At 61.0% G+C, this 57,671-nt stretch carries 47 protein-coding genes and 2 pseudogenes (2 of these 49 cut by a window edge); 28 read left to right on the top strand and 21 right to left on the bottom strand.

Annotated elements, in window-relative coordinates:
* Together IB264_RS26970 and IB264_RS26965 are read left to right on the top strand one after the other, a co-directional pair.
* Window positions 1-4,022 carry the 3' portion of an NAD-glutamate dehydrogenase gene (locus IB264_RS26970; RefSeq protein ID WP_025425280.1) on the top strand. It extends 772 nt beyond the left edge of the window, so the window shows 4,022 of its 4,794 coding nt (coding positions 773-4,794); its start codon lies off the left edge, out of view; the stop codon is at window positions 4,020-4,022.
* Between the two features lie 239 nt (window positions 4,023-4,261).
* The gene (locus IB264_RS26965) at window positions 4,262-5,695 is read left to right on the top strand and encodes an MFS transporter (protein ID WP_025425281.1); all 1,434 of its coding nucleotides are present in this window, start codon (window positions 4,262-4,264) and stop codon (window positions 5,693-5,695) included.
* 144 nt (window positions 5,696-5,839) lie between these two features.
* Here the strand turns inward: IB264_RS26965 and purH are convergent, their stop codons facing one another.
* The 4 genes from purH to htpX all read right to left on the bottom strand — a co-directional run bounded on the left by purH (window position 5,840) and on the right by htpX (window position 11,979).
* Window positions 5,840-7,450, bottom strand: coding sequence for a bifunctional phosphoribosylaminoimidazolecarboxamide formyltransferase/IMP cyclohydrolase (gene purH, locus IB264_RS26960; protein WP_025425282.1), 1,611 nt, complete (start codon window positions 7,448-7,450; stop codon window positions 5,840-5,842).
* Window positions 7,451-7,584: 134 nt separating this feature from the next.
* The gene (locus tag IB264_RS26955) at window positions 7,585-9,270 is read right to left on the bottom strand and encodes a heparinase II/III family protein (protein ID WP_025425283.1); all 1,686 of its coding nucleotides are present in this window, start codon (window positions 9,268-9,270) and stop codon (window positions 7,585-7,587) included.
* A 334-nt stretch (window positions 9,271-9,604) separates the two neighbouring features.
* Window positions 9,605-11,017, bottom strand: coding sequence for an RsmB/NOP family class I SAM-dependent RNA methyltransferase (locus IB264_RS26950; protein ID WP_025425284.1), 1,413 nt, complete (start codon window positions 11,015-11,017; stop codon window positions 9,605-9,607).
* Window positions 11,017-11,979: a zinc metalloprotease HtpX gene (htpX, locus tag IB264_RS26945; RefSeq protein ID WP_025425285.1), complete on the bottom strand. Its 963-nt coding sequence runs from the start codon at window positions 11,977-11,979 to the stop codon at window positions 11,017-11,019. Before htpX ends, IB264_RS26950 begins: the two co-directional genes overlap by 1 nt.
* Window positions 11,980-12,104: 125 nt before the next feature.
* On the opposite strand from htpX, the gene IB264_RS26940 reads away from it, so the two are divergent.
* Window positions 12,105-12,305, top strand: a complete 201-nt coding sequence (locus IB264_RS26940; protein WP_038575773.1) for a DUF1674 domain-containing protein — start codon at window positions 12,105-12,107, stop codon at window positions 12,303-12,305.
* Between the two features lie 237 nt (window positions 12,306-12,542).
* On the opposite strand, the gene acs is transcribed toward IB264_RS26940, so the two are convergent.
* Complete coding sequence (gene acs / locus IB264_RS26935) at window positions 12,543-14,492, bottom strand: acetate--CoA ligase (RefSeq protein ID WP_025425286.1); 1,950 nt, start codon at window positions 14,490-14,492, stop codon at window positions 12,543-12,545.
* A gap of 223 nt (window positions 14,493-14,715) precedes the next feature.
* On the opposite strand from acs, the gene IB264_RS26930 reads away from it, so the two are divergent.
* Window positions 14,716-15,417, top strand: coding sequence for a DUF1013 domain-containing protein (locus IB264_RS26930; RefSeq protein WP_025425287.1), 702 nt, complete (start codon window positions 14,716-14,718; stop codon window positions 15,415-15,417).
* A gap of 63 nt (window positions 15,418-15,480) precedes the next feature.
* Here the strand turns inward: IB264_RS26930 and IB264_RS26925 are convergent, their stop codons facing one another.
* A complete protein-coding gene (locus tag IB264_RS26925; RefSeq protein WP_025425288.1) occupies window positions 15,481-15,867 on the bottom strand; it encodes an ectoine synthase in 387 nt (128 codons plus the stop codon).
* Between the two features lie 137 nt (window positions 15,868-16,004).
* Here IB264_RS26925 and IB264_RS26920 point away from each other — a divergent pair, with 137 nt between their 5' ends.
* Complete coding sequence (locus IB264_RS26920; RefSeq protein WP_025425289.1) at window positions 16,005-16,874, top strand: LysR substrate-binding domain-containing protein; 870 nt, start codon at window positions 16,005-16,007, stop codon at window positions 16,872-16,874.
* 122 nt (window positions 16,875-16,996) lie between these two features.
* On the opposite strand, the gene IB264_RS26915 is transcribed toward IB264_RS26920, so the two are convergent.
* Together IB264_RS26915 and IB264_RS26910 are read right to left on the bottom strand one after the other, a co-directional pair.
* On the bottom strand, window positions 16,997-18,904 hold the full coding sequence (locus IB264_RS26915) for an AMP-binding protein (protein WP_025425290.1): 1,908 nt from the start codon (window positions 18,902-18,904) through the stop codon (window positions 16,997-16,999).
* Between the two features lie 113 nt (window positions 18,905-19,017).
* A complete protein-coding gene (locus tag IB264_RS26910) occupies window positions 19,018-19,677 on the bottom strand; it encodes a YggS family pyridoxal phosphate-dependent enzyme (protein ID WP_025425291.1) in 660 nt (219 codons plus the stop codon).
* A 224-nt stretch (window positions 19,678-19,901) separates the two neighbouring features.
* On the opposite strand from IB264_RS26910, the gene leuS reads away from it, so the two are divergent.
* The 3 genes from leuS (at window position 19,902) to holA (ending at window position 24,191) form a co-directional block, all read left to right on the top strand.
* Window positions 19,902-22,532 carry a leucine--tRNA ligase gene (gene leuS, locus IB264_RS26905; RefSeq protein ID WP_025425292.1) on the top strand — a complete coding sequence of 877 codons (2,631 nt, stop codon included), beginning with the start codon at window positions 19,902-19,904 and terminating at the stop codon, window positions 22,530-22,532.
* The gene (lptE, locus tag IB264_RS26900; protein WP_025425293.1) at window positions 22,519-23,043 is read left to right on the top strand and encodes an LPS assembly lipoprotein LptE; all 525 of its coding nucleotides are present in this window, start codon (window positions 22,519-22,521) and stop codon (window positions 23,041-23,043) included. Before leuS ends, lptE begins: the two co-directional genes overlap by 14 nt.
* 113 nt (window positions 23,044-23,156) lie before the next feature.
* Window positions 23,157-24,191 (top strand): DNA polymerase III subunit delta, encoded by a 1,035-nt coding sequence (gene holA / locus IB264_RS26895; RefSeq protein ID WP_025425294.1) that lies wholly within the window; start codon window positions 23,157-23,159, stop codon window positions 24,189-24,191.
* A 153-nt stretch (window positions 24,192-24,344) separates the two neighbouring features.
* Here holA and IB264_RS26890 read toward each other — a convergent pair whose 3' ends face one another.
* The 8 genes from IB264_RS26890 to hemE form a co-directional block, all read right to left on the bottom strand.
* The gene (locus IB264_RS26890; protein ID WP_025425295.1) at window positions 24,345-25,232 is read right to left on the bottom strand and encodes a ParB/RepB/Spo0J family partition protein; all 888 of its coding nucleotides are present in this window, start codon (window positions 25,230-25,232) and stop codon (window positions 24,345-24,347) included.
* Between the two features lie 35 nt (window positions 25,233-25,267).
* Window positions 25,268-26,062: a ParA family protein gene (locus IB264_RS26885; RefSeq protein WP_192434415.1), complete on the bottom strand. Its 795-nt coding sequence runs from the start codon at window positions 26,060-26,062 to the stop codon at window positions 25,268-25,270.
* 15 nt (window positions 26,063-26,077) lie between these two features.
* On the bottom strand, window positions 26,078-26,719 hold the full coding sequence (gene rsmG, locus IB264_RS26880) for a 16S rRNA (guanine(527)-N(7))-methyltransferase RsmG (RefSeq protein WP_025425297.1): 642 nt from the start codon (window positions 26,717-26,719) through the stop codon (window positions 26,078-26,080).
* Window positions 26,716-28,599: a tRNA uridine-5-carboxymethylaminomethyl(34) synthesis enzyme MnmG gene (gene mnmG / locus IB264_RS26875; protein ID WP_025425298.1), complete on the bottom strand. Its 1,884-nt coding sequence runs from the start codon at window positions 28,597-28,599 to the stop codon at window positions 26,716-26,718. The genes rsmG and mnmG overlap by 4 nt, the downstream gene beginning before the upstream one ends.
* A gap of 95 nt (window positions 28,600-28,694) precedes the next feature.
* Window positions 28,695-30,020, bottom strand: a complete 1,326-nt coding sequence (gene mnmE, locus IB264_RS26870; RefSeq protein WP_025425299.1) for a tRNA uridine-5-carboxymethylaminomethyl(34) synthesis GTPase MnmE — start codon at window positions 30,018-30,020, stop codon at window positions 28,695-28,697.
* A 404-nt stretch (window positions 30,021-30,424) separates the two neighbouring features.
* Window positions 30,425-31,690, bottom strand: a complete 1,266-nt coding sequence (gene rho / locus IB264_RS26865; protein WP_025425300.1) for a transcription termination factor Rho — start codon at window positions 31,688-31,690, stop codon at window positions 30,425-30,427.
* A gap of 191 nt (window positions 31,691-31,881) precedes the next feature.
* Window positions 31,882-32,421 (bottom strand): protoporphyrinogen oxidase HemJ, encoded by a 540-nt coding sequence (gene hemJ, locus IB264_RS26860; RefSeq protein ID WP_025425301.1) that lies wholly within the window; start codon window positions 32,419-32,421, stop codon window positions 31,882-31,884.
* Window positions 32,421-33,452, bottom strand: a complete 1,032-nt coding sequence (gene hemE / locus IB264_RS26855) for a uroporphyrinogen decarboxylase (protein ID WP_025425302.1) — start codon at window positions 33,450-33,452, stop codon at window positions 32,421-32,423. Before hemE ends, hemJ begins: the two co-directional genes overlap by 1 nt.
* A gap of 406 nt (window positions 33,453-33,858) precedes the next feature.
* Between hemE and IB264_RS26850 the strand changes: the two genes are divergently transcribed.
* The 5 genes from IB264_RS26850 to dnaQ are packed head-to-tail and all read left to right on the top strand — an operon-like array spanning window position 33,859 to window position 37,460.
* Window positions 33,859-34,680 carry a pyruvate, water dikinase regulatory protein gene (locus tag IB264_RS26850; RefSeq protein ID WP_025425303.1) on the top strand — a complete coding sequence of 274 codons (822 nt, stop codon included), beginning with the start codon at window positions 33,859-33,861 and terminating at the stop codon, window positions 34,678-34,680.
* A 31-nt stretch (window positions 34,681-34,711) separates the two neighbouring features.
* Entirely contained in the window at window positions 34,712-35,311 is a 600-nt protein-coding gene (locus IB264_RS26845) for a Maf-like protein (RefSeq protein WP_025425304.1), read from the top strand.
* Window positions 35,304-36,164, top strand: a complete 861-nt coding sequence (locus IB264_RS26840; protein ID WP_025425305.1) for a shikimate dehydrogenase — start codon at window positions 35,304-35,306, stop codon at window positions 36,162-36,164. The genes IB264_RS26845 and IB264_RS26840 overlap by 8 nt, the downstream gene beginning before the upstream one ends.
* A complete protein-coding gene (gene coaE / locus IB264_RS26835; protein WP_025425306.1) occupies window positions 36,161-36,760 on the top strand; it encodes a dephospho-CoA kinase in 600 nt (199 codons plus the stop codon). The genes IB264_RS26840 and coaE overlap by 4 nt, the downstream gene beginning before the upstream one ends.
* Window positions 36,753-37,460 (top strand): DNA polymerase III subunit epsilon, encoded by a 708-nt coding sequence (dnaQ, locus tag IB264_RS26830; protein ID WP_025425307.1) that lies wholly within the window; start codon window positions 36,753-36,755, stop codon window positions 37,458-37,460. Before coaE ends, dnaQ begins: the two co-directional genes overlap by 8 nt.
* Before the next feature lie 57 nt (window positions 37,461-37,517).
* Here the strand turns inward: dnaQ and secB are convergent, their stop codons facing one another.
* Together secB and IB264_RS26820 are read right to left on the bottom strand one after the other, a co-directional pair.
* Window positions 37,518-38,021 (bottom strand): protein-export chaperone SecB, encoded by a 504-nt coding sequence (gene secB / locus IB264_RS26825; protein ID WP_025425308.1) that lies wholly within the window; start codon window positions 38,019-38,021, stop codon window positions 37,518-37,520.
* An 80-nt stretch (window positions 38,022-38,101) separates the two neighbouring features.
* On the bottom strand, window positions 38,102-38,608 hold the full coding sequence (locus IB264_RS26820; protein ID WP_025425309.1) for an FxsA family protein: 507 nt from the start codon (window positions 38,606-38,608) through the stop codon (window positions 38,102-38,104).
* 130 nt (window positions 38,609-38,738) lie between these two features.
* Between IB264_RS26820 and IB264_RS26815 the strand changes: the two genes are divergently transcribed.
* From IB264_RS26815 to gyrB, 6 genes and pseudogenes are all read left to right on the top strand, one after another.
* The gene (locus IB264_RS26815) at window positions 38,739-39,443 is read left to right on the top strand and encodes a Tim44/TimA family putative adaptor protein (RefSeq protein WP_025425310.1); all 705 of its coding nucleotides are present in this window, start codon (window positions 38,739-38,741) and stop codon (window positions 39,441-39,443) included.
* 15 nt (window positions 39,444-39,458) lie between these two features.
* Window positions 39,459-40,565, top strand: a complete 1,107-nt coding sequence (locus IB264_RS26810) for a murein transglycosylase A (RefSeq protein ID WP_025425311.1) — start codon at window positions 39,459-39,461, stop codon at window positions 40,563-40,565.
* Window positions 40,558-40,669: pseudogene (locus IB264_RS35645) on the top strand (DNA mismatch repair protein MutS); the annotation flags it as partial. The gene IB264_RS26810 and the pseudogene IB264_RS35645, both read left to right, overlap by 8 nt.
* A gap of 110 nt (window positions 40,670-40,779) precedes the next feature.
* Window positions 40,780-41,127 (top strand): annotated as a pseudogene (locus tag IB264_RS35640) (Smr/MutS family protein); the annotation flags it as partial.
* The gene (locus IB264_RS26800; RefSeq protein ID WP_025425313.1) at window positions 41,124-41,501 is read left to right on the top strand and encodes a helix-turn-helix domain-containing protein; all 378 of its coding nucleotides are present in this window, start codon (window positions 41,124-41,126) and stop codon (window positions 41,499-41,501) included. The pseudogene IB264_RS35640 and the gene IB264_RS26800, both read left to right, overlap by 4 nt.
* A gap of 135 nt (window positions 41,502-41,636) precedes the next feature.
* Window positions 41,637-44,072, top strand: coding sequence for a DNA topoisomerase (ATP-hydrolyzing) subunit B (gyrB, locus tag IB264_RS26795; RefSeq protein WP_057206475.1), 2,436 nt, complete (start codon window positions 41,637-41,639; stop codon window positions 44,070-44,072).
* A gap of 166 nt (window positions 44,073-44,238) precedes the next feature.
* Here gyrB and IB264_RS26790 read toward each other — a convergent pair whose 3' ends face one another.
* Window positions 44,239-44,835 (bottom strand): nitroreductase family protein, encoded by a 597-nt coding sequence (locus IB264_RS26790; RefSeq protein ID WP_025425315.1) that lies wholly within the window; start codon window positions 44,833-44,835, stop codon window positions 44,239-44,241.
* Window positions 44,836-45,111: 276 nt separating this feature from the next.
* Between IB264_RS26790 and gabD the strand changes: the two genes are divergently transcribed.
* Together gabD and hpaI are read left to right on the top strand one after the other, a co-directional pair.
* Window positions 45,112-46,566: an NADP-dependent succinate-semialdehyde dehydrogenase gene (gabD, locus tag IB264_RS26785; RefSeq protein WP_025425316.1), complete on the top strand. Its 1,455-nt coding sequence runs from the start codon at window positions 45,112-45,114 to the stop codon at window positions 46,564-46,566.
* A 109-nt stretch (window positions 46,567-46,675) separates the two neighbouring features.
* Complete coding sequence (hpaI, locus tag IB264_RS26780; protein ID WP_025425317.1) at window positions 46,676-47,482, top strand: 4-hydroxy-2-oxoheptanedioate aldolase; 807 nt, start codon at window positions 46,676-46,678, stop codon at window positions 47,480-47,482.
* Here hpaI and IB264_RS26775 read toward each other — a convergent pair.
* Together IB264_RS26775 and IB264_RS26770 are read right to left on the bottom strand one after the other, a co-directional pair.
* Entirely contained in the window at window positions 47,476-48,564 is a 1,089-nt protein-coding gene (locus IB264_RS26775) for a D-mannonate oxidoreductase (protein ID WP_025425318.1), read from the bottom strand. The genes hpaI and IB264_RS26775 overlap by 7 nt on opposite strands.
* A gap of 20 nt (window positions 48,565-48,584) precedes the next feature.
* On the bottom strand, window positions 48,585-49,463 hold the full coding sequence (locus IB264_RS26770) for a GntR family transcriptional regulator (protein ID WP_025425319.1): 879 nt from the start codon (window positions 49,461-49,463) through the stop codon (window positions 48,585-48,587).
* A gap of 269 nt (window positions 49,464-49,732) precedes the next feature.
* Here IB264_RS26770 and IB264_RS26765 point away from each other — a divergent pair, with 269 nt between their 5' ends.
* The 7 genes from IB264_RS26765 to phaZ all read left to right on the top strand — a co-directional run.
* Window positions 49,733-51,238, top strand: a complete 1,506-nt coding sequence (locus IB264_RS26765) for a UxaA family hydrolase (protein ID WP_025425320.1) — start codon at window positions 49,733-49,735, stop codon at window positions 51,236-51,238.
* A gap of 40 nt (window positions 51,239-51,278) precedes the next feature.
* A complete protein-coding gene (locus IB264_RS26760) occupies window positions 51,279-52,298 on the top strand; it encodes an aldo/keto reductase (protein ID WP_025425321.1) in 1,020 nt (339 codons plus the stop codon).
* Window positions 52,299-52,534: 236 nt separating this feature from the next.
* Window positions 52,535-53,524: an ABC transporter substrate-binding protein gene (locus tag IB264_RS26755; protein WP_025425322.1), complete on the top strand. Its 990-nt coding sequence runs from the start codon at window positions 52,535-52,537 to the stop codon at window positions 53,522-53,524.
* 110 nt (window positions 53,525-53,634) lie between these two features.
* Window positions 53,635-55,188, top strand: coding sequence for a sugar ABC transporter ATP-binding protein (locus IB264_RS26750; protein WP_025425323.1), 1,554 nt, complete (start codon window positions 53,635-53,637; stop codon window positions 55,186-55,188).
* 39 nt (window positions 55,189-55,227) lie between these two features.
* Window positions 55,228-56,205 (top strand): ABC transporter permease, encoded by a 978-nt coding sequence (locus tag IB264_RS26745; protein ID WP_057206480.1) that lies wholly within the window; start codon window positions 55,228-55,230, stop codon window positions 56,203-56,205.
* A 31-nt stretch (window positions 56,206-56,236) separates the two neighbouring features.
* Entirely contained in the window at window positions 56,237-57,259 is a 1,023-nt protein-coding gene (locus tag IB264_RS26740) for a zinc-binding alcohol dehydrogenase family protein (RefSeq protein ID WP_025425325.1), read from the top strand.
* Window positions 57,260-57,590: 331 nt separating this feature from the next.
* Window positions 57,591-57,671: the 5' end (the start) of a polyhydroxyalkanoate depolymerase gene (phaZ, locus tag IB264_RS26735; RefSeq protein ID WP_025425326.1), read on the top strand. Its footprint extends 1,194 nt past the window's final position; only the first 81 of its 1,275 coding nucleotides appear in the window; its start codon is at window positions 57,591-57,593; its stop codon lies off the right edge, out of view.

The raw sequence follows: 57,671 nt of genomic DNA, 5'->3' as shown, positions 1-57,671 counted from the left end.
GCGTGCTGCGCCAGGGCAAGGACGCAGTTCTGACCACGCCGGAGATTCTGGCCTTCCTCGAAAGCCCGGATTTCCTGATCGTCACCAAGGCCAATGTGAAGTCGGTCGTGCACCGCCGCGCCTATATGGACTACATCGGCGTCAAGCGTTTCGATGCCGACGGCAATGTCGCCGGCGAGCTGCGCATCGTCGGCCTGTTCACCTCCTCGGCCTATACCCGTCAGGCCGCGGAAATCCCGCTGCTGCGCCACAAGATCGAGAAGATCGTCGATCATTTCGGCTACGATCCGCAGAGCCATTCCGGCAAGATGCTGGACAACACGCTCGAATCCTACCCGCGCGACGATCTCTTCCAGATCGACGTCGGCCTGCTCGCCGCCTTCTGCGAACAGATCAACGAGCTCGGCGACCGTCCGCGCATCCGCGTTCTGCCACGCATCGACCATTTCGACCGCTTCGTTTCGGTCATCGTCTTCGTACCGCGCGAGCAATATGATTCCGACGTTCGCGAGAAGATCGGGGACTATCTGAAGACGGCTTATGACGGTCGTGTTTCGGCCTACTACCCGGCCTTCCCCGAGGGCGGTCTGGCGCGCGTGCACTTCATCATCGGCCGGACCAGCGGCAAGACGCCGCGCATCCCCCAGGCCAAGCTCGAGGAGGCCGTGCGAGGCATCGTCACGCGCTGGATCGATCGCTTCGACCTGCTTGCCCGCAAGGATGGCATCGAGCTCAGCGTTGGCGAAGCCTACCAGGCGGCCTTTGCACCGGCCGAAGCCTATGCCGATCTCGCCGATATCGCCGCCTGCAAGGCGGAAGATCCGATCCGGATCTCGTTCTACCACTACAACCGCCCGGTCAATCGTCCTGATACGGCCGAGCTGAAGATCTTCCACGCCGGCGAACCCGTATCGCTTTCGCGCCGCGTGCCGCTGCTCGAAAATCTCGGCTTCCGGGTCATCAGCGAGCAGACCTACGACCTCAACGTCGGCAAGCATGGCGAGGACCAGCATCGCGTCGTGCTGCACGACATGGAGTTGATCCATCGCGACGGCCATGCGCTCAATCTCGACAAGTCGGGTGCGGCGCTCGAGGAAGCCTTCCTCGCCGCCTGGAACGGCACGATCGAGGATGATAACTTCAACAGGCTGATCCTGCTCGCCGGCTTGAACGCCCGCGAAGTGACGGTGCTGCGTGCCTATGCCCGCTACCTCCGCCAGGCCGGCATCACCTATTCGCAGGGCTATATCGCCGACACGCTGAACAAATATCCGGCGATTGCCGCCGATATCTTCAAGCTGTTCGTCACCCGCATGGACCCGGCGATCGAGGAGAAGCCGCGTGCCAAGAAGTGCAACGCCCTGATCGCATCGATCGAGACCGCACTGTCGGCGGTACCGAGCCTCGACGAGGACCGGATCCTGCGCCGCTACGTCAACGCCATCGAGGCGACGCTCCGCACCAATTACTTCCAGAAGGATGCCGACGGAAAGCCGCGTGCGGTCCTTGCCGTCAAGCTCGATCCCAAGCAGCTCGAAGGCTTGCCCGAGCCGCGTCCGTTCCGCGAAATCTTCGTCTACGGCACCGAAGTCGAAGGCGTGCATCTGCGTTTCGGCAAGGTCGCCCGTGGCGGTCTTCGCTGGTCCGACCGCGCACAGGACTACCGCACCGAAGTACTGGGCCTGGTGAAGGCACAGCAGGTCAAGAACGCCGTCATCGTGCCCGTTGGCGCCAAGGGTGGCTTCTACCCGAAGCAGCTGCCGGTTGGCGGCAACCGCGACGAGGTGTTCAAGGCCGGAACCGAAGCCTACAAGACCTTCATCCGCACGATGCTGTCGGTCACCGACAACATTGTCGGCCAGGATGTCGTGCCGCCGGCCGACACGCTGCGCCGCGACGGTGACGATCCCTACTTCGTCGTTGCCGCCGACAAGGGCACGGCGACCTTCTCGGACACGGCCAACGGCCTGGCCCAGGAAGCAGGCTTCTGGCTCGATGACGCGTTCGCCTCAGGCGGATCGGCCGGCTACGACCACAAGAAGATGGGCATCACCGCCCGTGGCGCCTGGGAGACCGCCAAGCGGCACTTCCGCGAGATGGACATCGACATCCAGACCACTCCCTTCACCGTCGCCGGCGTCGGCGACATGTCGGGCGACGTCTTCGGCAACGGCATGCTGCTTTCGGAAAAGATCCGTCTGCTCGCGGCCTTCGACCATCGCGACATCTTCATCGATCCGAATCCGGATACGGATGTTTCCTTCGCCGAACGCAAGCGCATGTTCGCCCTGCCACGTTCGAGCTGGCAGGACTATGATCGCAAGACGCTCTCCGAAGGCGGGATGATCATTTCCCGCGCCGAAAAGTCGGTGACGCTGACACCGGAAGCCATGGCGGCGATCTGCATCGACAAGCAGAAGGCCACGCCGTTCGAGATCATGAACGCGATCCTGAAGAGCCAGGTCGATCTTCTCTGGTTCGGCGGCATCGGCACCTATGTGCGCGGCAGCAACGAGACGGATGCCGAGGTTGGCGACCGCGCCAACGACGCGATCCGTGTGGTCGCCGAAGAGGTCCGCGCCCGTGTCATCGGCGAGGGCGCAAACCTCGGCGTGACCCAGAAGGGCCGTATCGGCTTCGGCCTCAATGGCGGTCGCTGCAACTCCGACGCCATCGACAACTCGGCGGGCGTCAACTCGTCCGACGTCGAGGTCAACATCAAGATCGCGCTGGCCTCGGCGATGCGCGACGGTCGCCTGACCCGGCCGAAGCGCAACACGCTGCTGGCGTCGATGACCGAGGAAGTCGGCCATCTCGTACTGCGCAACAACTACGAGCAGTCGCTGGCAATCTCGCTCACCGAACTGCAGGGTACCGGAAACCGCACGACGCTCGGCCGCCTGATGACGCGACTCGAAGCCGACGGCCACCTCAACCGCAAGGTTGAGACGCTGCCGACCGACCAGGTCATGACCGAGCGCTATCAGGCCGGCAAGCCGCTGACACGCGCGGAGATCGGCGTCCTCCTGTCCTACTCGAAGCTGGTGCTGTTCGACGAGCTGATCGCCAGCGAGCTTCCCGACGACCCGTATTTCACGGCGACCCTGGAACGCTACTTCCCCGGCAAGATGCGCAAGACTTATGCCGGCGACATCCACGGCCACCGGCTGCGCCGCGAGATCATCGCGACGGTGCTGGCCAACGAAACCATCAATCGCGGCGGCCCCGCTTTCGTCTCGACCTTGACGGATGCCACCGGCTTCCTCTCGGCAGACGTCGTCAAGGCGGCTGTTTTGGCACTCGATGGCTTCGACCTGCCGCGGATCTATGACGAGATCGATGCCCTGGACAATCGCATCAGCGGCGCCCTCCAGAATGCGCTCTACCAGGAAGTCGGGCGCATCTTCACGCTCGTGACGGAGCGGGCCCTGCGCACCCATGCGGCAACGGGTTCGGTTTCGGAAGCCGTGACGCGCCTGCGCGACGGGCTGCAGAAGCTGCGCAGCACCATGCGCACCGCGATTTCAGGCGAAACCGCCGACGAAGCTCGGGTAAAGACCGCAGCCTTCGTCGAGGGCGGCGTGCCGGAGAAACTGGCGGATGAGATCCTGGAACTGGCGCTGATGACCCTCGTGCCCGAAATCATGCAGATATCAGCTGAAACCGGCGAGACGCTGAGCCGCACGGCACAGGGTTATTTTGCCGTCACCGAAACGCTGCGGATCAACCGCCTGCTGGCGGCAGCCGACCGCGTACCGGCAACCGAGCAGTTCGAGGCAATGGCGCTGTCGCGCGCGATCTCGGACATTGCCGGCGCCAGACGCGACATCACCGCAGCGGCGCTGCGCGAGCAGAAGAGCGAGCGCAATCCCGTCCAGGCCTGGCAGGAAAACGACCGCGAACGCGTTTCACGCGCGGGCGGCCAGCTGACGCTCCTGACTGAGAAGGGCGAGACCACGCTTGCCAAGATCACGGTTGCCGCGGGTCTGCTCAACGACCTTGCACGCGGCAGGGTGAAATGACACAGTCCGCCCCGGACTACAGCGCCGGGCGTCTTATTAGACGCGCAAAGGTCGCTGTAGCAGTTTGAATTGCTGCATGGTTTAATCCTTAAATCGAATAGGATTTAAGGAAACATGCAGTAGCGCAAGATCGGGCCGGGGATGCTCCGTCAACCCGGTCTCGATGAGCGAGATATGACGATCTTTCTGCGCCGCGCGTTCATTAGAACGCACGGCGCAGTCATTTCCGGGAGGGGTAATTGGCGATTTCGGCGGACAGGGCTGCAGACAAGCCGGGAACGACCCGTCTCGGCATTGCCGGATGGATGCTGTTCGACTGGGCGGCCCAACCGTTCTTCACGGTGATCACCACCTTCATCTTCGGCCCCTACTTCGTTTCCCGGCTGACTGAGGATCATGCTATCGGCCAGGCGATGTGGGGCTATACGCTCACCATTTCCGGCATCATCATCGCCATTCTCTCCCCGGTTCTCGGCTCGATCGCCGACGCCACCGGACCGCGCAAGCCGTGGATCGGCTTTTTCGCCATCATCAAGATCGTATCGCTGGCGATGCTCTGGTTTGCCGCCCCCGGCTCACCGATCATCTACGCCGTCATCTTCATGGTGCTGGCCACCGTCGCTGCCGAATTCTCGATCGTGTTCAATGATTCGATGATGACGCGACTTGTGGACGAGAAGGACATCGGCCGCATTTCCAACATCGCCTGGGGCCTCGGCTATCTCGGCGGGATGATCGTGCTCATCGCTGTCGTGGCGCTTCTTGCCGGAAATCCGGAAACCGGCAAGACCGCTCTCGGCATCGATCCGCTGTTTGGGCTCGATCCGGCAAAGGGCGAGGACGCGCGCATCACCGGGCCGATATCGGCGCTCTGGTACCTCGTGTTCATCATTCCGATGTTCCTGTTCACGCCGGATGCGACCAAGGCGACCATGTCGCTTGCAGGGGCGACCCGAACGGGACTGCGCGAACTGAAAGGCACACTCGGCGAACTCAGGCAAAGGCGCGGCATCCTGCGCTTCCTCATCGCCCGCATGATCTTTCAGGATGGGGTCAATGGCCTGCTGGCACTGGGCGGCACCTTCGCCGCCGCCATGTTCGCCTGGCAAACCATGGAACTCGGCATCTATGGCATCATCCTCAACGTCGTTGCCATCGGTGGCTGCCTCTATGCAAGCAAGCTCGATGCCCGGCTCGGTTCAAAGACCATCGTGATCGCCAGCCTGGTCTGCCTGATCATTGCCACGCTTGGCATCGTCTCGACAGGACCGGGCTTCACCTTCTTCGGTCTGCTTCCCCTGCCGACGGACGATTCGGGCGGCATCTTCGGCACTGCAGCCGAGAAGGCCTATATCGTCTACGGCCTGCTCGTCGGTATCGCCTTCGGGCCGGTTCAGGCGTCGTCGCGCTCCTATCTGGCGCGCAGCGTCAGCCTGGACGAAGCAGGGCGCTACTTTGGTCTCTATGCACTTTCCGGCCGTGCGACGTCGTTTCTTGCGCCCGCGTCGGTCGCCACGATCACGCTCATGACCGGCTCCGCCCGCATCGGCATGATGGCGCTCGTCGTCTTCCTCGTCCTCGGTTTTCTGATCCTGCTGCGCACGCCTTATCCGGCGAATGCCGGACATACGAAAGCCGCCGCGTCCTGGGGACGCGACGGCTCTGAGGAATAAAACTCGGACTTTACTACAGCGCCGTGCGTCTTATTAACGCGCAAAGGTCGCTGTAGCACTTTGAATTGCTGCATGTTTTTATCCTTAAATCGAATAGGATTTATGGAAACATGCAGTAGCAACTGAAAATGCAACCGATCCGGTTTAGTGGCGGAAGTGGCGCATACCGGTGAAGACCATCGCAACGCCATGCTCGTCGGCCGCGGCAATCACTTCCTCGTCGCGCATCGAACCACCGGGCTGGATCACCGCCGTGGCACCGGCAGCGATCGCCGACAGCAAGCCATCGGCAAACGGCAGGAAAGCCTCGGAGGCGACGGCCGAGCCGCGCGTCAACGGCGTTGCGAGGCCGAGCGCCTTGGCGGCTTCTTCGGCCTTGATCGCGGCGATGCGGGCCGAATCGACCCGGCTCATCTGCCCGGCGCCGATGCCTGCGGTCTGGCCATCCTTGGCATAGACGACGGCGTTCGACTTGACGTGTTTTGCCACCTTGAAGGCAAACTTCATGTCTTCCAGTTCCTGCGCCGTCGGTGCACGCTTGGTCACCACCTTCAGCTCCAGGTCTTCGACCATGCCGTTGTCGCGGGTCTGGACGAGAAGGCCGCCGGATACGGTCTTGGCGGAAAGGCCGGGGATGCGCGGATCCGGCAGGGCGCCCGTGGTCAAGAGCCGCAGGTTCGGCTTGCGGGCGATGACGGCCTTGGCCTCATCGCTGACCTCAGGCGCGATGATCACTTCGGTAAAGAGCTTGACGATCGCTTCGGCCGTTTCCGCATCGAGCATCTGGTTGAGCGCGATGATGCCGCCAAAAGCTGAGGTGGAATCGCAGGCAAGCGCGCGTCGATAAGCTTCGACCAGCGTCGGGGCCGTGGCCACGCCGCAAGGATTGGCATGCTTGATGATCGCCACGGCCGGGGCTTTTTCCGGCAGGAACTCGGCGACGAGTTCGAAGGCGGCATCGGTGTCGTTGATGTTGTTGTAGGAAAGCTGCTTGCCCTGCAGCAGCTTAGCTGTGGCAACGCCCGGACGGTTCTCGCCGGTGACGTAGAAGCCCGCCTTCTGGTGCGGATTCTCACCGTAGCGCATCTCCTCCTTCAAGACGCCGCCGAGAACGCGGTGGCGCGGCATCGGCGTGTCGAGCGCCTCGGCAAACCAGTTGGAAATGGCTGCGTCATAGGCGGCCGTGCGGGCATAGGCCTTGGCCGCCATCTTCTGGCGGAAGGCATAGGTCGTCGCGCCTGCTGCAAGTTCTTCGAGCAGGACCGGATAGTCGGCCGGATCGGTGACAATTGTGACATAGGCGTGGTTCTTGGCGGATGCGCGGATCATCGCCGGGCCGCCGATATCGATGTTCTCGACCGTCGTCGGATAATCGCCGCCCTGCGCGCGAACCTCCTCGAAGGGATAGAGATTGATCACCGCCAGATCGATCGCGGTGATGCCATGTGCCGACATCGCCGCCTGATGCTCGGCATCGTCGCGGATTGCCAGCAGGCCGCCATGCACGCCCGGGTGAAGGGTTTTGACCCGGCCATCCATAACCTCGGGAAAGCCGGTGAGTTCGGCGACGTCGCTGACTGGCAACCCCGCCTGCGACAGTGCCTTGTGGGTGCCGCCGGTCGAAACCAGACGTACGCCTTTTTCATGCAGCGCACGGGCAAGCTCGACGACACCGGTCTTGTCGGACACGGAAAGAAGAGCGGTCCGGACTGGAACCTCGTTCGGGGCGGGAATTTTCTTGGAGGCGACAGCCATCAACCATGCTCCTTTGGCGGCGCCGGACGCCCGGGAGGATGCTCCGGCGATTGGGATGGCTGCCCGTTAGCATAGCTTGCCGGCCGAAGAAACCTCGGCAGGCCAACATCCTAAAATAAGGGGCGCAGTTGGCCTCAGTTCGTGCGCGAGAAGGTCCATTGGATCTCCGGCTGCCTGGCAACGGCGAAGGTCACCGTCAGCTGCGACGAGGCGCGAATGCCCGAGGGATCGGCAAAGAAGATGTCTTCCTCGACCGCCAGCTCGCCGTCCTGGCAGGCAAACAGCCAGATTTCACCATCGGGCGCGGTCAGATAGATCTCGCGGCCGTTGTTCTGGCGAATAGTGACGGCCGGGTGGATATGGAAGCGGGCGACTGCCACGGCCAGGTTCGTTTCATCAGGATCGCTGCCGTCGGCGCGCGAAAGCCGGTCACGCCCACGGATCATCCGGCCGCCGTTCAGCACGCCGATGTCGCGCTCGTGCAGGAGCCCAAAGGACGAGAGATAACCGTCATGGTTTGCCATGACGGATTCCTGGCGGCCCGGTTCGTCCTTGCGCTCGACGACGACGCGCGAGACGCCGCTGGTGATGATCGGGCCCAGAAACCGTGACTGCGAGAAGCGTGAGGAGGACGTGTCGTTGACGGTCACGGTGGAGTGGGCGGCGGTCATCCGTGCCATCTGGCGGAATCGTTCGCCGGCAAATTTCGGCGCGCCCGAATTGATCACGAAACGCGTCTTGCCCGAGGACATTTCGAACGAGAGGCAGCCGGCATGGGCGCTACGCGACAGGTCGACTGAAAGCGGCCGGCCGGTATCGACGATGACCACGGTGTTTTCGATCGACAGGCGCTCGTAATGCGCGAGAGGCAGCGAGCGGAATGGCTCGCCGGCGGTTTCATCATAGCGCAGCACCGAGGCAAGCTCATGCGCCAGCACCGAGGTCGCGCCGTTGAAAAGCGCCAGTTCGCCGCCCTGGTGGCGGAAGAAGCGCAGTGCCGGATACATACGATCGATGCAAGGGATCAGGCGCGACGGCACGTCATGCCCCAGATTGACATAGGTCTGGCGCAGCGGCAGCAGGTCGAGCAGCAACTCAAGCCCGGCCCGCGGGCTGCGCGAAAAGTGGCTGCCGTCGGCGAGAATCTGCCGATCAAGCTCGAAATCGAGATGGCGCGACGCCTTGCGGATCGCCGACGGCGTCGACGGCATCGAAACCGATGCCATGGCAAGCGCCATCCGCACACGCAGGCGAGCCTCGCCATCCCTGACCGTTTCGGCAATGTGACGGAGATAACGAACCTGGAAGGCCAGGCTTTTCAGGAAGCGGCGATAAAAGCCGTGCTCGGCATTGCGCAGGACCACCGGCGAATGCGAGAGCCATGCGATGATGCGCTGGGCGATGACGTCGGCATCCCAGGCAATGCCTCCGAAATTGCGGCCGTGGGTGGCAATCCAGTCGTCAACGATCTGCCGCAGGCGCACGAAGCCGGCATCCTCGCGGATCGCCCGCAGATGCCTGAGCCAGCCGAACGAATGCAGGCGGGTGGCAAATTCCAGCGACGGCAGGTCGATCTCGAAGGGCGATTCGCCCTCGGTGTCGAGCACCCGCCCAGCCAGCGGAAAGCGACCCTCGAGGATCTCCTCGGCAACGAAGGGATCGACGGCTCTGAGGTCCGTCGGCGCAACGATCAGGCGGCCGGGCGTCGATCCGGTAAAGCGCAGCGACGAGACGCGGCCGACCGAAAGTCGCCGCGACACGCGGCGCCAACCTTCGCGCGCATACAGATAAGAAAGCCTTCGCCTGCCGGAAAACACCATCAACGCCCGTCGATTTCCTTAATCCTGAAGCAAGCCGTTCGAGACGAACGAACGGCTGCATCGGCTTCGCGCCAGTATCACTCGCGCAGGGTTGCCCGAAAATCCCTATTCGATCTCCGGTACGCACGATGCGCCGTTTCAAAATGTCAGAGCGTTCTTCTCTGTCCGAAAGGACGCGCGGCGCTCCGCGTGAACTCTGGATGGTGCCGGAAAGATCATTAAACTTTTATCAATTTTATCGTCTTTGATAGGCTCATGGCCTTAAAGCGTCAAATGACGCGCCAAAACAGCCCGTGGCCGAGCCTTTCCGAAGAACGAATCGACTTTTCCAGACTTATTTGCGGCGAATCACGGCGGCGTAGAATCCGTCGAGTCCACCGGCAAAGGGTGGATCGAGCGGGAACATCGATGGCGTGGTGCGCACTTCGCCGAGCGGGGTGATCGCATCTTCAAGGCCCTGCCAATTCTCAGCCAGAACCGGCACCCGCTCATAATCATCGCCGGCTGCGACCACCCGGTCGACCACTTCCTCGCCTTCGCGTGGGTCAAGCGAGCAATTGGAGAACACGACGATGCCGCCCGGCTTGACCACCGTCAGCGCGTGGCGCAGCAGGCGCTCCTGAAGCAGCGCAAGCTTCTCGATGTCCTCCGGACCCTTGGTCCAAAGCACATCCGGGTGACGGCGGGTCGTTCCGGTCGACGAACAGGGGGCATCGAGCAAGGCGGCATCGAAAAGTTCGTCCGGCCGAAAGTCGGCCATGTTGGTCTCTTTCATCTGCGCTTCCAGGCCCAATCGCTCGAGATTGCCCTTCAGACGCCTCAGCCGGCTCGACGACTGATCAAGCGCCGTCACCTCGGCACCGGCGAGGATAAGCTGCGCCGTCTTACCACCGGGTGCCGCGCAGAGATCGACGACGGTCTTCCCGGCAATCGACCCGAAAAGACGGGCAGGGATGGATGCGGCCGCATCCTGAACCCACCACTCGCCATCGGAGAATCCGGCTAAGGAGGGGATAGAGCCCGAGAATTCTGCAAGGCGGACTGAGCCTGTCGGCAGCACCGTACCGCCGAGCCGCTCGGCCCAGGCATCCGGATCCGACTTGACAGTCAGATCGATCGCCGCTGGGGTCAGTTGCGCTTCGGCGATGAGATCGGCCTGTTCGCGTCCATAACGCTCGACCAGCCTGTCGAAGAACCAGTCCGGCATCGCAGGAACGGTTCGCAGATTTTCCAGGATCGTGTCCTTCTCGCGCGACAGGCGGCGAAGGATGGCATTGACCAGATTGGCAAACCGGCGGTTTCGCGGATCGGCCTGCGCCTGCTCGACGGCAAGATCGACGGCGGAATGATCAGGAACGTCGAGATAGAGGATCTGCGCGGCAGCCACTGCGAGCACATGGTCGAGAGCGCGCGCGCCTTCCGGAAGCGGCGTCTGCAGCATCGAGCCGATTGCCGCCTGGATGCGCGGCAGATGACGCAATGCCGAATTGAGAATGGCGCGCACCAGCGCCCGGTCGGCCTCGCTCAGTTCGCGGTAGGCCGGATTTCCGTGCTCATGATCGAGCATGCCATCGAGCGAGGTCTTGCGATCGACGACCGCCCCGAGAATCTTGGCCGCTGCCTGTCGCGTGCGCAGTCCGGGCTTCTCCGGACCGCGCTGCTCTTGCGCAGGCCTCTTCGACTTTGCCGGCTCCTTGCGCGAGCGGTTTTGTTTCGGACGTGAATCGTTGTTGTTTTCGGCAGACATCAGGACCAGGGACCTTTCGGCGGTTCGGAACCACCGCGACCCCAACCGGTAGAGGGAACAGAGCGCGATTTGCGCACCGGATTATCAGCCCGAACCGGCGGCGTCGACCCCATGGACATCTCCTGCGCCATCTGTTGCAGGGCCGCAATCCGGTTTTCAGTGTTCGGATGGGTCGAAAACAGGTTGTCCATGCGCTCGCCTGAGAGCGGATTGATGATGAACATATGCGCGGTTGCCGGGTTGCGCTCGGCATCGTCATTGTGAATCCGATGGGCAGCACCAGCGATCTTCTGCAGCGCCGAGGCGAGAGCCAGGGGCTTGCCACAGATTTCGGCGCCACGGCGATCGGCGGAATATTCCCGGGTACGGCTGATCGCCATCTGCACCAGCATGGCCGCCATCGGCGCGACGATCATTGCAATCAGCACCCCGACAAAACCGAGCGGGTTGTTGTTGTTTTCGCGATTGCCGCCAAACAGGAAGGCGAAGTTGCCCAGCATCGAAATGGCGCCGGCAAGCGTGGCTGTCAGCGTCATTGTCAGGGTATCGCGGTTCTGGACGTGCGCCAGTTCATGCGCCATGACGCCGGCGACCTCGTCGTAGGAGAGCGCGTTGAGCAGTCCGGTCGAGGCGGCAACGGCGGCGTTCTGCGGGTTGCGTCCGGTTGCAAAGGCGTTCGGCTGCGGGTTGTCGATGACATAGACCCGCGGCATCGGCAGGCCGGCATTCTCAGCGAGATCGCGCACGATGCCGTAATATTCCGGGGCGCTGCGTTCATCGACCTCCTGCGCACGGTACATGCGCAGCACCATGCGGTCGGAATACCAGTACGAGAAGAAATTCATACCGGCGGCGATGACGAACGCAATCATCATGCCGCCACGTCCACCAATGGCGAAGCCAACCGCCATGAACAGGGCGGTCATCACTGCAAGCAGCATGGCGGTGCGAACGAGGTTCATGAAGAGGCTCCGGGTCGTCGACGTTTCACGTGAATCAGGGTTTCCGTTCGGACAACGGCGCCTTATATGATGGGTGCAAATGCCCCGTTCTTCAATACAGATGCACGAATCCGGATACTGGCGAGATGCAGAACGACAACGACAATGCCCCCGACCGCCCGAAAAAGCCGCTGCCTGCCGCGGCCATGCGCGCGCTGAAGGAAGCGGAGGAGCGTCGGCAGGCTGAAGCGGAGAAGGTTATGCCGACAGAAATCGGCGGCCGCGGCGGCGCCGACCCGGCACGCTTCGGCGACTGGGAAATCAAGGGTAGGGCGATCGATTTCTGAGAATGCTCTCAGACGGGTTTGAAGCGAAGGAACATTTCCTTCTTTGGGATCGTCCGAAAACAACCGTGGGTCATATCGATCTCCTGCTGCCGCCCGGGAACTCCGCTTACCGTCAATCGGAATCCGGCTCACAAACGCCCGTCGATGACCCAGTCGTCTATTCAGTCCACCGCCTCGGTACGAAACATCATACAAAAAAGGGCGGCTCGAAGCCGCCCTTTTTACCGTGCGTTGCTGTTAAGCCTTGTTCTGCCGGTTGGCGATCAGGTCTTCCACAACAGCCGGATCGGCAAGCGTTGAGGTGTCACCAAGCGCACCGAAATCGTCTTCCGCGATCTTGCGCAGGATGCGGCGCATGATCTTGCCCGAGCGGGTCTTCGGCAGGCCGGGGGCAAACTGGATCTTGTCTGGCGTCGCGATCGGGCCGATTTCCGAGCGGACGTGCTTTACCAGCGCCTGACGCAGATCGTCATTGCCGACCTCACCCGCCATCAGCGAGACGTAGCAGTAGATGCCCTGTCCCTTGATCGGGTGCGGATAGCCGACGACGGCTGCCTCGGACACCAGATGGTGCGAGACAAGCGCCGATTCGACTTCGGCCGTGCCCAGCCGGTGTCCGGAGACGTTGAGCACGTCGTCGACGCGGCCGGTGATCCAATAGTAGCCATCCTCGTCGCGACGGCAGCCGTCACCCGTAAAATACTTGCCCTTGTAGGTGGCGAAGTAGGTCTGGCCGAAGCGTGCATGATCGCCATAGATCGTGCGCATCTGGCCGGGCCAGCTGTCGGTGATGCAGAGGTTGCCGTCGGCAGGTCCTTCGAGCACGTTGCCTTCGTTGTCGACCAGCTGCGGCTGGACGCCGAAGAAGGGCCGCGTCGCCGATCCGGGCTTGAGATCGGTCGCGCCCGGCAGCGGCGTGATCAGGATGCCGCCGGTTTCCGTCTGCCACCAGGTGTCGACGATCGGCGATTTCTGATCGCCAACGACGTTGTAGTACCATTCCCAGGCTTCCGGGTTGATCGGTTCGCCGACCGAACCGAGCAGGCGCAGCGACGAGCGCGAGGCGCGCTTGACGAAATCGTCGCCGGCGCCCATCAGCGAGCGGATTGCCGTCGGCGCGGTGTAGAAGACGTTGACCTTGTGCTTGTCGATGACTTCCCAGAAGCGGCCTGCGTCGGGGAAGTTCGGAACGCCCTCGAACATCACGGTGGTCGCCGCGTTGGCGAGCGGTCCGTAGACGATGTAGGAATGGCCGGTCACCCAGCCGACATCCGCCGTGCACCAATAGATATCGCCGTCGCGATAGTCGAACACGTATTCATGGGTCATCGAGGCATAGACGAGGTAGCCGCCGGTGGTGTGCAGCACGCCCTTCGGCTTGCCGGTCGAGCCCGAGGTGTAGAGGATGAACAACGGGTCTTCCGCCTTCATCTTCGCCGGCTCGCAATGCGGCTTCACGGTCGCAGTTTCCTGGTGGTACCAGAGGTCGCGGCCCGGCGCCCAGCCGATCTTGCCGCCGGTGCGGCGCACGACCAGCACCTTGTTGACGATCACGTGCTGCTTGGCGGCGATGTCGATCGCGGTGTCGGTATTTTCCTTCAGCGGCACCGGCTTGCCACCGCGCACGCCCTCGTCACAGGTGATGACGAAGGTGGATTCGCAGTCGACGATGCGGCCGGCGAGCGCGTCCGGCGAGAAGCCGCCGAACACGACCGAATGAATGGCGCCGATGCGCGCGCAGGCAAGCATCGCGTAGGATGCTTCCGGGATCATCGGCATGTAGATGGTGACGCGGTCGCCCTTCTTGACGCCATGCTTCTTCAGGACGTTGGCAAGCCGACAAACCTGCTCGTAGAGCTGGTTGTAGGTGATCTTCTTGTCGATATAGGGGTTGTCGCCTTCCCAGATGATCGCCGTCTTTTCGCCGTGCGTCTTCAGGTGGCGGTCGATGCAATTGTAGGAGACGTTGGTGAGGCCGTCCTCGTACCACTTGATCGAGACCTTGCCCTTGAAAGAGGTGTTCTTGACCTTGGTATAGGGCTTGAACCAGTCGATCCGTTTGCCGTGTTTGCCCCAGAACTTGGCCGGGTCCTCGACACTTTCCTCATACCACTTCAGATAGGTCGCGTTATCGAGCAGCGTCCGGCTCTTGGCAGACTTCAACACCGGATAGATCTTGGCGGACATTCGTTCCTCCCTGCGCATTCCTGTCTGAGGTCCCTCCCGGGGACCCCGCCTCGGCGACGAGTCATAGCAGGTCAAAGCCGCGCCGCAATTAGACAAAAGGACATTTGGAACTGGAGAATTGCAATTTTGAGACAACGACGCTATAGAGGCGCTCAATTCCCGGAAATCAGTGGTAGACTCCACGGCCCGCGACACCGGCGCGGCGGACAAAAGGACTATATCCATGGCTCAGCAACTGCTTATGCCCAAGGCAACAGCCGTCTGGCTCGTCGACAATACGGCATTGTCGTTCGAACAGATTGCAACGTTTTGCAAGCTGCATCCGCTCGAAGTGAAGGCGATCGCAGACGGTGAATCGGCACAGGGCATCAAGGGTCTAGATCCAATCGCAACCGGACAGCTGTCGCGCGACGAGATCGCCCGCGCCGAGGCAAATCCGAACCACAAGCTCAAGCTTTCGGAGCCGAAAGTCCGTGTTCCCGACTCCAAGCGCAAGGGCCCGCGCTACACGCCGGTCTCCAAGCGCCAGGATCGCCCGAATGCCATTCTCTGGCTGGTTCGCAACCATCCCGAGCTGAAGGACGCGCAGATTTCCCGCCTCGTCGGCACCACGAAGTCGACGATCGAGCAGATTCGCGAGCGCACCCACTGGAACTCGACGAACCTGACGCCGATGGATCCGGTAACGCTTGGCCTGTGCTCGCAGATCGATCTCGACCTTGAAGTCGAACGCGCCGCCAAGGGCCGTCCGCTGCCGACAGCCGCCGAGCTCGGCGCGACGCTCGAAGCAGCCCAGGAAACAGAAAAGCTCAACTTCAGCTACGAGCGCGAAGAAGAGAAGGAAATCGATGCGGATGCCGTCTTCGCCAAGCTCAAGTCGCTGAAGTCGGATCGCAAGGACGAGGACGAAGACGATCAATATTGATCGACTTGTCATGACCTGACGAAAGCCCGGATCGCTCGATCCGGGCTTTTTTGTTTGCCAGATTCAGTAGGCCGAACCGGACTGGTCCTTCAGATTGTGGCGCTCGGTCCCCTTGAGCGGTGGATTGAAGACACTGACGAGGATGAGATCCTCATTTTTTCCTCCCCGCAGGAAATGTTTGTCGTGCTGATCGAGCACGTAGATGTCGCCCTGACGAATCGGAAAGACATTGCCCTGCATATCCTCCACCTCGCCCTGGCCGGCGATGCAGTAGCAAGCCTCAAGATGGTTGCGGTACTCCAGCAATGAGACCGTATTGGCGCGAACGACGGTGTGGCAAACGGTAAAACCCATGCCATCTTTTTCCGTCAGCAGTCGGTGGCTGGTGCCGCTCCCCCATTCGACGAAATGATCGGTGGCCTCGATATCCTGCAGGCTGCGCACGAACATGTGCTATATCCTCCTATGAGAAATTCTTACATGACGAAGACCGGAATGCGTTCTCGTGATGTTGAAATCCTTATCCCACGGGACTTTTCGATAGAAAAACAACGATTTCTCAAGAGGTGGTTGAGGAGAATTTGCAGATGCTTCCGCCACTCGGCATGCTTCGCGCATTCGAGGCCGCCGCCCGGCTCGCCAGCTTTTCACGTGCCGCGGACGAGCTGCATGTCACACACGCTGCAGTTAGCCATCAGATAAGGCTGCTCGAGGAATGGTTCGGCCGGCCGTTGTTCCGGCGGGAAAAGCGCGGCGTCGGTCTCCTTCCTGACGCCGAGCGGTTGGCCGACGCCTTGACATCGTGTTTTGCGCGCATCGCGATCGAAACAGAAATGCTGCGCGCCAACGCCAAATCATCGATCACCGTCGCTTGCATCCCATCGATCGCCACGCGCTGGCTGATACCGGCGCTCAGCGATTTCCTCGAACGGCACCCGGACGTCGATGTAAAGGTAATCTACGCGATGGCCGAGCAGAGGCTGCGGGAGACGGGTTGCGACGTGCTCATCACGCTCGGTGCGGACCTATCCGTCGGGACGCAATGCGACCGGCTGTTTTCGCGTGCGAACCGCCCGGTCGCCAGCCCTCGTTACATCGAGCGCAAAGGCGCGCTCGACACACCAGAGGCAATCACCACCGCCGACCTGCTTCACGACGAGACGATCGCGCGGTGGCAAGAATGGTTTGCGACAGCCGGCCTGCCCATGGCTCGACCGCCGCGCCGCGGTCCGGTTTTCCAGGATTTCAACCTGCTGGCGACGGCCGTGATCGCCGGCCATGGCGTGGCGCTCTGCCCGGTCGAAGTCTTTCGCCGCGAGATCGAGCACGGCGATCTCATCGTCCTCTCGCCGATCGCCACACTTGAAGACGAGAGTTACTACCTCATCACCAAGAACCTGCGCAGCAAACCGGTGGCGGCCTTCAGCACGTGGTTCAGTTCCGTCGTTCGAATCTGAGGCATGCTCCTGCATGTTTCCTTAAATCCTATTCGATTTAAGGATAAAAACATGCAGCCATTCAAAGTGCTACAGCGACCTTTGCGCGTCTAATAAGACGCGCGGCGCTGTAGAATGCACGATCAGATGCCGATACCCTTGGAATGAAGCACCGCGGCAATCTCATCGAGGATCGCTGGGTCGTCGATTGTCGCCGGCATTTTCCACGGTTGGCGATCGGCGATCTTCTGGATCGTCGCGCGCAGGATCTTGCCGGATCGGGTTTTCGGCAGCCGCTTGACGCACATCGCCACGCGGAAGGCGGCCACCGGCCCGATGCGATCACGCACGAGGCTGATGACCTCCCGTTCGATCTCGGATGTTTCACGGGAAACATTCGAGTTGATGACCAGAAAGCCGGCGGGGATCTGACCCTTCAGCGCGTCGGCGATGCCGATGACGGCACATTCCGCCACATCCGGATGGCTGGCGCACACTTCCTCCATGGCGCCCGTCGACAACCGGTGACCGGCGACATTGATGATGTCGTCGGTGCGCGCCATGATGAAGACATAGCCGTCATCGTCGAGGTAGCCGGCATCGGCCGTCTTGTAGTAGCCGGGAAACTCCTCGAGATAGGCCGCGCGAAACCGATGGTCGGCATTCCAGAGTGTCGGCAGACACCCTGGAGGCAAAGGCAGTTTGACCACGACGTTGCCCAGCGTGCCCGCTTCGACCGGATGACCGGCGTCGTCGAGGATCTGGACATCGTAGCCGGGTAACGGAACAGCCGGTGATCCGTATTTGACAGGCAGGAGTCCGAGTCCGAGCGGATTGCCGGCAACAGGCCAGCCCGTTTCCGTCTGCCACCAATGGTCGATGATCGGCACACCGAGCGCCCTTTCCGCCCAGCAGATCGTGTCGGGGTCGGCCCGTTCACCGGCCAGAAACAACGCACGAAACCGAGAAAGATCATGGTTCGTCACCAGCGACGCATCCGGATCCTCCTTGCGAATGGCGCGCAGCGCCGTCGGAGCGGTGAACATGACGGCCACGCCGTGTTCCGCGATAATCCGCCAGTAGGTTCCGGGATCCGGCGTGCCGACGGGCTTGCCTTCGAACAGGATCGAGGTGTTGCCGTTGAGAAGCGGCCCATAGACGATGAACGAATGCCCGACGACCCAGCCGATGTCGGACGCCGCCCAGAAGACCTCACCGGGCTGAACGCCGAAGAAATTCTGCATCGACCATTTGAGCGCAACCATGTGGCCGCCATTGTCGCGCACCACGCCCTTCGGCTGGCCTGTGGTGCCGGAGGTATAGAGCACGTAAAGCGGATCGGTGGATGCCACCGGCGTGCAACCGGCCTCGTCGCCCGCATCCTTTGCCGCCGCAAGCGCTGTGGCATAGTCGATATCGCGCACCGGCGTCATATCCGCCTGCAGCATCTCGCGCTGATAGACAAGGCAATGCGCCGGTTTGTGTTCGGCGATCGTCAGCGCCGCATCGAGCAGCGGCTTGTAGGCGACCGTGCGACCGGGCTCGATGCCGCAGCTGGCCGACACGATGAGCTTGGCCCGGCAATCGTCGATGCGAACGGCGAGTTCGTTGGCGGCGAAGCCGCCAAACACCACCGAATGCACCGCGCCGATGCGCGCGGCGGCAAGCATCGCCACCGCCGCCTGCGGGATCATCGGCATATAGATGATGATGCGATCGCCTTTGTCGACGCCGAGCTTGCGGTAGACGGCGGCCAGCGCCTTGACGTCGTCGAGCAACGCTCCATAGGAGATGCGCTCGATGCTAGACGTGACCGGGCTGTCGTAGATGAAGGCGATCTGCTCGCCACGACCGGCTTCGACATGCCGGTCCAGGCAATTGTAGCAGCTGTTGGTCAGCCCGCCGGGAAACCAGTGGCCATAAATGCCCCCTTCAGCCTCGAAGGCGCGCTCCGGCCTCTCGAACCAGTCGATCGCCTCTGCCGCCTCAGACCAGAACCCCTCCGGATCCGTCTTCCACGCGCCGTACACTTCGGAATAGCGGCTCGCCATATCCGTTCTCCTCCCAATGCATGCCGGGCGATGCCCGGCCTCCTCGTGCACAAGGATAGGCTAATGAGAACGAAGGTGAACCCCGACGAAAGCGTAATGCGACGTTTTGGCCGTCAGCGTGATCCGAAAATTGCCGAACCGACGCGCACGCTGGTCGCGCCGAACTGGACCGCCGTTTCGAAATCTCCGGACATGCCCATCGACAGCCTGTCGAGCATGCACGCGCCGGCTAGTTTCGCCAACAGCGCAAAATGCGGACCGGGGTTCTCGTCGACAGGCGGAATGCACATCAGACCCTCGATAACCATATCCAGTTCCTCGCGGCAGAAGGTCACGAACGCGATGGTTTCTGCAGGCGCAATTCCGGCCTTCTGCGGTTCCAGACCGGTGTTGACCTGGACATAGAGACGAAGCGTCCTGTCCTGGCGCTTCATTTCCGCCGAGATCGCCCGGGCAATTTTCTCACGATCGACGGTCTCGATGACATCAAACAGGGCAACGGCTTCTGCCGCCTTGTTGGACTGCAGCGGCCCGATCAGATGCAGCGCCAGATCGGGGCTTTCGCCCTTCAGCAGCGGCCATTTGCCCTGTGCTTCCTGCACGCGGTTTTCGCCGAACACGCGTTGGCCGGCCTCGATCACCGGACGGATCGCGTCAGCGTCGAATGTCTTGGAAACGGCAACGAGGCTGACGGCATTCTTTGGGCGCTTTGCCGCCCTTTCCGCCGTGTGAATCCGGCTCACGACATCCTGTAACCGCTCTTGAACTTCCATGGATATATTCTCCGACATAACGACCTTCCGGGCGATAACTAGCGGATTAGGCAAACTTGCGCGCCTTGCCAAGGCCATCGCCGCTCGAGCCGGCCCAAATCCGCCAAAGTGTCGCGCCAAACCCTTCGAAAACTTGACCACCAAGCGGTTTCATGATGAAGGTCACCCCAACTATCATGAGGGCGCTCCCTTGCCCCGCAGAACTTCCGGAACACCTAAAAGACATGTCTACCGAACGATATAATCCGCGTGATGCCGAGCCGCGTTGGCAGCAGGAATGGGAAAACGGCGAGGTCTTCAAGACCGAGAACGATGATCCGCGCGAAAAATATTACGTGCTCGAGATGTTCCCCTATCCGTCCGGGCGCATCCACATGGGCCACGTGCGCAACTACACGATGGGCGACGTCGTCGCCCGCTACAAGCGCGCCCGGGGCTTCAACGTGCTTCACCCCATGGGTTGGGATGCCTTCGGCATGCCGGCGGAAAACGCCGCCATGGAGCGCGGCGTGCATCCGGCCAGCTGGACCTATCAGAACATCGCCTCGATGAAGGCGCAGCTGAAGGTCATGGGACTGTCGCTTGACTGGAACCGCGAATTCGCGACCTGCGACCCTGAATACTACCAGCGCCAACAGCACCTGTTTATCGATTTTCTCGAGAAGGGCCTGGTTTACCGCAAGCAGTCCAAGGTCAACTGGGACCCGGTCGACAATACCGTTCTCGCCAACGAGCAGGTCATTGACGGCCGCGGTTGGCGTTCCGGCGCGCTCGTCGAGCAGCGCGAGCTGACGCAGTGGTTCTTCCGCATCACCGACTTCAGCCAGGAACTGCTGGACGCTCTGGACACGCTGGACCAGTGGCCGGAAAAAGTACGCCTGATGCAGAAGAACTGGATCGGCCGCTCCGAGGGCCTGTCCATTCGCTGGCAGATCGTCGAAGGCACCGCCGCCGCCGACACCACGGAACTGACCGTTTACACTACCCGTCCGGACACGCTGTTCGGCGCCTCCTTCCTGGCGATTTCCGCCGATCACCCGCTTGCCAGGCAGGCAGCGGCAAAGGATCCGGCAATCGAGGCCTTCTGCGAGGAGTGCCGGCGCGCCGGGACCTCACTTGCAGCGCTCGAGACCGCTGAAAAGAAGGGCATGGACACCGGCATCCGCGCCAGGCATCCACTCGACGAAAGCTGGGAGCTGCCGGTCTACGTCGCCAACTTCGTCCTCATGGACTACGGCACGGGCGCGATCTTCGGCTGCCCGTCCGGCGACCAGCGCGACCTCGACTTCGCCCGCAAGTATGGGCTTCCAGTCGTTCCGGTCGTCATGCCGAGGGATGCCGATGCCGAAAGCTTCGCGATCGGTGACGAGGCCTATATCGGCGACGGCGTGATGATCAATTCGCGTTTTCTCGACGGCCTGTCGACGGAAGACGCGTTCGAAACCGTGGCATCGAAGCTGGAAAAGTGCGTGTTGGCCGGCGCGCCGCGCGCCGAACGCAAGGTCAATTTCCGCCTGCGCGACTGGGGTATTTCCCGCCAGCGCTATTGGGGCTGCCCGATCCCGGTCATCCATTGCGATGACTGCGGCGTCATTCCCGTTCCCAAGGCCGACCTGCCCGTCATCCTGCCGCCGGACGTCACCTTCGACAAGCCGGGCAACCCGCTCGACCGCCATCCGACCTGGCGGCACGTGGCCTGCCCGCATTGCGGCAAGGACGCCCGTCGCGAGACCGACACGATGGACACCTTCGTCGATTCGTCCTGGTACTTCACGCGCTTCACGGCTCCTTGGGAGGACGACCCGACCGATCCGAAGACGGCCAACCACTGGCTGCCCGTCGACCAGTATATCGGCGGTATCGAACACGCGATCCTACATCTGCTCTATTCGCGCTTCTTCACCCGCGCGATGAAGGCGACCGGCCATGTTGCCCTGGACGAACCGTTCAAGGGCCTGTTCACCCAGGGCATGGTGGTGCACGAGACCTACAGCCGCGGCGAAGGCGCCCAGCGCGAATGGATCACGCCGGCGGAAATCCGCATCGACGAGGTCGACGGACAGCGCCGCGCCGTTCTGCTCGAGACCGGCGAAGACATCACCATCGGCTCGATCGAGAAGATGTCGAAGTCGAAGAAGAACGTCGTTGATCCTGACGATATCATCGCCTCCTACGGCGCCGATACCGCACGCTTCTTCGTTCTGTCCGACTCGCCGCCCGACCGTGACGTCATCTGGTCAGAGTCTGGCGTCGAAGGCGCCCATCGCTTCGTTCAGCGCGTCTGGCGCCTGATCGGCGAGGCGGCGGAAACACTTCGCACAGTCGAGGCGGCGCCAGCCCATGAAGGCAGCGGACTCGTTCTCTCACAGGCGGCCCACAGGACGCTGCGCGCGGTTGAAGCCGATTACGACAAGCTGGCCTTCAACAAGGCCGTGGCACGTATCTATGAGCTCGTGAACGTGATTGCGGCCCCCTTGACCCAGGTTGCTGCCGGCAAGGCCGATGCGGCGCTGGCAGCGGCTGCAAAGGAAGCAACATCGATCCTGGTCAACCTGATCGCCCCAATGATGCCGCACCTGGCCGAGGAATGCTGGCAGGCGATCGGCGGCAAGGGCCTGATCGCCGAAAGCGGCTGGCCGAAGTTTGATGCGGCGCTCGTCGTTGAGAATGAAGTCACGCTGCCGGTCCAGATCAACGGCAAGAAGCGCGCGGATTTGACAATCGCGCGCGATGCAGATCAGACTGCGATCGAGAATGCCGTTCTCGCTCTCGATGCCGTCAAGTCCGTTCTCAACGGCAGCAGCCCCAAGAAAATCATCGTCGTGCCTCAGAGGATCGTCAATGTCGTTGTCTGATAGAGCTGGCTCCAGCATCCGGTCGCTCCCGATGCTGGCTGGTGTTCTTATGTTGACCGCGCTCGCCGGCTGCCAGGTCAGGCCACTTTATTCCGATGCGGTCGGCACATCGGCAGCGCTTGCGTCGATCGAAATCTCCGATGCGGATGACCGTGTTGAGCAGGAGGTGCGCAACGCATTGATCTTCCTGGCCGCCGGCGGCCAGGGAGAACCGGCGAACCCGCAATATCATCTGGCGCTGAACGTCACGACCCGCGTCATGGGCACGCTCTTTGATCAGGCACGGGACCGGGCAGCCGCAGGGCGTATCGTCGTGAAAGCGGACTATAACCTGTCCAGGGCCGGCACGGGCGAAACCATCAAGTCAGGCAACCGCACGGCCGTCGCGCTTGTCGACTTTCCCGTCCAGGAGTTTGCCAAGGTCCGCGCCGTCCGCGATGGCGAGAACCGCGCTGCAAGGGAACTGGCAGAGCTGATCCGGGCCGATATCGCCGCGGCCCTCAGCCGATAGAGCATTTCCAGGAAAAGTGCGAAGCGGTTTTCCGGCAGGAATTGCGTTGAAACAAAGGGATAGAGCGTTTCTGGGAGTCAGTCTAAACTGGAAACGCTCTAGGCGGTGACGGAATGAGCGAAGTCAAGTCGCACGAATTCGACTCTTTCCTACAGAAGTCAGCGGCACTTTATCGCCTCTTTGTCCTCTACGGACCAGACCGCGGGCTGGTTTCGGAGCGGGCAGAGGCGATCGCGTCGCGCAGCGGCGTTGCGCTCGACGACCCATTTTCCATCACCAAGCTCGATGCCGGGGATCTGCAACAGAGCCCCGGCCGGTTGCTCGACGAGGTCAATTCGATCGGCCTCTTCGGTGGCGAAAGGCTCATCTGGGTCCGCGGAGCCGCCAACGAGAAGGCGTTGGTCGATGGTCTGCAGATTTTGGCCGGCGAACCGCCGACCGGTAGCTATGTTGTCGTCGAAGCGGGTGATCTCAAGAAGGGATCGGCGCTGCGCAAGGTGGCCGAGACGGCACGTTCGATCGCGACTATCGCCTGCTACAGCGACGACGCCCGCAGCCTGCAGGCGTTGATCGACAAGGAATTGGGCGAAGAAAAACTCGGCATTACTCCGGCGGCACGTGAACGGCTGATGGAAGCGCTTGGCGGCGACCGCCTGGCATCGCGCAACGAAGTACGCAAGCTTGCACTCTATTGCCGTGGCAAGAGCACCGTCGACGAATCGGATGTGACCGACATTGTCGGCGATGCCAGCGCCATTTCCGTTGATGATGCTGTCGATGCGGTCCTGAAGGGTGACCTTGACGGTCTATTGCATGCGATGCAGAAGATAACCACGTCAAAAACGCCCGCCTTCCTCGTTTTGCAGGGGTGCCTCAGGCAGTTTCAGCAGCTCGATCTGATGCGCGCCGAAATGGATGCCAGCCGCCAGCAGGCCGGCCAGGTTATCGCCACCATGGGCCGGCACCTGCATTTTCGTCGCAAGCCCATCATCGAAGCAGCCCTCAGACATTGGTCTTCGCCGGCGATCCGCCGCGAACTGACACGGCTTCAAAATACGATCTATCAGAGCCGCACGCGCCAGAGCCTCGAGGAGAGCATGGTGCTGCAGAACCTGTTGGCGATTGCCGTGCAGTCAGCCAGACGCTGAGAGCCCGCAAAAGCAGGCTCAAATCAGCCTATCGGGCAATTGGAAGCGCGCTTAAAGCCTTTCCAGGAAAGGTGCGAAGCGGTTTTCCGTCAGGAAATGCGTAAAAACAAAGAGATAGAGCGTTTCTGTAGTTCGGTTTAAATCGAAAACACTCTAGCGGCGCTCGAGCAGGCGGCAGATCTCTTCAAGCTGATCAAGCGTCTTGTAGGAAATCCTGAGGTGCCCGCCTGAAGCCTTGTGACTGACGGTGACTTCAAGCCCGAGGCTGTCGGACAGTGTCCGCTCCAGCGCCAACGTATCGGCGTCCTTCTCGTCACGACGTGCGGCCTTGGCGTAGTGGGGATCGTTCTGGGCGCGAATATCGTTCTGCGCCAGCCGCTCAGCGTCGCGAACGGAGAGACCCTTTGCGACGATGTTGCGGGCGAGCGTTGCCGGATCCGACGTCGGGATCAGCGCGCGCGCATGGCCTGCCGACAGGCTTCCTTCTGACAACATGTCCCGCACCGGCTCGGGCAGCTTCAAAAGCCGCAGGCTGTTGGCGACATGGCTGCGGCTCTTGCCGATGATCTCGCCGAGATCGTTCTGGGTGTAGCCGTGTTCGGCAATCAGCTGCTCGTAGCCAAGCGCTTCGTCGAGCGGGTTAAGGTCGGACCGCTGCACGTTCTCGACGATCGCGATTTCGAGCGCCGTGCGATCGTCAACGTCGCGGATGATAACCGGAATTTCGGTAAAGCCGGCGAGCTGCGCTGCACGCCAGCGGCGTTCCCCGGCGATGATCTCGTAACGGTCAGTGCCGATCGTGCGAGCGACGACCGGCTGGACGATGCCGTGCTGCCGAATGGAACTGGCGAGGTCCTGCAGTTCACCTTCGTCGAACTGTCGACGCGGGTTTCGCGGGTTGCGCGATACGAACTCGATCGGCACTTTCCGATCGGGGTTAACCGGAGCAGGGGAGGCGCCGGCCTGTATCGGCTGATCCATCTCGCCGATCAATGCAGCCAGTCCCCGGCCAAGCCTTCTCTTCGAGCTGTCGTCGTTCATAGTGTCACCCGATTTAAATTCCGGTACCGAAACAATTATGCGGCTTTGCGCTGCCGCTCGCGCTGGATTACTTCCGATGCGAGTTGAAGGTAGGCTTGGCTGCCTGCGCATTTCAGATCGTAAAGGATGGCCGGCTTACCATAGGACGGTGCTTCCGATACACGCACATTCCGCGGAATGAGCGTGTGGTAGACCTTATCCCCAAGATGGGTGCGGACATCGCTCACCACCTGCTGTGCCAGATTGTTGCGAGAATCGAACATCGTCAACACGATACCCTGGATGTCCAGGTTCGGGTTGACCGTTTGGCGCACTTGGTCAACCGTCTCCAGCAACTGGCTCAAACCCTCCAGCGCGAAGAATTCGCACTGAAGCGGCACCAGTACCGAATGTGCGGCAGCCATAGCGTTCATCGTCAGCAGATTGAACGATGGCGGGCAGTCGACGAGAACGTATGAATACTCCAATGCCTCGGGGCTCTCCAAGGCCTTGCGAAGACGAAAGGCGCGATCGACCTCCCTGGAGATTTCCATTTCGACGCCGAGCAGATCCATCGTCGAGGGCACGATAGCCAGATTCGGCACAACTGTCTGCTGGACGATCTCACCTACCGAGTGCGATCCAACCATCAATTCATAGGAGGAGAGATGGCGATCGCGGCGCTGAATGCCGAGGCCGGTGCTGGCATTGCCCTGCGGGTCCAGATCAACGATCAGAACCTTTTCGCCGATGGCGGCCAATGCCGTTGCCAGATTGATCGCCGTCGTCGTTTTGCCGACGCCCCCCTTCTGGTTCGCTATCGTGATGATCCGATTTTTTGCGCCAAACATGTTTCCGCTCGCCAATCACTGAGTTCTTCGCGAAAGATTTGCGATCTCGAGCACAACAGAATCTGGCTCAACGATGCTTGGGTGTTTTACCAGATCAAACGCATAGCGGCCAACGGCTTTGTCGATCTCACGCTGGTAATCCCGCCCTTTGTGGAAGTAGGCGACCGTTTTGCCACCTTCGGCCGTCAGCCAAGGCGATGAATAATCGAGCAGTAGGCTCAGATCCGCCAGCGCACGGGCGGAAATCGCATCGCATTTTGGTGCGACAGAGCTGGCATCTTCGATTCGAATCGGATGAACGGATCCGCGCGCACCGGTCTCCGTCAACGCAACGCGCAGGAAAGCGGCTTTCTTGTTGTTGCTCTCGATCAAATGTACCCAGCCGTCGGAAAATTCCTGGAGGTAGATGGCGGTAATCACTCCGGGAAATCCACCACCGCTACCGAGATCGACCCAGGTCTTCGGACCCGGCGCAAGTTGCGCCAATTGTAGACTATCGACGATATGCCGCCGCCACAGGTCGTCGAGCGTCGACGGAGCAATCAGATTGATGAACTTCGCCCATTTCTGAAACAGCGCTGCGAAGTGCTCTAGTCGTTCCTTCGTTTCACGTGAAACACGCAGTCCGTTCAAGCCAGCGAAGGGACTCGTTTTCATTGCGCACTTACCTTTTCTTCCCGTTCCGCGGAACGACTCATTCGTTTCAACCAAGCCAAGATCAACGAGGCCGCGGCCGGGGTCATCCCATCGACCTTCAGCGCCTGGGCCAGATTCCGCGGCGCCTGCAGCGTCAACTTCTGCTTCAGCTCATTCGATAGACCAGCTAATGCCGAAAAGTCAAAATCGCTTGGAATCGCTAAATCCTCTTCGCGGCGGATGCCAGCAATGTCCGATGCCTGGCGGTCCATATAGACGGCATAGGCAGCATCGATTTCGAGTGCCTCCACCACCGCGGACGGAATGTCTTTCAACTCGGGCCACAGGATCAGCAAGGCACCAACACTCTGGTCAGGATAGGATAGGATTTCGAACGCCGTTCGCCGCTGGCCATCCTGGTTCAGTTTGAGTCCATGACGGTTGCCTTCTGCCGGCGTCACCGACAATTGCTTGAGCAATGCCCGACCGCTGTCAAACTGCGCCTTCCATTCGACAAAGCGCGCCTGCCGCGCTTCAGACACGCAACCGATTTCGATTGCCTTCGGTGTCAGGCGCACGTCTGCATTGTCGGCACGCAGGGACAATCGGTATTCGGCGCGTGACGTGAACATGCGATAGGGTTCGGTAATACCCCGAGAGGTCAGGTCGTCGACCATCACGCCGATATAGGAATCGGTGCGGCTGAAGATGACGGCTTCGCGCCCCGTCGCTGCCTTGGCAGCATTCAAGCCGGCGACCAGGCCTTGTGCCCCGGCCTCTTCATAGCCCGTGGTGCCATTGATCTGGCCGGCGAGGAACAAGCCCGGCATCTTGCGCACCGCCAGCGTCGCATCAAGCTCACGCGGATCGACGTGATCGTATTCGATCGCGTAACCCGGCTGGAGGATCACGACACTCTCAAGGCCGGGGATTGTGCGAATAAACGCGGCTTGAACGTTTGCCGGCAAGGATGTCGAAATGCCGTTGGGATAGACGGTATCATCGTCCAGGCCTTCCGGTTCAAGGAAGATCTGGTGACCGTCCCGTTCGCCAAAGCGAACGATCTTATCCTCGATCGAGGGGCAGTAGCGCGGACCGACACCTTCGATCTGACCGGAATACATCGCCGACTTGCCGATATTGTCGGCAATGATCTTATGCGTGGCTTCGGTGGTTCGGGTCACACCGCAGTCGATCTGTCGGTTGACGATCCGATCGGTCATGAAGGAGAAGGGCACCGGATCTTCGTCAGGCCCCTGGCGTCCGACGCGATCCCAATCAATAGTCTTGCCGTCCAGGCGTGCTGGCGTCCCCGTCTTCAACCGTCCCAAACGAAGGCCGTAGCGCGCCAAGGTGGCGGAGAGGCCAAGCGACGGCTCTTCGCCAATACGACCCGCCGGTATCTTCTGGTCGCCGATATGGATCAGTCCCTTTAGAAAGGTCCCGGTCGTCAGCACCACCGCCGCCGCAGCAAAGGATCTGCCATCCTTCATCACCACGCCGGCAATCTTGCTGTCCTGTTCAAGAAGGTCGAAAGCATCACCTTCGATCACGGTCAGGTTTTCAATGGCGTCAATCTCTCGCTGCATGGCTTCGCGATAGAGTCGCCGGTCGGCTTGGGTACGTGGGCCACGAACAGCCGGCCCCTTGCGCCGATTGAGCAGGCGAAACTGAATTCCAGCCGCATCGGCGATGCGACCCATCAAGCCATCAAGCGCATCGATCTCACGCACGAGGTGGCCTTTGCCTAGACCCCCAATCGCCGGGTTGCACGACATCACGCCAATGGTCGACGCCTTATGGGTAATCAGAGCGGTGCGTGCACCGAGGCGCGCGGCCGCCGCCGCCGCCTCGCAGCCGGCATGACCTCCACCAATGACGATAACGTCAAAATGGACCATTTTTATCATCTCCGATCAAACGCGTTCCGGATTCGAATCGTTTCACGTGAAACACTTCGCATGACTCGCTAGCGTTGTATTGTTTTAGTCGAACATCATTTACCGATACAGAATTCGGAAAATATCACATCCAACAGGTTTTCAACATCCACACGCCCGGTGATGCGTCCGATTGCATCCCCTGCGACACGAAGCAGCTCAGCGCGTATATCCAGGCCGTCTTGGTTCAGGCGCAAACTTTCCGCAAGCGCAATGCTGGCTTGGCGCAAGGCGTCAACATGCCTGCGTCTGGAGGGGATAGAGAGGGCGGTAACCCCAGACAAATCAGGTAGATAGCCCGATATGACGTTCAAGAGCTGGTCCATCCCCGCACCCGTTGTGGTCGAAATCGAAACCTCGGCGCCCGGAATGGTATCGCTGCCGGCTCGGTCGATCTTGGTTGCGACCCGCAAGACCGGCACAGCCGTAAGAGCGAGGTCGTCAAGGGTGTTAAAACCTTCTGTGTTTTCGGAAAGAAGCAGCACAAGGTCGGCGTTTGCAATTACATCGCGAGCGCGGCGAATACCTTCACGCTCCACCGTCTCGTCGGTCTCGCGCAGCCCGGCAGTATCGAACAACTTGACGGAGAATCCGGCTAATGAAAGGTCGACGGAAAGCACATCGCGCGTCGTTCCGGCTATCTCTGTCACGATCGCGATATCACGTTTTGCCAAGGCATTGAGCAGGCTGGACTTGCCGGCGTTGGGTTCGCCGGCAATGACGATCTTCAGGCCATCCCGGATGATTTCGCCAATCGGCGCCTGGGCAATGTGCGCGTCGATCTCGCGACGCAGCAATTCCATATCTTTCCAGATCCGGTCACTGACCGAGCCCGGCACGTCCTCCTCATCGGCGAAATCGAGCTCCGCCTCGATCATCGCGCGCGCATGGGTCAGACGCTTGGCCCAATCGTCATAGACCTTAGACTGGCCGCCGGCGGAATGCTCCAGCGCCAGACGACGCTGCATCTCGGTCTCCGCAGCGATCAGATCCGACAAGCCCTCAATCTCGACAAGATCCATCTTGCCGTTATGGAAGGCTCGCCGTGAAAACTCGCCGGCCTCAGCGTGGCGCAGCCCCGCAAAGCCAGACAACTCATGCAGCAGCATTTGAACAACGGCACGGCTGCCATGCACGTGCAACTCGGCACAGTCTTCCCCTGTAAACGAGGCCGGGCCGCGGAAGTAGATGATCAGGCCGCTATCGATCATGAAACCGTTGCGAGAGCGAATCGATTTCAGTGACGCCAAACGCGGCTCAGGGACGGCACCACACAATGACTTCAGGACAGCGTTTGTTTCTGGTCCGCTTATCCTGATCACCGCTACGCCGGCTGGCAACGCCCCGCTGGAAAGCGCGTATATCGTATCCACCGATGGCATCGTGTCACCTGAGATCCAAAGAGAGTTCCTGCTCTACGCACGCCTGCGCCGGAAACAAGTTCCGGCGGGTGAGGCGGCCTCATATCGATAGCTGAATGAAACGCGTTAGTCGGCGTTCCCGGCGTTCACAGAGGTGTCGAGCGGTTGCGAGCTTATGCCGAATAGTCGGGAGAAGATCAAGCCTTAGCCGCGGGATCGCCCGAATGTGTTTCACGTGAATCACTGAACTGACAGAAGGCGACACCGGATGAGGGGATCCAAGATCATTGCGATAGCGAATCGAAAGGCTCGCCGAGGAAGCCGGTCCATCGTTGAATCCGGCTAATCAACGTGATCGCTGGAAATAAAGAGACCGGGCAAGATCACCTGCCCGGTCTCAATCACGATATCGGCGTTCGGCCGTATCAGGTGTTCATCGAGTCGAAGAAGTCGCCGTTGTTCTTTGTCTGCTTCAGCTTGTCGATGAGGAACTCGATCGCGTCGGTGGTACCCATCGGGGCCAGAATCCGGCGAAGAACGAAGATCTTCTGCAGATCCTGGCGTGGAACCAGCAGGTCTTCCTTACGCGTGCCGGACTTGAGAATGTCCATCGCCGGGAAGATGCGCTTGTCGGCGACCTTGCGGTCGAGCACGATTTCCGAGTTGCCGGTACCCTTGAACTCTTCGAAGATGACTTCGTCCATGCGGCTGCCGGTATCGATCAGCGCCGTGGCGATGATGGTCAGCGAACCACCTTCTTCGATGTTGCGGGCGGCACCAAAGAAGCGCTTCGGGCGCTGCAGGGCGTTGGCGTCGACACCACCGGTCAGAACCTTGCCGGATGAAGGAACAACGGTGTTATAGGCGCGACCGAGGCGGGTGATGGAATCGAGCAGGATCACGACGTCGCGGCCGTGCTCGACCAGGCGCTTTGCCTTTTCGATCACCATTTCGGCGACTTGCACGTGGCGCGTCGCCGGCTCGTCAAAGGTAGAGGAAACCACTTCGCCCTTCACGGAGCGCTGCATGTCGGTGACTTCTTCCGGCCGTTCGTCGATCAACAGAACGATCAGGTAACATTCCGGATGGTTTGCGGTGATCGAGTGGGCGATGTTCTGCAGGAGAACGGTCTTACCGGTGCGCGGCGGAGCGACGATCAGACCGCGCTGGCCCTTGCCGAGCGGCGCGACCAGGTCGATCACCCGAGCAGAAAGGTCCTTCGACGTCGGGATATCGAGTTCCATCTTGAAGCGCTCGTTTGGATAGAGCGGCGTCAGGTTGTCGAAGTGAACCTTGTGACGGATCTTTTCGGGATCGTCGAAATTGATGGTGTTGACTTTCAGCAGCGCGAAGTAGCGTTCGCCTTCCTTCGGTCCGCGGATCGGTCCCTCGACCGTGTCGCCGGTCTTCAGCGAGAAGCGGCGGATCTGGGAGGGGGAGATGTAGATATCGTCCGGGCCGGGAAGGTAGTTGGCATTGGCAGAGCGCAGAAAGCCGAATCCGTCCTGCAGAACCTCGACGACGCCTTCACCGATGATTTCGATATCCTGGGAGGCGAGCATCTTGAGGATTGCGAACATCAGCTCCTGCTTGCGCATGGTGCTCGCATTTTCCACCTCGAGCTCTTCGGCAAAGGCCAGAAGATCGGTCGGCGTCTTGTTCTTAAGTTCTTGTAGCTTCATTTCAGCCATGAAGGATCCATGTTTCGTCTGGGAATGGAAAGACGGCGTGTTTTCTGAAGGGAGCTGCGGCAGGAGGGGCAGGCTCTGGTCTTTGTCACAAGCCATGAAGAGGAGATGGGAGAAAATAGCGATTCACGTGAAACGCCGCAAGGGGCTGACGAAAATTAGCGAGAACTATTACAATTAGCAATCGTTAAAATTCAAAACGGCTTCACCACGACCATGATGACGATCAGGATCATCAGCAGCGTCGGGGCTTCGTTCATCAACCGCCAGTAGCGTGCCGTGCGGCGATTTTCGTCCCGCTGGAACGCCCGAACCGCCCGGCTGAAGCGCATGTGCACGACGGTCAGCATCACCACGAATAGCAGCTTGGCGTGAAGCCAGCCGCCCTGGAAGTCGTAGACGCTCCAGGCGAGGTAAAGCCCGAGCACCCAGGAGATCATCATCGCCGGGTTCATGATGACCGTCAGCAACCGCTGTTCCATCATTTTGAAGGTTTCGGACTGTTCGGAACCGGGTGCTGCGTCGGTGTGGTAGATGAACAGGCGCGGCATGTAGAGCAGCGCTGCCATCCACGACATCACCGCAATCACGTGTAGCGCCTTGATCCAGAGATAGAGGCTGTCGGGCTGCCAGACGAAAAGCCCGATGAGCGACGCGGCAAAACCGCCAAGCGCAATCATTGCTCTGACCCGCGCCCTGTTGCCTGGACCGCGATCCCTCTGGCGTTCATCCATCAGCGTGCTCCGCGAACGCGCGACACCAGCGCCGAGACGTTCTCCGGATCGGCCTGCGGCGTAATCCCGTGACCGAGGTTGAAAATGAGCGGTCCGTTGCCGAGCGCATCGAGAATACGATCTATGCCCTGCTCGAGGGCGGCACCGCCGGAAACGACCCGCATCGGATCAAGGTTACCCTGCACCGGTCCGTCCTTCTGCAAATCGACAGCAAAGGACAGTGGGACGGTCCAATCGAGCCCGATGGCATCGGCACCCGTCTTCTGGCGATAATGCTTCAGGAGAAGCCCTGCGCCCTTGGCAAAGGCAATGATCTTGGCCTGCGGACGTCGCGTCCGCACCGAAGCGATGATTCGCGCGACCGGCTTGACGGCAAATCGTTCGAATTCCTCTTCGCCCAGAACGCCAGCCCAGGAGTCGAAAATCTGTACCGCATCGGCGCCGGCATCGATCTGCTCGACCAGATAGTCCGCCGACACATCGGCCAGGAACGTCAAAAGCCGTTCGAAGGCTTCCGGGTTCTGGTAAGCGAACAGCCGGGCAGGGGCCTGATCCGGTGTTCCCTGACCAGCGATCATGTAGGTCGCAACGGTCCAGGGCGCACCGCAAAATCCGAGCAGCGTCGTCTCCGCCGGAAGTTCCCCACGCAAACGCGATACCGTTTCGAAGACCGGTTTCAGGTGATTGGAGATACCGTCAGCCTTCAGAGCATCGATGCCATCAACGTCGATCGGATCCATTCTCGGACCATGGCCTTCCTCAAAGCGAACGTTGCGCTTCAGCGCGTCCGGGATGACGAGGATGTCGGAAAAAAGAATGGCTGCGTCAAAAGCATAACGACGGATCGGTTGAAGCGTCACTTCGACAGCGAGATCAGGCGTGTAACAGAGATCGAGGAAACTTCCGGCGACGGCACGCGTTGCTCGATATTCGGGAAGGTACCGGCCGGCCTGGCGCATGAGCCAGACGGGAGGAGGACTGACCGTCTTCCCCTCCAAAACCTCCAGAACTTTCCTTCGTGTCTCGGCCACGGATGGTCTCTCCTAATATATAAACAAAGATATTTAGACTCTTTCTATTTCTTAGAGTCGGTGGGTATCAAGGATTAAAAGATGGCCACAGTTCATCCACGGCCACCCGATCGGATTAATCCGAGTGGGAAGCAGAGCAGCGGTCATGAATGCATTTCGTGGATAAGTGCAAAAATCCGATTTGAATCAGAGGATTGCCGTCTTTGAGAGAAAGCGATTTGCTGTGGACAATGAGTCGAAACGCGTGACACTTTGTCATTGCTGTGAGTCTTGTCCACATCCCCCGCGAAGCTTTCTTCGGCGTCGCACCAATTGTGAATAAGTCGGCAGTTTTCCCCTTGCCTCGGCCGTCGCGGCGCCGGTAGCCTCTTTTATCCCGGTTTATCAACAGCACCCGGAGAATTGCGTGGAGAACAAGAAAAACTACTTCCACCTGCATCTGATCTCCGATTCGACGGGGGAGACCTTGATCGCTGCGGGGCGGGCGGCAGCGGCGCAATTCCAGGCGTCGCATGCGCTCGAGCATGTCTATCCGCTGATCAGGAATCGCCGGCAGTTGCTGCAGGTTCTCGATGCGATCGATGGCGCCCCCGGCATCGTGCTTTATACGATCGTCGATCGCGAGCTGGCTGATATCATTGATCAGCGCTGTCGCGAGATGGGCGTGCCGTGCGTCTCCGTGCTCGATCCGATCATCGAACTGTTTCAGTCCTATCTCGGCTCGCCGTCGCGACGCCGTTCCGGCGCGCAGCACGTGATGGATGCCGATTACTTCGCGCGGATCGATGCGTTGAATTTCACCATGGACCATGATGATGGTCAGCTGCCGGCCGATTTCGATGATGCCGATGTGGTGTTAATCGGCATCAGCCGAACATCGAAGACGCCGACATCCATCTACCTCGCCAACCGCGGCATAAAGACGGCCAATATTCCGATCGTCCCGGGCGTGCCGCTTCCCGATCGGCTGATGGCGGCAACCAAGCCACTGGTCGTCGGCCTGATTGCGACCGCCGACCGCATTTCCCAAGTTCGTCAGCATCGGGTGCTTGGCACCACGCAAGGCTTTCACGGCGATCAATATACCGATAGGGCAGCGATCGCCGAGGAGCTGAAATATGCCCGCGCGCTTTGCGCGCGCAACAACTGGCCGCTCATCGACGTCACCCGCCGCTCGATCGAGGAAACCGCCGCCGCAATTGTTGCCCTGCGTCCGCGGCTGCGATAGAGCGAATCCGAACAATTCGGGAACTTCGATGATGACACCTTCACTCGTTCTGGCTTCAGCAAGCCCGTTCCGTCGCGCGCTTCTGGAAAATGCCGGCTTGGTGTTTACCGCACGCGCCGCCGAGATCGACGAGCGGGCGCTTGAAAAACCACTTGAGGAAGAAGGTGCAGTTCCTGAAGATGTCGCGATGAGGCTGGCCGAAGCCAAGGCGAGGGATGTCGCCCGGCATTTTCCCGAGGCATTGGTGATCGGTTCCGACCAGACCATGTCGCTCGGCCAGCGTGTCTATCACAAACCGAAGGACATGGTCGAAGCCGGACAGCATCTGTTGTCGCTCTCCGGCAAGACCCATCGCCTGAACAGCGCGATTGTCCTCTTGCGCGGCGATGAGATCCTTTGGCGCCATGTCTCGTCCGCAAATATGTCAGTGCGCACACTGACGCCGGAATTCGTCGATCGCCATCTGCAGCGTGTCGGCAGCAAGGCCCTGTCCAGTGTCGGCGCCTACCAGCTGGAGGGTGAGGGCATCCAGCTGTTCGACAAGATCGATGGTGACTATTTCACCATCCTCGGTCTTCCGATGCTGCCGCTGCTCGCAAAACTTCGGGAATTGGGAACGATCGATGCGTGATTCACGTGAAACATTTGTTAACCACGCCTTCGTCACCGGTTATCCGATCAAGCATTCCAGGTCGCCATTGATCCACGGCTATTGGCTGAAACAGCTCGGGATAGACGGCAGCTACCGCGCGCACGAGGTGAAGCCGGCCGATTTCTCGGCCTTCATCGCAGAGCTGAAGCAAGGCACATCAGGTTTTTGCGGCGGCAACGTCACCATCCCGCACAAGGAAGTCGCCCATCGGTTGGCAGATCGCCCTGACGATCTCTGTCTGGAACTCGGCGCCGCCAATACGCTTTGGCTCGAGGCCGGCGAAGTCCATGCCACCAACACCGATGGCCAAGGGTTCGTTGCCAATCTTGACGAACGGGCGGCCGGCTGGGACCAATGTTCGACCGCGGTTGTGCTCGGTGCCGGTGGCGCCAGCCGCGCCGTCATCCAGGCCGTGCGCGACCGGGGCATTAGCACCATCCATGTCGTCAATCGCACGGTGGCGAGGGCTCAGGAGTTGTCCGACCGTTTCGGGTCGGCCGTGCATGCGCATCCGATGGAGGCATTGAACGAGGTGATGACCGGCGCTGGCCTCTTCATCAACACCACGTCTCTCGGCATGGATGGACAGGATGCACCGCAGATCGATTTCACCGTCATGGCCAGGGGTGCGGTGGTCACCGATATCGTCTATGTCCCGTTGAAGACGCCTTTGCTTCGCCAGGCGGAGGAGCAGGGCTACGCCATCGTCGATGGACTTGGCATGCTGCTGCACCAGGCTGCGCCTGGTTTCGAGCTCTGGTTCGGCCGCCGGCCCGTGGTCGACGCTAACCTCCGGCAACTCGTCATCGATGATATGGGGACGCACGCATGATGATTGTCGGATTGACCGGATCGATGGCAATGGGCAAGTCGACAACGGCGCAGATGTTCCGCGAGTTCGGGGTGCCGGTCAACGACGCCGATGAAGTGGTGCACGCGCTTTATCGCGGCGAAGCCGTCGCACTGGTCGAAGCCGCCTTTCCGGGAACAGTCAGGGACGGGGCGATCGATCGCGCCGAACTGTCCCGCCAGTTGTTGGCAACACCGGAAAGGCTACGCGAACTCGAAAACATCGTGCATCCGCTCGTTCGCCAGAAAGAACGCGAGTTCCTCGACAGGAATGCTGCGGCTGAGGTGCCCTTCGTCGTGCTCGATATTCCGTTGTTGTTCGAGACGGGCGCCGAGGCGCGGGTCGATAAAGTGGTCGTGGTTAGCTGCGCGCCCGAGATTCAAAGAGAGCGAGCGATGAAACGCCCCGGCATGACTGAAGAGAAATTTGCTATGATCCTGGCGCGTCAGGTGCCGGACAGTCAGAAGCGTGAACGCGCCGACTATATCATCGATACCAGCGACAGCTTCGACAACACACGCCAACAGGTGAGGGCGATCGTCGATGACCTCACCACGAATGGAGCGCCCGATGCGTGAGATCATTTTCGATACGGAAACGACCGGCCTCGACAATCGCGAGGACAGGGTGATCGAAATCGGTGGCGTCGAGTTGGAAAACCAGTTTCCGACCGGCCGTACGCTGCATATCTTCGTCAATCCCGGCAATCGCAAGGTTCATCCGGATGCGCTTGCCATTCACGGCATCACCGATGATTTCCTGAAGGACAAGCCGCCTTTTGCCGATGTTGCCCAGCAGATCCTCGACTTCTTCGGCGATGCCCGCTGGGTGGCGCACAATGCCACCTTCGACATGGGCTTCATTAATGCCGAATTCGGTCGCATCGGGTTGCCGGTCATTGCCGGCGAACGGGTGACGGATACGCTAGCGCTTGCTCGCCGGAAGCACCCGATGGGCCCGAACTCGCTCGATGCGCTTTGCCGTCGTTACGGCATCGACAATTCTCATCGCGCCAAGCACGGCGCCCTTCTCGACTCCGAGCTTCTTGCAGAAGTCTATATCGAGATGCTCGGCGGTCGTCAGGCCGCCTTGGGTCTGGTGTCGAGCAACAAGGTCGCGGGACAAACCGTCGCACACGACGATGCGCCGATCGTCATTGCGCAGCGCCCAAGGCCTTTGCCGAACCGATTGTCCGAAGCGGATGAGGAGGCTCATGCCGCGCTGGTTGCGAAGCTGGGGCCCAAGGCAATCTGGGCCAAATACGATCTGCAGGAATGAAAAAAGCCCGGCTCGACCGGGCTTTTTACTAATAATTGCGATCCAGACCGAACAAGATCAGTTGGCGGTCTCGTTGGTGTTCGACACCTGAGAACGGACCTTTTCTTCGGCCATGCGCTGGGCGAACATCTGAGCGAAATCGATCGGGTCGATCATCAGCGGCGGGAAGCCGCCGTTGCGGGTCGCGTCGGCAACGATCTGGCGCGCGAACGGGAACAGCAGGCGCGGGCATTCGATGAACAGCAGCGGCAGCATGTGTTCCTGCGGGAAGCCGGCAACACGGAAAACGCCGCCGTAGGAAAGTTCGACGTTGAACAGAACGCGCTCACCGTCCTTGGCTTCCGCGTTCAGCGAGAGAACGACATCGAAATCGTTCTCGGCAAGCGGATTGGCGTTGACGTTGACGTTGATGTTGATCGACGGCGCATTGTCACGGGCCTGCAGCGAACGCGGTGCGCCCGGGTTCTCGAACGAGAGATCCTTGACATACTGGGCGAGGATGTTGAGCGACGGGCTCTGCTGCGCGCTGCCGTTGCCGTTGGATGCGGTATCAGTCGTCATAAGGGTTTCCTCGACTTCAATTCGGTGAGGCCATCTAGCATTTCGTCATAGGGCTTACAACCCTGCGCCACAGGCCTTTGCTATTGCCGCCGGCGCTCTTCGGACGGGTTTGGTTCGTCATCATCGGTCCTTGAGAACTCGCCTTCGCCAAGGTCGATGACGCGCGGTTGGGCGCGCTCTTCCGGTGAATGGCTCGGTCCGCGCCAGGACTGGCTCGAGGCAGCGGTTACAATCGTCATTTTTGACCTCAGATAGCCGGCCACGGCCTGCCGGACAGGCGGCACAAATAAAAACAGACCGAAGATGTCGCTGATGAAGCCGGGCACGATCAACAACAGGGCTGCGACGAACATCAAGGCACCGCCGAGGACCTCGCGGCCGGGATCGCTGCCAGTGCGCGTTGCTTCCTGCATGCGCCTGATCATGGCGAAACCCTGGAAGCGAAGGAGGACGACCCCGGCGATTGCGCTCGACAGAACGAGCAGCAGCGTCATCGCCAGGCCGATTTCGCGGCCGACGATGACGAAGCCGGCAATCTCGGCAAGGGGCAGTCCAAGAACGACCAGGGGAATTAACATTGAGCGCATTAGCGGTGCCTGAAAGGGTCTTCGCATCGTCACCTCCGATCTAAGGGTGCGACAACGCTGTTTGAATGATCTATCCTTGCGGACTATATGGAATAGCTACGAGAAATTCTAACAGCGGTTTCAGGTGGAAATGGGCTCTTTCGACTTCATCACGTTTTTTTTCTTGATCGCCGCAGTGGTCATTTTCCTGCAGTTGCGCAGCGTTCTCGGTCGCCGGACCGGCAGCGAGCGGCCACCGTTTGATCCCTATTCTCCGAGAGACATGAGTCAGGGGCCTGAAAAGGCCGACAATGGCAAGGTCGTCCAGCTGCCGCGCCGCGACAATGTCGAGGACGATTCGGCCCGCTATGCCGCGATTGACGCCTTTGCCAAGGCGGGGACGCCGCTCAACGATCAGCTCCGTTCGTTGACCGACGCCGACACCGGCTTCGACCCGAAGGAGTTCGTCAACGGGGCGAAGATGGCCTACGAGATGATCGTTATGGCTTTTGCCGACGGCGACCGAAAGACGCTGAAGAACCTGTTGTCGCGCGAGGTCTATGAAGGCTTCGACGCCGCGATTGCCGAGCGCGAGCGCAAGGGCGAGGTGGTGAAATCTACCTTCGTCGGCATCGAGAAGGCCGACATCATCCACGCCGAGGTCAAGGACAGCGAAGAAAACATCACGGTCCGGATCGTCAGCCAGTTGATCTCGGCGACCTACGACAAGCAGGGCGCCATCATCGATGGAGACGCGGAGTCGGTGGCCGAAGTCAACGATCTCTGGACTTTCTCGCGCGACATTCGTTCACGTGATCCGAATTGGAAGCTGATCGCTACCGAATCCGAAAACTGATCGGAAGGGGCGACCATGACGCTTCGACTTGAGCCTGTCACCTTCTCCGATCTACCGGGGTGGCAGGACGACGATCCAACGGCGGTGATCGACGCGCTGCGCCGCTGTCACCACCATGTCTCGACGGCAAAGCCTTACCGCACCGGTTCGCTGGGCATTTCTGTCGATGATTTGGTGCCCGCGTTTTCGGCTGCAAGCGCAGATGTTGCCGACGCGGCTGCAGCCCGCGCATTCTTCGAGCAACAGTTCGTCGCCTTCAGGATCAGGCCGGAAAACGCCAAGACCGGTTTCGTGACGGCGTTCTACGAGCCCGAGATCGACGTGCGAGCGACACCCGACGAAGTCTTCCGCTATCCGATCTATCGGCGCCCAATCGATCTCGTCGACGTCGACGACACCAACCGGCCGGCCGATATGGATCCCTATTTCGCCTTCGGCCGGCTGCATGACGGCGTGGTTGGCGAATATCCCGACCGTCGCGCGATCGATGAGGGCTTTCTGGCGGGGCGCGGTCTGGAGATTGCCTATGCCAGATCCAAGGTCGATGTGTTCTTCGTCCACGTCCAGGGTGCTGCCCGGCTCGTCTATCCCGACGGTTCGCGCCGGCGCATCACCTATGCCGCCAAGACCGGTCATTATTTTTCCCCGATCGGAAAGCTGCTGATCGATCGCGGCGAGATCGATGCCGCCACCGTGTCGATGATGAGCATCCGGGGTTGGCTCGCCGCCAATCCGGATAAGATCGACGAGGTACTTTGGCACAATCGTTCCTTCATCTTTTTCCGCGAGGCGGACGTCGAAGACGAGCGGCTGGGGCCGGTCGCTGCCGCCAAGGTTTCGCTGGAGCCGGGACGATCGCTTGCCGTCGATCGGCTGATCCATACCTTCGGCGTGCCGTTTTTCATCTCAAGCGACAGCCTGACGCGTCTCGATGCCGGGCGGCCGTTTCGGCGGCTGATGCTGGCGCTTGACACCGGATCGGCGATCGTCGGCCCGGCCCGCGGCGACATCTTCACCGGATCCGGTGACAGGGCGGGCGAGCTTGCGGGTGCGGTTCGCAACGAAGCCGATTTCTACATCTTCATCCCTCGTGCGGCCGCGGCAAGATACGGCAATGGCTAGGGGCAAGAAGCTTTCGGCCGAAGAGCGGATCCTCTGGGGAAAGGTGGCACGCACGACCAGGCCCATGCCTGGCCGTCTCGACGATCTCCGGGAATTCCTCGGCGAGGATGTTCCGGCCGAGCCCAAGGACGAGCCGCAGAAGACGCAGGCCACGGCCTCGCCGAGTGGTGCCGACGACCAGCAGGGAATTGCCCTCAGCAAGACCGCGAACGGCAGACACCACTATCCGCTTGAAAAGCCGGTCAAGCGCAAGCTGTCGAAGGGGCACCTCGCGCTTGAAGCGCGGATCGATCTCCACGGCATGATCCAGAGCGAGGCCCATGGCTTCCTCCTGCATTTTCTTTTGAGAGCGCATGAGCGCGGGCTGCGCCACGTTCTTGTCATCACCGGCAAGGGAACGTCGATCGGCAGCGACGGCGCCTTGAAGCGTGCCGTGCCGCTCTGGTTCTCGCTGCCGGAGTTCCGGCCATTGATCTCGAGCTACGAGCCCGCGGCCCGCAATCATGGCGGCGATGGTGCGCTGTATGTCCGCCTGGCGCGCAGCAAGGGAAGCACGACGTGACCCCCTTTGGCGTGGCGGTGCGCGCGTTGCGGCGCAAGAAGGGGGTGTCGCAGAAGCAGATGGCCGCGGCGATCGGCGTCTCTGCCGCCTATCTCTCAGCGCTCGAACATGGAAAGCGCGGCGCGCCGAGCTTCGATTTTCTGCAAAGGGTCGCCGGCTATTTCAATGTCATCTGGGACGATGCCGAGGAATTGTTCCAGATCGCCCAGGTCTCCGCGCCGAAAGTGGTGCTGGATACGTCCGGGCTGGCGCCGGAATACACGGCCTTCGCCAACCGCTTGAGAGGGCAAATCCGCTATTTGTCCATCGACACGATCCGCGCCCTGGAAGATGTTTTGGAAAAAGCCACATTTCCTGCTAATGACAGGGGATGAACAGCTGTTTTCCGGCCGCTGCGCGCGGTCCGGGATTTGGAACCGTGGACAAATTTTCTATAGTCCGCGAGGCGTCCGAGACGTGATTCGCAACGAATCACCCCGTCCGAAGAACCTGGAAAGACCCGAAGCCGAATGACCGATATTCCTGAAACCGATACCGGCGCCGCCGCCGAATATGGTGCCGACTCCATCAAGGTGTTGAAGGGCCTGGATGCCGTACGCAAGCGGCCGGGCATGTATATCGGCGACACCGACGACGGCTCCGGTCTGCATCACATGGTGTACGAGGTGGTCGACAACGCCATCGACGAGGCTCTCGCAGGCCACGCCGATATCGTCACGGTGACGCTCAATGCCGACGGCTCGGTGACGGTAACCGACAACGGCCGCGGCATCCCGACCGACATCCACAAGGAAGAGGGCGTCTCGGCGGCCGAGGTCATCATGACGCAACTCCACGCCGGCGGTAAGTTCGACCAGAATTCCTACAAGGTTTCCGGCGGTCTGCACGGCGTTGGCGTTTCGGTGGTCAACGCGCTGTCCGTCATGCTGCGGTTGAAGATCCGCCGTGCGGGCAAGATCCATGAGATGAGCTTCACCCACGGCGTGGCTGACAGCCCGCTGAAGGTGATCGGCGACGCCGGCACCGATACCGGCACCGAAGTGACGTTCCTGCCGAGCACAGACACCTTTACCAAGACGGACTTCGACTACGGCACGCTCGAGCATCGCCTGCGCGAACTCGCCTTCCTGAATTCCGGCGTGCGCATCGTCCTGACCGACAAGCGCCATTCGGACGTGCGCCAGGACGAGATGATGTATGACGGCGGCCTTGAAGCCTTCGTTGCCTATCTCGACCGGGCCAAGAAGCCGCTCGTGCAGAAGCCGGTTTCGATCCGCGGCGAAAAGGACGGTATCACCGTCGAAGTCGCGATGTGGTGGAACGACAGCTACCACGAGAACGTGCTCTGCTTCACCAACAACATTCCGCAACGCGACGGCGGCACGCACATGGCCGGTTTCCGCGGTGCGCTGACCCGGCAGATCACCTCCTATGGCGAAAGCTCTGGTATCACCAAGAAGGAAAAGGTCACGCTGACCGGCGACGACTGCCGCGAAGGCCTGACCGCCGTTCTCTCGGTCAAGGTGCCGGATCCGAAGTTCTCATCGCAGACCAAGGACAAGCTGGTTTCCTCGGAAGTTCGTCCGGTGGTCGAAAGCCTCGTCAACGAAGCCTTGAGCACCTGGCTGGAGGAGCATCCCTCCGACGCCAAGATCCTTGTCGGCAAGGTCGTCGAAGCGGCCGCCGCACGCGAGGCGGCGCGCAAGGCACGCGAACTGACGCGCCGCAAGGGCGCGCTCGACATCTCCTCGCTGCCGGGCAAGTTGGCGGACTGCTCCGAACGCGATCCGGCAAAATCCGAAGTCTTCCTGGTGGAGGGTGATTCGGCAGGCGGTTCGGCCAAGCAGGGACGCTCGCGCGAAAACCAGGCGATCCTGCCGCTGCGTGGCAAGATCCTGAACGTCGAACGCGCGCGTTTCGACAAGATGCTTTCGAGCCAGGAAATCGGCACGCTGATCACCGCGCTCGGCACATCGATCGGTAAAGACGAGTTCAACGCCGACAAGCTGCGCTACCACAAGATCATCATCATGACGGATGCCGACGTCGACGGCGCCCACATCCGCACCCTGCTGCTCACCTTCTTCTTCCGGCAGATGCCGGAGCTGATCGAGCGCGGCCACCTCTATATTGCCCAGCCACCGCTTTATAAGGTGACGCGCGGCAAGTCCGCCCAGTACCTGAAAAACGAGCAGGCGCTGGAAGATTACCTGATCTCGATGGGCCTCGAGGAAGCTACGCTGGAGCTTGCTTCCGGTGAGGTTCGCGCCGGTCAGGACCTGCGCGAAGTCATCAACGATGCGTTGCGCGTGCGTAACCTGATGGATGGTCTTCACTCGCGCTACAATCGTTCGATTGTCGAACAGGCAGCCATTGCCGGCGCCTTGAATGTCGAACTCAACGGCCAGCGCGAACAATACGAGCAGGTCGCGATCGAAGTGGCGCGCAGGCTTGATGTGATCGCCGAAGAGACTGAACGCGGCTGGACCGGAGCGGTCACCGCCGAAGGCGGTCTCAAGCTTGAACGCATGGTTCGTGGCGTCAAGGAAGTCGCCATCCTCGATATGGCGCTGATCGGCTCGTCCGACGCCCGCCACATCGACCAGCTGACATCGAAGCTCAAGGAGATCTATTCCGCGCCTCCGGTGCTTCGCCGCCGCGATGGTGGGCAAGATATCAGCGGCCCACGCGCGCTTCTGGATGCAATCTTCGCAGCAGGCCGCAAGGGTCTGTCGATGCAGCGTTACAAGGGTCTTGGCGAGATGAATGCCGAGCAGCTCTGGGAGACGACGCTCGATCCGAACGTGCGTTCGCTGCTGCAGGTTCGGGTGAACGACGCGACGGACGCGGATGGCCTGTTCTCGCGCCTGATGGGCGACGAGGTCGAGCCGCGCCGCGACTTCATCCAGGAAAACGCGCTGAGCGTCGCCAACCTCGATATCTGATCGCAATACGATCAGCCGCACTTCTAATGATCCCGGTGCCGCAAGGCACCGGGATCTTTTTTGTCTGGAGTGTCTCCGGCTTAAACTGAGACGCAGAAACGCTCTATCTCTTTGTTTTTGCGCACTTCCTGGCGGAAGACCGTTCCGCACCTTTCTTGGAAAGGCTCTATTCCCCCTTGAACCGGCCTTCGAAGGCCAGTTCGGCAAGCGGCTTGCGTTGGCTCGGCTTTTCCCGCTCACGCAGATCGTCCGGAAGCGTCGAGGGGTCGGCAAGCCGGCCGATTGCTACCGCCGCCTCGACCCGGTAGTGCGCGGGCACGCCAAGGCTCGTCATCGCCTTGTCGCGATCAATGCCCGCCATTGCATGCGCGTGCCAGCCGGCAGCGGTTGTCTGGAGCGCAAGGCTGAACCAGGCGGCGCCGGTGTCGAAGGCATGGGTGTAGGCGGCCCGCATCTCGCCGGTGGCTGCCTGCGTGTGCGTCTTGGAGATAACGATCACCAGGGCTGCGGCATGCTTCGCCCAGCGCTGATTGCTCTCGTTGAGAATATCCAGCAGGCGCGCGAAATGCTCGGTGCCGCGGCGGGCATAGACGAACCGCCAGGGTTGGCTGTTGCTCGCCGAGGGTGCCCAGCGGGCGGCTTCGAGCAGTGAGAGCAGTTCTTCTTCGCTGATCTCCTCCTGGGTGAACGCACGTGGCGACCAGCGTTTCAGGAACATGGTGTCGATCGGGTGGTCGGCGGTTCTGTGATTGCTTTCCGTCATGAACATACCTCTTTTATCGTATCGGGAATCCCGTGGGAGGAGCGCGCCGCCGTCGATGACGATTGCCGTCGTTAGCGAGACGTAGGGCGAGATTCGCTGCGGACGCTACATGGGATCGAGGAGCGATGAAACCGGCTTTGCGCGCGGATCGTCGGTCCTTTTGTCGGCCCGATCCGGTGCTAAAACGGAATATGCAGAAACGGCGTTTCGGGTGATTGTCGAGATCGATAAAAAAGTTGTATAAGTTCTGTAGATTTTTCTGAGAGAGGACGCGCGATGACTTTTAAGGACCCGTCACTGTTTCGCCAGGCTGCCTTGATTGGCGGCGAATGGATCGAAGCGGATGCCGCCAATGCGATCGATGTGGTGAACCCGGCAACGGGCGAACTCGTCGGCCGCGTACCGAAGCTTGGAGGCAAGGAAACCAAGGCGGCAATCGAAGCGGCGCGTCTGGCGCAGAAGGGTTGGGCTGCCCGCACCGCCAAGGATCGCGCCGGTGTGCTTCGCCGCTGGTTTGAGCTGATGATCGAGAACAAGGACGATCTCGGCCGCATCCTCACGCTCGAACAGGGCAAGCCGCTGGCAGAGGCGACCGGCGAAATCGTCTATGGCGCCAGCTTCGTCGAATGGTTTGCCGAAGAGGGCCGTCGCATCTACGGCGACCTGATCCCAGGCCATCAGCCGGACAAGCGCATCATGGTGATGAAGCAGCCGATCGGCGTCGTCGCTGCGATCACGCCCTGGAACTTCCCCAACGCGATGATCACCCGCAAGGCCGGCCCGGCCTTTGCCGCCGGTTGCGCCATGGTGTTGAAGCCGGCGTCGCAGACGCCGTTCTCGGCCCTTGCCATCGCCGTTCTTGCCGAGCGCGCCGGCCTGCCCAAGGGGCTCTTCAGCGTCGTGACCGGCTCGGCCCGCGAAATCGGTGCCGAAATGACCGCCAATCCGGTGGTGCGCAAGCTGACCTTTACCGGCTCGACCGAGGTCGGCGCCGAGCTCTATCGCCAGAGCGCCGGCACGATCAAGAAGCTCGGGCTGGAACTCGGCGGCAATGCGCCGTTCATCGTCTTCGACGACGCCGATCTCGATGCGGCCGTGGAAGGCGCATTGATCGCCAAGTTCCGCAACAACGGCCAGACCTGCGTCTGCGCTAACCGTATCTACGTGCAGGACAAGGTCTATGATGCCTTCTCCGACAAGCTGGCGGCGGCCGTTGCCAAGCTCAAGATCGGCAATGGTCTCGACCAGGGCGTCATCCTCGGCCCGCTGATCGACAAGGCGGCACTGGAGAAGGTGGAAGAGCATATCGCCGATGCCACCGCCAAGGGCGCGCGCGTCATCCAGGGCGGCAAGCGCCATGCGCTCGGCGGCACCTTCTTCGAAGCAACGGTTCTGGCCGATGTCACCCAGGCGATGGCAGTCGCCCGCGAGGAAACCTTCGGCCCGGTCGCGCCGCTGTTCCGCTTCAAGGATGAGGCCGATGTCGTCGAACAGGCCAATGACACCGAGTTCGGGCTGGCCTCCTATTTCTATGCCAAGGATCTGGCGCGGGTGTTCCGCGTGGCCGAGGCGCTGGAATACGGCATGGTCGGCGTCAACACCGGGCTGATCTCCACGGCGGAAGCACCGTTCGGCGGCGTCAAGCTCTCGGGCCTCGGCCGCGAAGGTTCGAAGTACGGGATCGAGGAGTTTACCGAGATCAAATATGTCTGCCTCGGCGGCATCGCCTGACGCATTTGCAGTCCGATACAATCTGATCGCGAAACCGGCCGGAAAGCTCTGGCCGGTTTTTTCGTTTGCCGGTACAGAAGTTGACGTCGTGAAAAGAGGAGATGACGCGATGCCGGCACCAACCAACCCCTTCAAGGCCGCCCTTCGCGAGCAGCGCTTTCAACTCGGGCTTTGGGTCGCGCTGGCGAGCCCCTATGCGGCCGAAGTCGTCTCCAACAGCGGTTATGACTGGCTGTTGATCGACGGCGAGCATGCGCCCAACGACCTGCCGCTGTTGTCGGCGCAGTTCCGGGCAGTGACGGCATCCGCCAGCCACCCGATCGTTCGCCTTCCTGTCGGCGATACCGCGCTGATCAAGCAGATCCTCGATGTCGGCGTCCAGACGCTGCTGATCCCGATGGTCGAAAGCGCCGAGCAGGCCAGGGAACTTGTTCGAGCAACCCGCTATCCGCCGCATGGCATTCGCGGTGTCGGCGCGGCACTGGCGCGTGCATCGCAATTCGGCCGGATAGCCGACTATCTCCACACCGCAAATGACCAGATCTGCCTTCTCTTGCAGATCGAGAGCCGCGCCGGCCTGGCGGCGATCGATGAGATTGCCGCTCTTGAAGGCGTCGACGGCCTGTTCATCGGACCGTCGGATCTCGCCGCGGATATGGGCTATCTCGGCAGCCCAGGACACCCGGATGTACGGGCGGCGATTGTCGATGCCTTCGCGCGCATCGACAAGGCCGGAAAAGCGCGCGGAATCATGACGCTCGATCTCGCGCAGGCACGCGAGTATCGCGATCTCGGGGCCGATTTCATGGCGATCGGCACCGATGTCACATCCCTGGTTCGGGCGACACAGGCGCTGCGCCAGGAATTTACCGACGAGCAGGGGCATAAACCCGACAAGCTGGAATCCGGCTACTGATCGCAGATCGCGCTGAGCATCGGCATGGCAACTTCAGGGCTCCAGCGCCGGAGCTCGGCAATCCGTCGCACGATCTTTTCAGTGTGATGGTTGGCGATATCGCCCATGCGATGGTCAAGGAACGGATTTCGGAAGCGGTCGAGCGTCGTTGCGACATAGGCACTCGCCTGTCGCCCGAGGCCCTTGGCGGCAAAGGCAGGAACGACTTCTTGTGCGTAGATATCCTCGAGCCGCCTGGCGACGTCCGCATCGGCAAGGATCTGCCGGACTGTTTCGTCGGGATCGCGGCCCTGCCTCAGCCAGATATCCGCGAGCACCGTGTGGCCGAGGTTGAGGATATGAAGCTTCAATTTTTCGTAGTGCGTCAGGTCGTCGACCAGTATCACGCATTCGTGCGCGCAAGGCGCTCTCAACCCCCGCTGTTTCTCGATCGCCCATAAAGCGTAGGGTTCGGCCACGGCGCCGGCGGGCTCGATCGGTTCCGAGACGATCCGGTCCACCAGCGTGTTGGCCCAGATTATCGCGTTCGCCAGCCAGAACACGAATTGCGGGTCGCCGAGGCGCTCGCGCGCGAGCTCCAGCACGATGGCTTTCAGCACGTCGCCATTGCGCGACACCAGTTCGCACGGAAGGATGGTCAGCGGTTTGCCGCCGGCATCGAAGCGGGCTTTCAAAAGCAGGAGAAGTTTGCCGGGAAAAGACAGCGGCACGTATGTCGACAGGTCGTCGCCGGAAACGTCGTAGCCGGTATCACCGGTGTTCGAGATCAGGAATTCGGCCTCGTCCGCCACGATATGGCAAACAGCATCCCAGTTGTCGTTTGTTGACACGGCCCGGACGACGCTCTTGACCCGCTCGATCTTGTCCACCGGCTTGCCGTCGGCAAGGCCACGGATCATCACGGGATAACCATCGGGTTGCGTCAGTGCCACCAGGCGTCCCGACCGTTCCGCTGAGCCGGTCGTCTGTACCACCGTGATCCGCCCCGGTGCTTCCTGCCTTTCCAGCGCCTCGCTGATGAAGAGATCGGCATGCGCCTGAAGAAAGCGGCTCGTTCCAAACTGCACAAATGGGGTCTTCATGCCGGTGCTCCGGTAGCTGGCTATGGAATGGATTGCAGCAGGGTCTCGCGTGCCGAGCGCAGGTGTCGCCGGCAGGCTTCCTCGGCACGTTTTGGATCGTGAGACCTGAGCGCTTCGATGTAAGCAAGGTGCTCTTCAAGCGCGCGCGCATTTCGCTGCCGCGCGTTGGTCTTGTTCCATTGGTAGTGATAGTGGAACACGATCGAGATGATGTCGTAGAAATCGACGATGAAACGATTGCTCGACGACTTGTGCACCAGGAGGTGGAAGCGCTCGTCGAGTTCGGAGAATTCCTTGTAGCGGTTGTCGATGTCGGCCAGGATTTCGTGGTGCAGCGCCTCGATCCTGTTCAGCTCCTGCCAGGCCGGATGGCTGTCCGGCAGCGCAACGAAACTTGCAGCCGAGCGAAGCTCGAACATCTCGCGGACCTCGGTCAGTTCCAGCGCAAACTCGCGGGTGAAACCTTTGAGGATCCAGTGGCTGTTCGGTCGCTTCTCGATCAGCCCGAACCGGCTGAAGCGGATCAGGAACTCCCGCACGCTCGTGGTACCGGCGCCGATCTCGCGTGCCAGCTCCAGTTCGTTGATCTGCATGCCAGGCTCGGCGCCGCCGGCCAGAATCCGGCGCATGAAGCTGCGCTCGATGATCTCGGCCAGCGAATCCGTTTCCTCCGTCGGGAAATAGTCGTCCGGTTGCGGCTGGCGCAGCACGATCTTCTTGCGCTTGTCCCAGGTGATCAGCTTCGCCTCTTCGAAGCGGCGGAGAATGGCACGCACCGTCGTCCGGCTCACGCCGAGCACCTGACCGAGTTCCGGCTCGGAGGGCAGGGAAGATGTCTCCGCCAGCACTTTCAGGCAGCGGTTATAGGCATCCTTGAAGACGGTGTTCTGTTTTGCCATTGCCAGGATCCGGACGGTTGGGGTTGCGCGAGCGATGAGCCGCTGATCGGAAGATCAGCTTTCGTCGGCCGCCGATCTAACCTGCCGGCGCGCGCTTGTCTTTGGCTCTCGCACCAAAATCATGACGTTTCTCCCCTGTTGCTGCTGTGCCTGCGGGCGGGCGGCGCTGTCTCGTTTCATAATACCCATTGACGGCGATCTGTCTATTGTGGATAAAAGACAAATAGACCCTTCTCAAAATCGCAGCAGTTTTCACGGAGAAATTCAGAGTGTCTGTGCCGTCTTCAATCCTTCTGGCTCCTGAGGACAATGTGGCCGTGGCGACGTTGGCAATCGCTGCCGGCGAGGCCCTGCCGGGCGGAGTTCGCACCGCCACGAAGATCGATCTGGGGCACAAGGTCGCCATACGGCGGATTCGTGCGGGCGACCCCGTGGTCAAATATGCCCAGGCGATCGGACGCGCGACCAGCGATATAGAAGCCGGCGAGCATGTCCATTCCCACAACCTCTCCTTCGATCAGGATCGCTTGGCCATCAGTCCACAAGGCGCGCCGGAAGAGGCGAGCGCCGCCGACAGGGCGCGCACCTTCATGGGCTATCGGCGCAAAGACGGACGGGCGGCGACGCGCAACTATATCGGCATCATTGCCAGCGTGAACTGTTCCACCACCGTCTGCCGGGCAATCGCCGAGGAGGCCAACAGACGCATCTTGCCGAAATATGATGGCATCGACGGATTCGTGCCGATCGTGCATGACCAGGGTTGCGGCATGTCTTCGACCGGCGACGGCATGATGAACCTGCACAGGACCTTGGCGGGCTACGCGCGCCACGCCAATTTCGGCGGGGTGCTGATGGTCGGGCTCGGCTGCGAGGTCAACCAGTTGACGCTTTACGGGCAGAGCGGAGCCGGGCAGGAAAAGCGCCACTTCAACATCCAGGAGGCCGGCGGATCCCGACGCTCGGTCGAGCGTGCACTCGGCATCCTCGATGAAATTGCCCAGGAAGTCGGCAGGCAACGTCGCGTCGCCATTCCGGTCAGCGAAATCATCGTCGGTCTGCAATGCGGCGGCTCGGACGGGCTGTCTGGCATCACCGCTAACCCGGCGCTGGGAGCGGCGGTGGATATCCTGGCGGCTGCCGGTGGTACCGCCATCCTTTCCGAAACGTCAGAAATCTACGGCGCCGAACATCTGTTGCGCAGCCGTGCCGCCAGCGCGGCGGTCGCCGCAAAGCTCGACGGGCTGATTGTCTGGTGGGAAAACTACGTCGCGCTGCATGGTGCATCGCTCGACAACAATCCTTCGCCGGGCAACAAACGCGGTGGCCTCACAACCATTCTGGAGAAGTCGCTGGGTGCGGTCGCCAAGGGCGGGCGCTCACCGCTCAATGCGGTTTACGGCTATGCCGAACGCGTCACTGAACACGGGCTCGTCTTCATGGATACGCCCGGCTACGATCCGGTGTCGGCGACCGGCCAGGTGGCCGGCGGAGCCAATGTCATCGCCTTTACCACCGGCCGCGGCAGTTGTTTCGGCTGTCGGCCGGCACCGTCGATCAAGCTGACCAGCAACACCGCGCTGTTCCGCGCGATGGAAGAAGACATGGACATCGATTGCGGCGTGATCGCATCCGGCGAGGCGACGATTGCCGACCTCGGTCGCGAGATCTTCGATCTCATCATCGATACCGCTTCGGGAAAGAAGACCAAGAGCGAACTCTTCGGCTACGGCGACAACGAATTCGTGCCCTGGCATCTCGGGGCAACACTCTGATGATGTGAGCTTGCGCATCCTAGGAGGGAGGAGACAGGGAATGCAGACGAGAAAGATCGGTCGAACCGACCTGCCGGTGACCGAATACAGCTTCGGCGCCGCCGGACTTGGGGGGCTCTACCGCGAATGCACGCGCGAAGCGGCGATCGAAACGCTGGACGCCGCTTGGGGCTCTGGTTTGCGCTATTTCGACGTCGCACCCTATTACGGGCTCGGTCTTGCAGAGCGGCGGGTCGGCGATTTCCTGCGCGACAAGCCGCGCGGTGACTATGTGCTGTCCACCAAGGTCGGACGGCTGCTGCATCCCGTGCCTGAAGGCGCCGTGCCGGACTATTCCTACGTCAAGGCGCTGAACTTCGACGTGCGTTACGACTACAGCTACGATGCCATCATGCGTTCGGTGGAATTCAGCTATGCGCGCCTCGGCCTCAATCGCATCGATATCCTCTATGTCCATGATATCGGCGTCTACACGCACGGTGTCGCCCGCAACGCCGTCTATCTCAGGCAATTGCTGGATTCCGGCCTTAAGGCGCTGGAGGAACTAAAGGCTGGTGGCGTGATCGCGGCCTATGGGCTTGGCGTCAACGAGGTTCCGGTTTGCCTGGAGGTGATGCGCCGTGCCGACATCGACTGCATCCTGCTTGCGGGGCGCTATACGCTGCTTGATCGTTCCGCAGTCGCCGAACTCCTGCCGCTCTGCGAGACAAAGAAGACGTCGCTGATCGTCGGCGGTGTGTTCAACTCGGGCATCCTGGCGACTGGCCCGGTCGATGGCGCGCATTTCGACTATATGCGAGCAAATGCCGAGGTGCGCGAAAAGGTCGGCGCGATGGAACGCATTGCCCGGGAGCGTGGTGTGCCGTTGGCCGCTGCCGCCATGCAGTTCCCGCTCGACAATCCGGTGGTTGCCTCGGTCCTGCTTGGGACAGCGAAACCGGAAAGCTTGAGGCGCAACATCGATGCGCTGCGGCATCGTATGTCAAAGGACGATTTCTCGGCTTTCGAGCCCTACACGCTTGTGGCGCCGGAGCTTGGATTGGAGGCAGTCCGGGCCTGATGCTTGAGGGTGCCGAGCCCGCGGGTCCTTGCAGGCACAACCCGAATTTCACATAACGAAACGTAATCTGGGAGGAGACAGTGCAGTCACGTAAATCGCAGCAACGACTGCTTGCAAAGCGGACAGCGTTGTATTAGCGTTTCAATATGTTTTTTATCGATAAAAGATCGATATGCAAGCACCTGGCGAATCGATCTCCATAAGGTGGAACGAGGTGCACTGAGAGGAGAACCCCAATGAGCATAGCCAAGCACATTCTTTCCCGCCGTGCCTTCACTGCCCTGGCCGGCGCGACGATGATCGCCGCGATGGCACCCGTCGCGTCCTTCGCGCAGGATGTCACGATCCCGATCATCGTCAAGGATACCACGTCCTTCTACTGGCAGATCGTGCTGGCCGGTGCGCGCGCGGCCGGCAAGGATCTCGGCGTCAACGTTCCCGAGCTCGGCGCCCAGTCCGAATCCGATATCAACGGTCAGATCAGCATCCTCGAAAACGCCGTTGCCGGTTCTCCGGCTGCCGTGGTGATCTCACCAACCGAGTTCAAGGCGCTGGGCAAGCCGATCGACGAAGCTGCCAAGGCGGTTCCGATCATCGGCATCGACTCCGGCGCCGATTCCAAGGCGTTCTCCTCGTTCCTGACGACCGACAACGTTCAGGGTGGCAGGATCGCGGCCGATGGTCTGGCTGCAGCGATCAAGGAAATGTCGGGCAAGGAAGAAGGCGATATCGCCATCATCACCAGCCTGCCGGGCGTCGGTTCGCTCGATCAGCGCCGCGAAGGCTTCCTCGACCAGATCAAGACGAAATATCCGGGCTTTAAGGTCGTGGCCGACAAATATGCCGATGGCCAGGCAACCACCGGTCTCAACATGATGACCGACCTGATCACCGCCAACCCGAATCTCGTCGGCGTCTTTGCCTCCAACCTGATCATGGCACAGGGTGTCGGCCAGGCGATTGCCGAAAACAAGCTCGGCGACAAGATCAAGGTGATCGGCTTCGATAGCGACGAGAAGACTGTCGGCTTCCTCAAGGAAGGCGTGCTGGCCGGCCTGGTCGTTCAGGATCCCTACCGCATGGGTTATGATGGCGTGAAGACGGCGCTTGCGGTCTCGAAGAAGGAGAAGGTCGAAGCCAATGTCGATACCGGCGCCAATCTGGTGACCAAGGCCAACATGGCTGAACCGAAGATCGACGCACTGCTGAACCCGAAGGTCAATTGACGGCAATCGGCGGCAGGCGCGAGCATTGCCTGCCGCCGAGAATACGGTTGCCAGCGGCCGGATACGAGGACCGGCCGCTGGCAGTCTGTGCGATTGGGAGGAGTGCGCAGATGCCAGGTCTCGATGAGGTCAGCGATAACAAGAGCGACGGTTTGAGGACGGCTGCCCGCCACCCAGTGCCGAGGGGCGAACCGATCCTGGAAATGCGCGCGCTTCAGAAGAAATATGGCGCCGTCGAAGCGTTGAAGCCCGCTTCCATCACCTTTCTATCAGGAGAAGTTCACGCCATCGTTGGTGAAAACGGTGCCGGAAAATCGACACTGATCAAGCTTTTGACCGGCGTCATCCGGCGCACGTCTGGCGAAGTCTATTGGTGCGGCAAGCCGGTCCAGCTCGACAATCCTCAAGAAGCGATTGCGCGCGGAATCAACGCCGTGCATCAGGAGGTGGTGCTATGCCCGCACTTGAGCGTCGCCGCCAACATGTTCCTCGGCGACGAGATCAACAGCGCCGGCCTGATGCGCAAGCGCGCCATGACCGAGGCGGCCCAGAGCGTCCTTGACGATCTCGGTTTCAACCTGCCGGCCGCGGCGGCGCTCGGCAGCCTGACGATCGGCCAGCAGCAGTTGGTCGCGACCGCTCGCGCCGCCATGCGCGGCACCCAGTTTCTGATCTTCGACGAGCCGACCGCCTATCTGACCCGTCAGGAATCCGCGCAACTGTTCCGACTCATTCGCCGGCTACAGGGCGAAGGTGTGACGATCGTCTATATCAGCCACCGCATGGAGGAAGTCTTCGAGCTGGCCGATCGTGTGTCGGTGCTGCGCGACGGCACCCACGTCGGCACGCGAAAGATCGGCGAGACCAACGACGCCGAACTGATCACCCTGATGATCAATCGCACCATCGAGCAGATCTACCACAAGGAACACTTTCCGGCCGGCGAAGTGATCGTCGAGACCCGGGGCTTGAGCGGCCCCGGTTTCGCGGATGTGTCGCTGACCGTTCGCGCCGGCGAGATCGTCGGCCTCTACGGTCTGATCGGTGCCGGACGCAGCGAGTTTGCGCTCGGCCTCTATGGTCGCCATGCATCGACTGCGGGCGAGGTCTACTGGCAGGGGCGCAAGGTCAATATCGCCAACGAGCGGATCGCGATAGACCTCGGCATTGCGTTGGCACCGGAAAGCCGGCGCGATCAGGGCCTCTGCCTCAATCTGCCGATCGGCCTCAACATCAACCTGCCGATCTTCAGTCGGCTGACGCGCGGGCTGACGATCAACCGTCAGAAGGAAATCGAGAATGCGGATCGGCAGATCAGGGATTTGAAGATCAAGACGCCATCGCGCCGCGTGCTTGTCTCGGCGATGTCCGGCGGCAACCAGCAGAAGATCGTCATCGGCAAGTGGCTGAGCCACGGCGCCAAGCTTTTCATCTTCGATGAGCCGACGGTCGGCGTCGACGTCGGCACCAAGGCGGAAATCTACCGGTTGTTCGCCCGGCTTCTGGAAAACGGAGCGGGGATCATCCTGATCTCCTCCTACCTGCCTGAAGTCTACGAACTGTCCGATCGCCTGCACGTGTTTCGCCGGGGACGGCTGGTCGCCAGCCACGACTATCACGCGGCAAGCCACGAGGAAGTGCTGACACAGGCGATCGGTGTCTGATCGCGACAATGACAATCAAGAAGAAGCAGGAGGACGACGATGAGTGCTGATACGGTCGACAGCGGAGCCGGCCCCGCGCCGCGGAAAGGCGTGAGCATCCTGTTCGGGCTCACGCTTCTCGGGCTCCTGCTTTTCCTCTGGCTGCTCTTGGGGCTTGCCACCAACAGTTTCTGGACGCCGAACAACATCAGCAACCTGTTGCGCCAGGGCGCCATGACGGCGATCCTTGCGGTCGGCCAGACCTTCGTCATCATCACTGCGGGCATCGATCTTTCCGTGGGTGCCGTTGTCGGCTTCACCAGCGTGATCGTCGCCTGGCTGCTTGCCGCCGGCGTGCCGCTCTGGATTGCGATCATCCTGACGCTCGCCTTCGGCGTGCTGATCGGCGCCTTCCACGCCTTCGGTATTGTCCGCATGGGTCTGCCGCCGTTCATCATCACGCTTGCAACCCTGACCTCGCTGCGCGGCATCGGACTGTTGATCACCAATGGCTCGACGATCTCGATCACCAACGAGGCCTTCACCAATTTCTCCCGCGCCAACTTCCTCGGGGTACCCAGCCTGTTCTGGATGGTGATCGTGGTGGCGATCCCGGCCTATGTCTTCCTGCACTTGAGCCGCTTTGGCCGCTATCTCTTCGCCGTCGGCTCCAACAGTGAGGCGGCCCGCCTTTCCGGCGTCAACGTGCATCGCACGATCTATCTTGCCTATATCCTGTCCTCGACCTGCGCGGCCTTTGTCGGCCTGCTGCTCGCCTCCCGCATCGGCATCGGCAACGCCACGCAAGCCGAAGGCTGGGAGCTGCAGGCGATCGCCTCGTCGGTCATCGGCGGCACCAGCCTCTTCGGCGCGGTCGGCTCCGTGCACGGCCCGCTGCTTGGCGCCTTCATTCTCGCCACGATCAACAATGGCGCCAACCTGCTCAACGTCAATTCGTTCTGGCAGCGCATTATCACCGGCGTGCTCATCATCGTGATCGTCTATTTTGATCAGCTCAGGCGGCGCGGCGCGCGCTAGGCGCCGGCCCTGACAACATGCGGAAAATGACATGAAAGCCGTCCTCTGCCCGGAACCCGGCCGCCTGGAGATTGTTGAACGCGCGCCCGCGCCCGCCCCATCGGCCGGGTGGGTGCGGGTTGCCGTCAGCCATGTCGGCATCTGCGGCACCGACTACCACATCTTCGCCGGCAAGCACCCGTTCCTGGAATATCCGCGAGTGATGGGGCATGAGATCTCCGCGACGGTAATTGCCAACGGACCGTCGACGACGATCGCGCCGGGAACGCCTGTGGTGGTCAACCCCTACCTTTCCTGCGGCGACTGTGTCGCCTGCCGCCGGGGGAAGCCGAACTGCTGCACGGCGATCAAGGTGCTCGGCGTCCATACCGACGGAGCCTTCTGCGAGGAAATCCTCGTTCCCGAGGGCAATCTTTATCCGGCGATCGATCTGTCGCCAGAGGCGGCAGCGACGGTGGAATTCCTCGCTATCGGCGCCCATGCCGTGCGCCGGGCTGCGGCCCCTGCCGGCGTTCGTGCTCTGGTGATTGGCGCCGGGCCGATCGGGCTTGGAACCGCCATCTTCTCGCGCATCGCCGGCCATGCGGTGACGCTGATGGATACCAGCATCGAACGGCTGGCGTTTGCGACCGACCGGCTCGGTTTCGGTTCCGGCATCGTTGCCGACGAAGCGTGCGTTCGGCGCGTCGCCGAGGCGACCGGGGGCGATGGTTTCGATGTCGTCTTCGATGCCACCGGCCATGGCGGTTCGATGGAGGCTTCCTTCGGCCATGTGGCTCATGGGGGAACACTGGTGTTCGTCAGCGTCGTCAAGGACAGCATCCGTTTCTCCGATCCGGAATTTCACAAGCGGGAAATGACGTTGATCGGCAGCCGTAACGCCACGCGCAAGGATTTCGACCATGTCGTAAATTCGATACGCGAGGGGCTGGTGCCGGTGGAGCGGTTGATCACCCACCGAACGACGATGGACGCGGTGGTCCACGATCTGCCGCGCTGGGCGCATGAGAAGTCGGGCCTGGTCAAGGCGATCGTCCGGATAGCGGCGGCGTGACGACCCGTTCTGCTGCGATGCGAGAAAGCGGATCGGCGGCCAGATATCGAAAGCCGGCCGGAGAAAGTAAGACGCCTTCGCCGAAATCCGCGATTTTTGACGAAAACGCGACTTTTCGGCCAGCTCCGAGCAAGTCCGTTTGTTAATTGTCAGTAATCCGGGCGCATTCTCGCAGAAGTCGCTTGTCTAGAACCGAAACGGGTATACTTGTTGCAGTGCACAAGAAACATGGTAGTCTGGCAGGGATTGCGGACACCAAGACAAACAATCGCAAGCTTGCGTCCGACTGGGAGCGGCGTTGTCGTTGATTGAACCAAGGGGTACGCTTCCTATGTTCTACCAGCTCTATGAATTGAATCATGCCATGATGGCGCCGTGGCGAACGGCGGCGGATGCCATGCGGCTTGCTTTC

The sequence above is a fragment of the Ensifer sp. ENS11 genome (genome assembly GCF_014851895.1).
In the GTDB taxonomy this organism is placed as follows: domain Bacteria; phylum Pseudomonadota; class Alphaproteobacteria; order Rhizobiales; family Rhizobiaceae; genus Ensifer; species Ensifer canadensis.
The sequence above is the reverse complement of the archived record's forward strand: the minus strand, read 5'-3'. Positions and strand labels throughout refer to the sequence as shown.

Bases quoted from the DNA above. Each gene is read 5' to 3' on its own strand.
- purH (WP_025425282.1), bottom strand. From the start codon at position 7,450: ATGGCTGTCGCCTCCAAGAAAATTCCCGCCCCGAACGAGGTTCCAGTC.
- IB264_RS26955 (WP_025425283.1), bottom strand. From the start codon at position 9,270: ATGGTGTTTTCCGGCAGGCGAAGGCTTTCTTATCTGTATGCGCGCGAA.
- IB264_RS26950 (WP_025425284.1), bottom strand. From the start codon at position 11,017: ATGTCTGCCGAAAACAACAACGATTCACGTCCGAAACAAAACCGCTCG.
- htpX (WP_025425285.1), bottom strand. From the start codon at position 11,979: ATGAACCTCGTTCGCACCGCCATGCTGCTTGCAGTGATGACCGCCCTG.
- IB264_RS26940 (WP_038575773.1), top strand. From the start codon at position 12,105: ATGCAGAACGACAACGACAATGCCCCCGACCGCCCGAAAAAGCCGCTG.
- acs (WP_025425286.1), bottom strand. From the start codon at position 14,492: ATGTCCGCCAAGATCTATCCGGTGTTGAAGTCTGCCAAGAGCCGGACG.
- IB264_RS26930 (WP_025425287.1), top strand. From the start codon at position 14,716: ATGGCTCAGCAACTGCTTATGCCCAAGGCAACAGCCGTCTGGCTCGTC.
- IB264_RS26925 (WP_025425288.1), bottom strand. From the start codon at position 15,867: ATGTTCGTGCGCAGCCTGCAGGATATCGAGGCCACCGATCATTTCGTC.
- IB264_RS26920 (WP_025425289.1), top strand. From the start codon at position 16,005: ATGCTTCCGCCACTCGGCATGCTTCGCGCATTCGAGGCCGCCGCCCGG.
- IB264_RS26915 (WP_025425290.1), bottom strand. From the start codon at position 18,904: ATGGCGAGCCGCTATTCCGAAGTGTACGGCGCGTGGAAGACGGATCCG.
- IB264_RS26910 (WP_025425291.1), bottom strand. From the start codon at position 19,677: ATGGAAGTTCAAGAGCGGTTACAGGATGTCGTGAGCCGGATTCACACG.
- leuS (WP_025425292.1), top strand. From the start codon at position 19,902: ATGTCTACCGAACGATATAATCCGCGTGATGCCGAGCCGCGTTGGCAG.
- lptE (WP_025425293.1), top strand. From the start codon at position 22,519: ATGTCGTTGTCTGATAGAGCTGGCTCCAGCATCCGGTCGCTCCCGATG.
- holA (WP_025425294.1), top strand. From the start codon at position 23,157: ATGAGCGAAGTCAAGTCGCACGAATTCGACTCTTTCCTACAGAAGTCA.
- IB264_RS26890 (WP_025425295.1), bottom strand. From the start codon at position 25,232: ATGAACGACGACAGCTCGAAGAGAAGGCTTGGCCGGGGACTGGCTGCA.
- IB264_RS26885 (WP_192434415.1), bottom strand. From the start codon at position 26,062: ATGTTTGGCGCAAAAAATCGGATCATCACGATAGCGAACCAGAAGGGG.
- rsmG (WP_025425297.1), bottom strand. From the start codon at position 26,719: ATGAAAACGAGTCCCTTCGCTGGCTTGAACGGACTGCGTGTTTCACGT.
- mnmG (WP_025425298.1), bottom strand. From the start codon at position 28,599: ATGGTCCATTTTGACGTTATCGTCATTGGTGGAGGTCATGCCGGCTGC.
- mnmE (WP_025425299.1), bottom strand. From the start codon at position 30,020: ATGCCATCGGTGGATACGATATACGCGCTTTCCAGCGGGGCGTTGCCA.
- rho (WP_025425300.1), bottom strand. From the start codon at position 31,690: ATGGCTGAAATGAAGCTACAAGAACTTAAGAACAAGACGCCGACCGAT.
- hemJ (WP_025425301.1), bottom strand. From the start codon at position 32,421: ATGGATGAACGCCAGAGGGATCGCGGTCCAGGCAACAGGGCGCGGGTC.
- IB264_RS26845 (WP_025425304.1), top strand. From the start codon at position 34,712: ATGACACCTTCACTCGTTCTGGCTTCAGCAAGCCCGTTCCGTCGCGCG.
- IB264_RS26840 (WP_025425305.1), top strand. From the start codon at position 35,304: ATGCGTGATTCACGTGAAACATTTGTTAACCACGCCTTCGTCACCGGT.
- coaE (WP_025425306.1), top strand. From the start codon at position 36,161: ATGATGATTGTCGGATTGACCGGATCGATGGCAATGGGCAAGTCGACA.
- dnaQ (WP_025425307.1), top strand. From the start codon at position 36,753: ATGCGTGAGATCATTTTCGATACGGAAACGACCGGCCTCGACAATCGC.
- secB (WP_025425308.1), bottom strand. From the start codon at position 38,021: ATGACGACTGATACCGCATCCAACGGCAACGGCAGCGCGCAGCAGAGC.
- IB264_RS26820 (WP_025425309.1), bottom strand. From the start codon at position 38,608: ATGCGCTCAATGTTAATTCCCCTGGTCGTTCTTGGACTGCCCCTTGCC.
- IB264_RS26815 (WP_025425310.1), top strand. From the start codon at position 38,739: ATGGGCTCTTTCGACTTCATCACGTTTTTTTTCTTGATCGCCGCAGTG.
- IB264_RS26810 (WP_025425311.1), top strand. From the start codon at position 39,459: ATGACGCTTCGACTTGAGCCTGTCACCTTCTCCGATCTACCGGGGTGG.
- gyrB (WP_057206475.1), top strand. From the start codon at position 41,637: ATGACCGATATTCCTGAAACCGATACCGGCGCCGCCGCCGAATATGGT.
- IB264_RS26790 (WP_025425315.1), bottom strand. From the start codon at position 44,835: ATGACGGAAAGCAATCACAGAACCGCCGACCACCCGATCGACACCATG.
- gabD (WP_025425316.1), top strand. From the start codon at position 45,112: ATGACTTTTAAGGACCCGTCACTGTTTCGCCAGGCTGCCTTGATTGGC.
- hpaI (WP_025425317.1), top strand. From the start codon at position 46,676: ATGCCGGCACCAACCAACCCCTTCAAGGCCGCCCTTCGCGAGCAGCGC.
- IB264_RS26775 (WP_025425318.1), bottom strand. From the start codon at position 48,564: ATGAAGACCCCATTTGTGCAGTTTGGAACGAGCCGCTTTCTTCAGGCG.
- IB264_RS26770 (WP_025425319.1), bottom strand. From the start codon at position 49,463: ATGGCAAAACAGAACACCGTCTTCAAGGATGCCTATAACCGCTGCCTG.
- IB264_RS26760 (WP_025425321.1), top strand. From the start codon at position 51,279: ATGCAGACGAGAAAGATCGGTCGAACCGACCTGCCGGTGACCGAATAC.
- IB264_RS26755 (WP_025425322.1), top strand. From the start codon at position 52,535: ATGAGCATAGCCAAGCACATTCTTTCCCGCCGTGCCTTCACTGCCCTG.
- IB264_RS26750 (WP_025425323.1), top strand. From the start codon at position 53,635: ATGCCAGGTCTCGATGAGGTCAGCGATAACAAGAGCGACGGTTTGAGG.
- IB264_RS26745 (WP_057206480.1), top strand. From the start codon at position 55,228: ATGAGTGCTGATACGGTCGACAGCGGAGCCGGCCCCGCGCCGCGGAAA.
- IB264_RS26740 (WP_025425325.1), top strand. From the start codon at position 56,237: ATGAAAGCCGTCCTCTGCCCGGAACCCGGCCGCCTGGAGATTGTTGAA.